We start from the raw sequence: 57,671 nt of genomic DNA, 5'->3' as shown, positions 1-57,671 counted from the left end.
CCCTGCTTCTGCTGAAGGGTGTGCGTGCTGCCGGGCGCGAAGCGCTGGAACTCCTCCAGTGTTTCGGGGGTGTAGGTGATGGCGGGCTGGTCGTCGCCGTGGAAGACCACGCTGTACCGCGCGTCGCGCGCGTTTCGTTCCTTCTCGCCCTCGCGCAGGGCCTTGACGGGCCGCAGTTCGGCGTCGGTGGGCCAGCGCGCTTCGAGCGTGGTGCCGTTCGACTTCACATCCCGGTCGTGCATCCAGCGCCACTCCTTCCAGGTGTACCAGGTCGCCTGGCGCGGCACGCTCCGGTAGCGCGGCTCCTGGCGTGAACGCTGCTCGTCCACGTAGCGCGGCTCCTGGCGCTTCTTCGTCACGGAGCAGTACCGGGTGGTGCAGCTCCGATTTCCTCCGGTGCAGGTCGTCTTGCAGGTCGCGAAGCCGTTCCTGTTGCTGGTGCACTGCTCGCTGCACTTCTTGGGCGTCGTGGTGCAGTCCTCGCCGCAAGCCTCCTTGTCGCGGTAGGTCTCCGTGGTGAAGCCCCGCTGGACACGCTCCGTGTAGCGGACGGTCGTGTAGCCGGCGAGCACCTGGTCGTCATGGTGGTGGCGCTTGCCCTGCGCCTTCACCAGGAGGGCGCCTTCTGGCCGGTCCTCCTCGAAGCCCTCGTCATCCACCAGGCGGTAGCGCTCCACGCTCACCGTGTGCTCCCAGGAGACCTCCTTGACCTGGAGCGTCCGCGTCCTCTCCGGCTCCGTCTTGGGCGCTGTCGTGGCCGCCGTCGCGGGGGTGGTCCCCTTCTTGCCGGAGGACATCCACATGGGACAGCAGCAGCCGAAGAACGCGATGATGAAGAGGATGTAGCAGCCCAGGCGCCTGTTGCTCTTCGCCCCCTTCTTCTCGTCTGGCGTGGGGCGCGTGGGCTCGGCGGGAATCGAGCCTTCGAGGGCGGACGCGCCGCAGTGCTTGCAGCCTCCGTCCAGGGCCCGCTGGTCGCTCTCGCAATAGGCGCATCGCCAGTTGGGACCGGCGGTGGCCATCCTCAGCAGGGCCTCGTCGGTCACCGTGACGGCGGACGCGGTGTCCTCCGGCATCTCATACTGCTCGCTGCCGTCCTTGGCGTTCTTGCAGCCCTGGCACACCATGTAGCGGCCGAGGTTGCGGTGGTTGCAACTCGAACAACGCCAGAACATCTCAATGTGCCGCTCAGACATCCTCTGTTTTCCCCCTCGGGTGCGTACCGCCGAGCGGTGCGGCCTATAGCACGGAGCGAGCCGGACGGGCGGCACGGCGAAGCCCGTGCCGCTCCCGCGTCGCTCGGAGTGCGTGGGGTGACAGCCAGGGAGAAGAACTGCGTGCAGAGACGTATTGAGACGAATCGACGCGAGGCAATCGCAACCTGCTCGCGCGGGAAGACGTTTCAGACCGGATTGAACGGCACGCCAGGGCGTTTGGAGTCTTGAAGAAATTGCCTACACTGCCAGCGTTCATCCCCATACCCCTGGAGTGTCATGCGTCGCATCATCGCCCTGCTTGCCGCGCTGAACCTGGTTGCATGTGCCCACGGTGGTGGCGCCGCGCCGGAAGCCGCCCCGGCCACGAAGCCCGCGGCGCCAAAGCCCGTCGCCACGCCCGAGGCGAAAGCAGCTGCCTCCGAGGCATCCGGACTGGCCATGAAGGGCGACAATGCGCGCGCCCTTCCCCTGTTCCGAATCGCTTGGGAAGGCGGGGTGCGCAGCAGGAACCTGGCCTACAACGCGGCCTGCGCGGCGTCCTTGCTGGCGGAGCGCGATGAGGCGCTGGTCTGGCTGGAGCGCGCCGTGGAGGAAGGCTTCGATGACGCGAAGCACCTCCAGAAGGACCCTGACCTGAGCAATGTCCGGAGCCTGCCCGGCTACGCGGCGCTGGAGCAGCGAGTCATCGCCGCCGAGGCGAAGCAGTACGAGGCCGCGGACCCTGTGCTGCGGGACGAGTTGCTCAAGCGCATGGAAGAGGACCAGGAGGCGCGCAGTGCCCTCATCGCCTCGAACTTCCAGGATGAGGCCGCCAAGGCGAAGATGAAGGACGTCGATGCGCGCAACACCACCTGGCTCAAGGGCGTCATCGCGAAGCATGGCTGGCCGGGAAGCGCGCTGGTGGGCCGGCGCGGTACCTTCGCCGCGTGGTTGCTGGTGCAGCACGCGGACCAGGATGTGGCCTTCCAGAGCGAGGTCCTTCCGCTGCTGGAGAAGGCCGTCGCGCGAGGGGAGGGCTCCGCGAAGGAACTCGCGTACCTCACGGACCGGGTGCTGGTGAATACCGGCAAGCCGCAGCGCTACGCCACCCAGTTGGAGGAGGTGGATGGAAAGACGGTGCCCAAGGCGCTGGAGGACCCCGAGAAGGTGAACGAGCGGCGCGCCGCCGTGGGGCTCGATACGCTGGAGGAGTACATCGCGGCCTTCGAGCGGATGAAGGCCGCGGCCACCCAGCAGAAGCCCTGAGCCGCGGGGGGCTGATGGCGGCCGTGCCGGGTGGCGCGGCCGCCAGGCGCTGCGTCATTCATCTGCTGCCCTGCAGCGCTTCGCGGGCACGAGACGCTTGCGCGCCAGTAACGGCAGCGCTGGACGGAGGTGGATGTCCGGCGCCCTCCCGCCCAGTCGCGTGTGGCTCGGCGGAAGGGTGCCGCTCGTGCGCCTGAGGCAGGCTTGCCGCGCGCGCGTCAGAGCGTGCGCATGAACGCGACCAGGTCCTTCTTCTCCTGCGCGTTGAGCCGGGTCTCCAGCACGAGGTTGAAGAACTCCACCGTGTCCTCCAGCGTCATGAGCCGCCCATCATGGAGATAGGGCGGAGAGTCCTTGATGCCTCGCAGGGGGAACGTCTTGATGGGGCCATCGGATCCCATCACCGCGCCGTTCACCAGCCGGGGCTTGTAGAAGCGCTCCGCCTGCAGGTTGTGCATCAGGTTGTCTGTGTAATACGGCGGGAGGTGGCACACGGCGCACTGCGCCTTGCCGAAGAAGAGCGTCTGTCCGCGCATCTCCTGCTGGGTGGCCTTCTTCGGGTCCAGCTTCCCGTCGAAGCGGAGCTTGGGGGCCGGCGGGAAGTCGAGGAGGGCCTGGACCTCCGCCATGAAGTGTACCTGGCTGCCCCGCTCGAGGATGTTGACCCCTTTCTTCGTCGCGATGACCGGGTCGCCATCGAAGTACGCCGCGCGCTGCTCGAACTCGGTGAAGTCCTCCACCGTCTTCAGGGCCCGCTGTGAGCCGAACAGGCGCTGGATGTTCACCCCGCGGAGCGTTGGCGTATCGATGCGGTGGCGGAACTCCTGGGGCCGGATGTCGCCCACCAGGTGCGTGGCGCCATTGGAGTGGCCGTTGACGTGACAGTCGAAGCAGCTCACTCCCCGGCTGGGCAGCTCGGAGCGGCGGTCGGCGGTCTGATTGAACTGCTGCTGGGGAAAGGGCGTGACGAGCAGCCGGAGGCCTTCCAGTTGCTTCGGATTCAGGATGCCGTTGAACAGCTCCTGGACGTTCATGATGGTCACCAGCTTCCCCTGCGAGACATCTCCCAGGTCCGGGCGCGTGGTGAGGAAGATGGGCGGCGGGAACTCCGGCAGCAGGTGGTCCGGTAGGTCGAAGTCGAGGTCGAACCGTGTGAGGTCCCTCGCTTCCTGCCGCTTGATTTCATCGATGTGGAACTTGGGGAAGACCATGCCGCCTTCCGGATGATTCGGGTGGGGCAATGGCATGAAGCCCGCGGGGAAGAGCCCCCTGTTTCGAATCGCCTCCGGGCTCATGGCGGCGAGGGACTCCCAGGTCACGCCCTGCGGGAGCTTCACCCGCACGCCTTCCTGGACGGCTTTCCCCCGGGACATGGTGACGCCCCGTGCCGGACGGTTTCCCAGGTCATACCGGTGTTCGAGGAGCTGCTGGTGGCGCGCGGTGATTTTGGGCTTCTCCGCCTTCATCCGCGCCATGACGTCAGCGAAGGGCTCCGTCTGGGCCACGGGCATGTAGCTGGTGCTGCCCCGCCGCTGCACTTCCTGGGCGTGGGACATGCCTGTGTCCATCATGAAAAGGCCCATGACTGCGACAGCGATGTGTGGGATTACCCCCTGTGGCTTCATGCAAGTCCTCCTTGGGTCTGGCTTCACCCGGAATGGTGTCCTGCTGTTCAGGCAAGGTATTCAATTGCGGCGAGTGTTTGTCCGAACCGAGGGCGAACCGTTGGCCAGTTCATACGTTGGCGCGGGTTCACGCCTGTGCAGCCGGGGGCCGCACGCGCGCGAAGCGGCGGCGGTCTCCGTCTCCGCTCACGGGATCGGGGGCGTTCGGGGGTGTGTCCTCGTCCTCCCTACCGGACAGGGGCCTCGTGTCCCTGGGCCGGCGGTGTGCACGGCGCGCGCACGGAGGCACGTCGTGCCAGGCAGAAGCGAGAGGCGCTCAGTGCCTGGACCATCACGTGTCCGGCGCGCGTCAGGTGCCGGGTGTCGCCCTGTCGCAGCACGTGGTCCTTCACGTCCCCTTCGCAGGTGAGCCACAGCAGGCCCTCCTGACATGTGGGCGTCAGGGGCCCTCCACCCTGAGTGCGCACGCTCCCTCAATCAGGAGCGCAGGAGGCGAGCGCGGGGCTTGAGGCAGCGGCCAGGAAGGAGCGGATGGGAGAGGACACCGCGAGTGGACTTTCGCAGAGTTGCTCAGGAGGACGTTCGACTTCGAGGTGTTCGCCTGCGTGAGGCGTGGAGGCAGGCTCAGGGGTCTTGGCGTACGTGAAGGGGCCCCCGGAGTGCGGGCAATTCAGGAGCACCTGGGCATGCCCACGGGATGTGCGAGGTGGGCCCCGGCACGAGGGCCAGCCCAGGCTGCGGGGGGGGCCTGCACCTGACCGCGCAACGTGTGCGCGGCCAGTGTGCCCTGACAGGGCTCCGTCCTACTTGCAGGCGGACTCGTCGGGGTGGTTGCCCCGGAGCTGCGTCAGGCCGTCGGTGCACGCGGCAGTGCAGACCCTGGCCGTCTCGTCGTTCTGCCAGCAGGAACCGTCGGCGCCGTAGGTCACTTCGGCGGTGGCCTCAATCTGGGGGGTCGTGGCCTTGATGCAGACCAGGTACTTCTTGCACTCGGCGCTCTGCTCCGAGTCATCGCTGCCACATGCCGTCAGTCCCAACACCGCAACCGCCAGGATCATCGACTTGAACAAGGTTCCTCCGAACCAAAGGGGGAACTGTCGTCTACCTGACGGTGTGGGGTGAGCTCAACCCTCCTTGGAGTCAGAATGACCCGCCGCAGAGGAGCCTCCGCCGACACATCATCCACTTCGAAGGCAGGCGCATTGCTCGGGGGCCAGGCCCGGGCGGTGAGCAGAGCGTCCGTGACGGGGCCTTGCTCACCGGAGGACACGAGGCTGCATCAGCCCACCGGAGTCCAGGTGGAAGAGACACCCGAGCCGGCGCTGGAGGTCTTCGCTCCAGGCCGGGGTGGTGAAGTTGGTGCTGGAGTAGGTAAGTCCTTCGCGGAGGTGGCGACGGACTTTGACCTCGCGGAGACGGCCTTCCGCCGGTGGGTGAGGCATGCCCGGACGCACCTGGCGGACTGTTGAGATTGTCCGCGGGGGAGTGACGCCCCGCGGTGTCGCGTGAGAGGAGAGCGGCATCGGACGATGCGATGCGCGGGACGCCGAAGTCGCAGACGACGATGTTCAGTCTGCGGACGCCGGGCGGGCGCGTGCCGAAGGAACACCCGTTGTGGCGGGCGAAGGACCGTATCCGTCCGGCCAACGACGTGCTGAGAGTCGTTGAGTGTCCTCGAGCGCCTCTCACCCTCTCTCCCCTCAACAGGGAGGCCCCATCCCTGTCATGCGCATGCGCTACCTCCCCGTGCTTCAGAGCTTGGCGTGCCACTCCTTCAGCAGCGCCGCTTCCTGCTCCCGTGTGATGCCGGCACGCAGCGCCGCCTGGCGCTCGGCCGGCTGGCTGCGGAACCACGCAAGCAGATCGGTCACCGTGGTGTCGAAGGGGCGGTAAGTGAGCCCGGCCGCCATCGCCCGGGCATTGCTGACCGCCCCGTAGCCCGCATAGGGCCCGCTCTTTGACGACACCCAGATCGGCAGCTCGACCTTCTTCTCCTCAAGGAATTCCGGCGACACATGCGTGTACGTCGGCTTCTTGCCCGTGACCCGCTCGCAGCCTTTCAGCATGGCCGTGGTGCTCAGTGGTTTCGCCGGGCCAACAGCGTTGAACGTGCCAAACGTGCCCGCTTCAGCAAGGCGGATCATCCATTCGCCCAGGTCGCGGCCGTCGATGATCTGCATCGGGTCGGAGCCATCGCCGGGCACGAGCATCTCGCCGCCCTGCGCCACGCGGTGCGGCCAGTAAGTGAAGCGATCGGTTTCGTCGCGCGGTCCGACGATGTAGCCGGGCCGGACGATGGTGACGCGCTTGCCGAACTGCTTGTGCGCTTCGGCCTCGCTCAACGCCTTGAGCGGGCCGTACAGGTGCTCGATGTCCGCTCTCAGTGAGTCCTGCGTTTCGGCCATCGCGTCCTTGCCCGCATACATCGCCAGCGGCGCGTCCTCGGTGATGCCCTGCTTGCTGCCGTCGGCATAGACGGAAATCGTCGAGATGAAGAGGTAATGCCCGACGTTGCCCTTGAGCACCTTGCCGGCATCGCGCACCCAGAACGGCAGGCTGGTGGGGTTGTCGATGCACACATCCCACTTGCGACCTTGCAGCGACTTGAGGTCGCCGGTATTGCGGTCTCCGAACAGCTGCTCGACCGCGCTCGGCCATTCTGGTGACGGGCGCTTGCCGCGGTTGAACAGCGTCACCTTGTGCCCGCGCGCCAGTGCGTAGTTGACCTGGAACGGTCCGGTGAAACCGGTGCCGCCGAGGATCAGGATGTTCAGCGGTTTCGCCGCGCGTTTGATGGGCTTGGACGGCTTTGCCCAACCCGGCAGGGCGGCGGAGGCAGCGGCGAGCGCACCGAACTTGAACAGGTCACGACGGGTGGTGGTCATCCAATGATTCCTGGTGAGTCGGCCGGAGTTCTCAGCGTATCCAAAACGGGATGCATGTGCGATGCGACACGGGGCCCGGAGCGGCCGGGAACCCGAACGGCCGCCCCCGGGGGGCGGCAACCGGCATCAGGGCTGCGGCGCCGCCGGCTGCATTGTCGTGCGGCAGTCCACGCGCAGCGTGTCCGACGACTCGCGCTACGAGTAGGCATGGCACTCGCGCGCGCCTTCACGGGTGACTGGGGTGCCAGTCGCTGGGCGTCACGTTGGTGGACACGGTGGGGAAGAAGGTCGCGTTCATCAAGGCGGCGGCGCGCGCAGCGGAGCGGCAACTGCGCGTCGTGTCCTCGCGGGCGTACCGGTTGCCGTTCTCCGGCGCCGAGCGCCAGGTGGCGGTGTTCGCGAAGGAGTAGGGCAGGGGAGGGCGGCCGTGTGCCCATCGCTTTGCTTCACGCCGGGGCGGCGAACTCGCCTGTCATCGAGGGCTCAGCCGAAGCGCACCGCTCCCAAGCTCAAGGCTGTGATCCGACCACGGATGTCATCGCAGTCCCCTGGGCGGGGCGCGTGCCCTATGCGACGGGGCGGCCCACCCTCGACATGCTCGGGCTCAACGACACGCACATCGCGCACCTTCCGTCGCTTCAGCGCGGAATCGACGTGAAGATGGACCCGGAATACGTCCTGGCTCGGCGTCCCAAGCTCATCCCGCCATGCGCGCCAGAGTTCGCCCGAATCATGGAGCAGCTCATCGCGCTGTTCGCCGAATCTGGAAGCGATGAGCCCCCATCCCGATGGTGCGCATCGGTGAGGCCACCGAGGCCGCGGCCGCGGCGCTCTGGCTCTGTTCGGATGCCGCATCCTTCGTCACCGGCCCGTCGTGCTGTCGCGCGCTTCGCGCTGATTCGTCAGTCGGAGGGTTCCGTCACCGCCTCCACCGGCGCCGGTTCCGTCTCGGTTTGATCGACCTCGCGCCACCATGGGTCGATTGACTGCACCTGGCGCGGCTCGATCGGCTGCCCGAGCCGAGGCATGACCAGCGGCGCATTCGTTGGGGCGAGCTTCACGAGCGTCTCCGCAGGTTCGTCCCAGGAATGGATTGCGAGATTGAACGTGCCCCAATGGACCGGCAGGAAGGCGCCACCGCCCAACAGGTCGTGCGCTTGCAACGCATTCTCCGGTCCGAGGTGAATATCTCCCCACGCCGGGTCCCACGCGCCGACCTCGAGCATGATGAGGTCGAACGGTCCCAGCCTCTGCCGGATCTCGACGTACTCCTGGGTCAGGCCCGTGTCGCCGCTGAAGAAGACGGCGTGATGCGGACCGCGCACCACAATCGACGACCACGCTGTCCGGTTCCTATCGGCCACGCTGCGACCCGACAAGTGCTGTGATGGTGCGGCGGTGAAGGTAAGGCCACCGACCTCCGCGGACTCCCACCAGTCGAGCTCGGTGATGCGCTCGGGAGGCACGCCCCACGCCTCCAGATGCGCACCCACGCCGAGTGAGGTGACGAACGGAACCCCGAGCGGGATGAGTTGAAGGATGGTCGGGTAGTCGAGGTGGTCGTAGTGGTCGTGCGAGATGACGACCGCGTGGAGCGGAGGAAGCTGACCGATTGTCACCGGCGCGGGGTGAAACCGCTTCGGCCCCGTGAAGGGAAGCGGGGAGATGCGCTCTCCCCACACCGGGTCAGTCAACACGCGCTTCCCATCGACCTCAAGCAGGACGGTGGAATGACCGAGCCACGTCGCGCGGAGCCCGCTCTGCACCGGGAGCAGCCACTGCTCGAGCGGATTGACGATGGGCAGCACGCCAGTCGGCACCCGCCGCTGACCGCCGCAGATGAACTCCTTCATCGTCGAGACAGCGGTGCCCTTCTTCAGCCCCTGAGTCACCAGGGATGTGTTGTGGAACATCCCATCCTTGAAGCGCGGTGACGCCTTCATGCGTTCGAGCCGGGCTCCCTGCGCCTTGCTTCCGAGTACCTGCATGCTCCGTCCCTCTCTCGCAGCGCCATGTTCGGTTGGTCGCCCACCCCTGCACCTGCCCAGGATTCGCTCACTGAGCTGAACGAAAGGTCCAGCCCACCGTCAGTGCCGCCCTCTTGGCGAGCATGACGAAGCGCCGGAATCTGGGCCCGAGGTCATCGAAGCCCGAGCCACACGCACTACGTCGAACCCAGCCTCATCAGGACTTCGGCAACGCCATCCGGGTGATGCGGGTCCTCGTTGCGCAGGGTGTGGAAGCCACACTTCTCGAGGACGCGGATCGACGCGAGGTTGTTGAGAGCGACCCACGCATGAAGTGGCCGGGTGGGCTCGAGCACGAGAAACTCGGAGAGGGCCCGAGTGGCGATGCCCTTGCCCCAATGCTCGCGACCCATCCAGTAGCCGACGAGGCGCATGGCATCCTGTTCCCAACTGCCGATGTGCCCAACGACCACACCGCCCATGACGATGGTGCGGGTGACGTTCTCAGGGCGGAGAACGTTTGTGCGCCAGTGGGTCATGAACGCATCGCGTTCCCGCGATGCAAATGCGGCCATGCGCTGCGCTTCTGGGTCGCGCTGGTGTTCGAAGAAGATGGGAAGGTCTTCATCCGTGACGTTGCGGAGGATCATCCTGGAAAAGCTCCGTCCAGTCTGTGCCGCGCGGTGTCCCTCTCAAGGGGACCGCGCGACCTCGAGGTTCGGGCCCACCGCTCCGCCCGCCCCGGCGCTCCAATCCTCTGGGAAGCGACGGACTTCGGGGCGAAGCAGGAAGGCTCAAGGGGAAGGCTGCAGCGCCTTGCGCTCCTTCGCGCAGGCCTGGAGCAGCTCCAACATGCTCATGCTTGTGCCGCCGATGTCGAACTTCTGCTCCTTGAAGTCGGGGTACCGGTTCTCGAGGATGCGCCCCTCCGCGATGCAATCGTTGAGCTGCGCGAGCGCCTCGCTCTTTCGCCCCTTGGAGAGGTGAGCCTTCGCCGCGTCGTAGGTCTTCCACTGGCCTTCCTGGAACCGGAGCTCCACGTCGCCCCGCTTCAGGGGCGCCTGCAGGGCATCGGCCTTCTGGGCACACTGGACCATCACGTCCTGGGGCCCGGTGGGGCCCCCGTCCACGAGCACGTCGACTGCGCAGGTCCGCGGAGGATGCCGCCGCCTTGCCCGCGACGTCCAGCGCCACACCGCTCCGGCCAACGGTGCCGGAGCGGCACACTGAGGCCACATAGGGGGACGGAGGAAAAAGAAAAGCCCAGCAACCCCTGAGGATTGCTGGGCTTTTCTAGCGAGGAGTACGGGACTTGAACCCGTGGCCTCCGGCGTGACAGGCCGGCGTTCTAACCAACTGAACTAACTCCCCAGATGGGGCTGCGAGCGGCAGGGCCAAAAACCGAGCCTCTCACTAAAAGGCGAAGGGCCCGGAACCTTGCGATTCCGGGCCCTTCTTGGTGGCGAGGAGTACGGGACTTGAACCCGTGGCCTCCGGCGTGACAGGCCGGCGTTCTAACCAACTGAACTAACTCCCCACATCGGTACGACAGTGGGCGGAACAGGGATTGAACCTGTGACCATCGCCTTGTAAGGGCGCCGCTCTACCGCTGAGCTATCCGCCCGTCAGGCGTCCGCCGCGCTTCGGTGAGGCGGGCTTTTATCGGCCTCATCCGACACTGTCAAGCATACGCTTCAGCAGGCCCGATCATTCCGCAAGGCCGCCCGGGCCCTGGTGGGCATCCGGGCGGCCAATGGACTGGCCATGTGGCTACGGGATGACCGTGCCGAGGTCCCCACCCTGGAAGCCGTTACCGGTGTTTCCGCTGCCGCCCCGGTCGTTCCGGTCGCCGTAGCAGAACGGCCCGCCGTTGAGCGAGTAGCGGTACGCGTAGGACGTCCCGACCGACACTCCCTCCGGCAGGCTTACGGAGTACTGGTCGTGTTCGCCGTTGCCCTCGTCACTGAGGTACGTGGCTGCCACCCACGTCCAACCTGAGATGCCTGGGTCGCTGCTCGCGGGGCCGTAGCCGAGCTCAGCGACGACGCCAGCACCCTGGCCGCTGCCGGGCGTGACCCCGTCCACGCGTAGTTGGCCGTAGACGATTCGCGGGTCACCCTCGGCGCCCGCCGCGATCTCGAAGGGCCACTGGAGGTTGCAGTAGCGAATCTCAGCGTGGTTGCCCACCGTGAGGGCGTGTTGCTGGCCCAGCGTGTACCCACCCACGTTGCTGCCGTCCTTGTCGCAGTACGTCCACGTGGTGCCGTCAGTGGTGTAGCGCAGGCTGACGGCGCGGTCGCCGGTGTAGGCCGGCGTCACGGTGGTGGAGAACTCATCCGTGTCCGCCTCACCGGCGGCCTCGCTGGTGTACTCCGCGGCCTTCCATGTGAACGCGTCCGCCTGGGTGGAAGCGTTGGTGTCCGCGGCGCCTACGCCCACCTGCACCTGGACGTTGGCGCCCGGGCCTTCGCCTGCGGTGACGCTCGGGATGTGCACCCGGCCCACCACGGTGACGATGTCGCCGCTGCCCACCGTCGTGCCGCTCACGTTCTGCAGGCGGCAGTAGCTGTCCGTCGGCTCGGGATCCGGGGCCTCGCTCACCGCCAGGCTGCCCGTCAGGTCCGCGTTGAATCCGTCCGGGCCGCTGCTGTTGCCGTCCGCGTCGCAGTAGAGGAACTCGCCGCCGTTCACCTGGAAGCGGTAGGCGAACCGGTAGCTGCCCACCACGCCCGGGTTGGGCAACGTGGCCTCGTACTCGTCGTTGTCCCAGAAGTCGCCCTTGAACTGGGCCGTCGTGGTCCAGTCCCACTGCGCGGACGTGGCCGGAGCCTCACCGGCGGGTCCCCAGCCGAGTTGGCCCACGATGGCCGCGACTTCGCCCGTGGTGGTGTTGGTGAGGCCCGCCACGTTGACGTACGCGATGATGACGTGGCTGGCCGCATCCCCGGTGGTGTACGCCAGCGACTGCGGCGTGTCGTTCCCATCCGGCCCCAGCTTGCAGTAGCCGATGACGCGCGGGATGACGGGCTGGCCCGTCACGTTGAGCGAGCCGAGTTGGTCCAGCTCGAAGTCCTGACCGCCGTCGTCCACGCCATTGCCGTCGCACACGCGGATGGCGCCGCCGTCGTGGTTGAAGCGCACCGCGTAGCGGTACTCGCCGTTGAGGGTCGGGTTGGGCAACGTGCCCTTCCACTGGTCGTTCACCTCGAAGTTGTCCTGGTCGAAGGTCAGCTGGGTCGACCAGTTCCACCGTGACGAGGTGCGCGGGTCCTCACCCACGGGACCCCAGCCGAGCTGGCCCTCCAGGCCTGGCCCTGCGCCTTCGCGGTCCGTCACGCCCGGCAGGTTGACCTGGGCGTACACCGTCTTCAGGCCCGACGTTTGTGTCGTCGTGTAGTTGATGGCCTCCGGCGCCGTCCGGTCGAGGCCAATCTTGCACCACGTCACCGCCGGCTTCGGCGCCTCGTCGCCCACGGTGAGCGTGCCCAGCTTGGACAGGCTGAAGGTCAGGTTGCCCTCGTCGCTGTCGTTGACGCCGTCCGCGTCGCAGAAGCGCCACACGTTCTCGCTGATGCTGAAGCGGAAGGCGATTCGCCAGGTGCCCACGGTGCCCGGGTTGGGCAGGTCGGCCTCCCACTCGTCGTTGTTGCCGTGGTCCGTCTTGTACGTGGCGTTCACCCACGTCCAGCCGCTGTCGCTGCGCGGGTCCGAGTCCGCCGGACCGTAGCCGAGCTGCGCCACCAGGCCCGAGCCCGCGCCACCGCCCTGGGTGATGCCCGCCGCGTACACCTGACCGGCCACCTTCACGTTCGGGGTGTCGCCCGGCCGGTAGAAGACGTTGACCGGCCCGGGGTTGTTGTCGGGGCCCAGCTTGCAGTAGTCCACGCGCGGCCGGGAGATGAACACCCGGCGCAGCATGTCCTCCGACACGCCGTTGGCGCTGCCATCGCCGTCCGCCATCACCCACGTGGCGCCGTTGTCGATGGAAAAGCGCATGGTGACGACCCACTCACGGCGCTCACCGCTGATGGTCGGCTGGAGCAGCACGGTGCCCTGATAGATGTCCGCCTCGCGGCTGCCCGAGTCACCCTCGTAGCTGGCCTCTTCCCAGGTGTAGCTGTCCGGGTTGAGCAGCTCCGCGTCCGCCAGGGCGAAGCCCACCTGCGCGCGGGTGCCGCCGCCCTGGCCGGTGCCACGGGTGATGCCGGCCACGGTGACGGCGCCGCGCACGGTGGTGCCCACCGGCTGGCCGTTGCTGACCGCGTCCACGTTGCCGTTGAGCACTTCGGCCTGTTCGATGTTCGCCACCGGCGCGCCTTCGAACGTGAAGCCGCCCACCAGGGTGCCGTGAGCGCTGTCCGGGTTCACCACGCGCACGTCCACCACGCCGGAGGTGGCGGTGGGGGTGTAGCCGTAGATGCGGTGGGTGTTGACCACCACCACCCGCAGGGCCTCCTGCTGGCCGAAGTAGAGCTTCGCGCCTTCCTTGAAGCCGGCGCCGTAGACGTTGATGAGGGTGTGGCCCGAGACGGGGCCGCCCGAGGGCTGGACCTCCCGCACGACGGGCGCGTTGTCGCTGGGAGCAGGTCCTCCGTCTGAGTCGCCATCACAAGCGACGACCAGCAGAGGCAGGACGAGGACGAGGGTACGGAGACAGCGAGACGACATCGACATCACCCCTTGACGCCGCCAGCGGTCAAACCGCCGACGAGGTGTTTCTGAAGCGCGAAGAACAACGCCATGACCGGCGCGGAGACGATGAGCGCACCCGCGGCGAACTTGCCCCACTCCACCTTGTGCTCGCCGACGAAGCGCTGGAGCGCGACGGGCAGGGTGAAGCGGGACGGGTCATTGAGCAGCGTGGCGGCGAGGATGAACTCGTTCCACGCCGTCATGAAGGAGAAGAGCGCCGTCACGGCCAGCGCAGGCCGGGCCAGCGGGAGCACCACGCGCACGAACACCTGGAAGGTGGAGGCGCCGTCCATCACCGCCGCTTCCTCCAACTCGCGCGGCAGCGTGTCGAAGTAGCCCTTGAGGTTCCAGATGCAGAAGGGCAGGGCGGTGGTGGCGTAGACCAGGACGAGCCCCGTGAGGCTGTCCAGCAGGTGCAGCTTCTGGAGGATGCTGTAGATGGGCACCATCATCAGCGTCGCCGGGAACATCTGCGTCACCAGCAGCGCCTGCATCCCGCCTTCCTTGCCGGGAAACCGGAAGCGCGACAGCGCGTAGGCCGCGGACACCGCCAGCGTCAGGCCCACCAGCGTGGTGGCGCCCGCCACGACGATGCTCGCCAGGAGCTGCCGGCCGAACACCCACCGCCCCGCCGCGTCCGTGCCGGAGAGCACCTGACGGAAGTGCTCCAGCGTGACGGTTTCGGGGAAGGGGTTGGCGGTGAGCGCCAGCCCATCCGTGGGCGACAGCGCCATCTTCACCACCCAGAGCACCGGGTAGAGCGTGGCCATGCACAGCAGCGTCAGCCCGGCGTGGATGGCGGCCATCTTCAAGCGCGAGGGGCGGTTCATCCCATCACCTCCGAGGACGACCGCATCAACCGCTTGGTGAAGGCGGACCAGACCAGCAGCACCACGAAGATGAGGACCGAGTACGCCGCCGCGAAGCCGTACTGCTCGTTGCGCTGGAAGGCCCAACGGTAGGCCTCCGACACCAGGATGTCGGTGCCGCCGCCCGGCTCACCGCCGGACACCAGGTAGATGATGTTGAACATGTTGAAGGTCCACACGCTGCCCAGGATGACGGCCGGCAGCATGGCGGGCCTCAGCAGCGGCAGGGTGATGCGGCGGAACTGCGTCCACTTGCTCGCGCCGTCCACCTCCGCGGCTTCGTAGAGCTCCTGAGGGATGGACTGGAGCGCGCCCAGCGCCACCACCATCATGAAGGGAAAGCCCAGCCAGGTGTTGGTGGCCACGTTGGCCGCGAAGGCCGTGGAGAAGCGGGTGAACCAGCTCACCGGCTCCAGGTCCAGGGCGACCAGCAGGCCGTTGATGGCGCCGAACTGCCGGTGGAACATGCCCTTCCACATGAGCGCGGTGATGTAGTTGGGCACGGCCCAGGGGATGATGAGCAGCACCCGGTAGACCCCCCGCAGCTTCAGCAGCGGATCCTTCAGCAGCAGCGCCAGGAACAGGCCGATGCTGACGTGGAGCACCACGTTGACCACCGCCCACAGCAGCGTCACAGCCAGCGTGAAATAGAAGGAGAGGGGCTCGGTGATGCTGTAGCCGCGGCTGGCCAGGATATCCACGAAGTTGGCCAGGCCCACGAAGGAGTATTCCCCCGCCTCGTGGTGGAATAGCGACAGGCTGAGGCCCACCGCGAAGGGGACGAACACCAGCAGCGCCACGCCGGCCGCCGCGGGGGTGATGTACGCCACCGCCTGCGCCACATCCGGATAACGGCGCTTGAAGGGCAGCGTCGCCGCCGGGCGCCGCAGCACATAGACGGAGCCGCCCAGCGCCATGGCGCCCACCAGGCCCAGCCAGGGCATGGGACTGGCGTCGGGCGGGCGCTCGCGGTGCAGCGCGCGGTAGCGCCGGTCCGCCAGTGCGCCCGCGTCCTGGGGCGCGGTGCCGCCCTGGAGCACCGCGCGCAGCGCCAGCTTCATGGGCTCCCAGACGCGCGCCATCTCCAGCGTGTTGGGCATGGGCGTGGCGTGGCGGGCCGCCTCGCGGAAGGAGGAGATGAGCGTGTCCTCCCGCACCTCCTTCAGCGCGTACGCGGCCACGTCCGCCGGAATCTGCCGGCCTACCATGGCCCGCACGCGCGAGGCCTCGCCCAGGGAGATGAAGCGCGCCAGCGCCTGGGCCTGCTCCGCTCGCTCGGAGCGCGCGGAGACGTAGGCCGTCTCCACGCCCAGGAAGGGGCGGATGGGGATGTTCGTGGTGCTCACCGTCGGCAGCCCCACCACGCGGTATTCCACCTGGGGGGCAATCTCCCCGGCGAACCACGGCCCGCTGATGATCATGGCGGCGCGGCCGTCGTTGAAGAGGCTCTTCACCAGCGCGCCCGAGGCCTCCTGGGGGATGAAGCGCTGGTCCTGCAGGTCCTTCACAAAGGCCAGGGAGCGGGCCATCCCCTGTGTGTCGAAGCTCGCGCGGCCGTTTGCATCGAACAACTCGCCGCCGAAGCCGAAGAGGAAGCCCGCGTGGAAGTAGAAGTCGCCGCTCTCGTAGGCCAGCCCGAAGCGGCCCGCGCCCGCGTCCGACAGCGCGGGCAGCATCGCCAGCAGCGCGTCCGTCGTCTCTGGCGGCTGGGGCACGAGCTTCGTGTTGACGTAGAGCGCCAGCGACTTGAGCGACATGGGATAGCCGTACACCTGGCCATCCACCTCCAGCGCCTCCACGGCGTTGGGGAAGTAGTCCTCGCGCGCCAGTCCACTGGCGGGAGCCACCAGGTGCATCGCGTGGAAGTTGCGCAGTCGCTCGTGGTTGAAGATGAAGACATCCGGGCCCACGCCATGGGGAATGGCGTTGGTCAGCTTGGCCGCGTAGGCGTCGTAGGGCAGGGCGAGCAGCTCCACCTGGACGCCTGTCTTCGAGGTGAAGAGCTCCGTGGCCTGGACGAGCGCCATCTCCTCGCCGCCGCGGTACGCGTGCCACAGCTTCAACGGCTTCTCCGTCGCGGGCGCCGCGTGCGCGCTCAGCGCCGTGGCGAGCAGCGCCAGGCCGAGCCACCGGCTCACGACGCGATCTCCATCGCGGCGCGCTGCTCCGGATGGCGCAGCGCCTTCGCGCCGTCCTTGGAGAAGACGTGCAGCGCGTCCGCCACGGGGGCCAGGTGCACCTTGTCACCCACCGCGACGTTCACGCCCTTGTCGAAGCGAGCCGCCACCAGTCCGGCTTCCGTTTTGACGAAGGCGTACCCGTCGAAGCCCAGTCGCTCCACAGCGTCCACGGTGCCGGTGAGGGGCCCCTGGGACTCCACGCGCAAATCCTGGGGACGCAGGCCCAGCAGCACCGTGGTTTCCTCCGGGGGCACGTCCGCCGGACAGGGCAGGGTGAAGCCCTTGCCGGTAAACTGGGCCCCCTCTCGCCGCGCCTCCAGGAAGTTCATGGAGGGGGAGCCGAGGAACCCCGCGACGAACTGGTTGGCGGGGCGGTTGTAGAGCTCCAGCGGCGGGCCCACCTGCTGGAGGAGCCCGCCATTGAAGACGGCCACGCGGGTGGCCAGCGTCATCGCCTCCACCTGGTCGTGGGTGACGTAGATCATCGTCGCGCTCAGCCGGCGGTGCAGCCGCGCCAGCTCGCCGCGCATCTGGACCCGGAGCGCGGTGTCCAGGTTGGAGAGGGGCTCGTCGAAGAGGAAGACCTTGGGGCGGCGGACGATGGCTCGCCCCATGGCCACGCGCTGGCGTTGGCCGCCGGACAGGGCCTTGGGCTTGCGCTCCAGCAGGTGGCCCAGCTCCAACATTCCGGCCACCTCCTGCACGCGCGACGCAATCTCCGCGGCGGGGAACTTCCGGAGCGTCAGGCCGAAGGCCAGATTCTCCCGCACCGTCATGTGCGGGTAGAGCGCATAGGACTGGAACACCATTGCAACGTCTCGGTCACGAGGCGGAACGTCGTTCACCCGGGCGCCGCCAATGCGCACCTCGCCCGCGTCCACCTGTTCCAGGCCCGCGATGAGCCGTAGCAAGGTCGTCTTCCCGCAGCCAGACGGGCCGACCATCACCAGGAATTCACCTTCACCCACCTGAAGGTCCACGCCCTTCACGATGAGGTTCTGGCCAAACGACTTCTTGATCCCGCTCAGGGTGACTTCGGACAAGTCGTGCTCGGAGAAATTGATGGGAAGACGGTCGCGCACCTTACCCGGACGCTTCTTGTTTCCTCAAACCTCCTTGGTTGCTTGCGCTGCATCCTTCCGGCGCGTGCGCCAGTGAACGAAGGTCTGTTCCCGATTGGAAACCCGGACCCAGTCTTGTCAGGCATGGAAGGCGCTTGTTATGGAACCGGAGTTTGATTGCCGGGCCGAGTCATGTCCGGACCTCGAGGTCAGCCTACCTGATGCTCACTCACAGAATGTCCCGCCTCGTGGGCGCGGCGCTGTCCACCGCCCTGTTCATCACTGGCTGTAGCGAGAGCGACTACGTCCGGCTGTACCACAGTGATGCTCGGGCCCCGAGCTACTCGGTGGACGACATCGAGTCCCTTCGCCAGATCGGCCCCACCTTCGTGGACAAGGGCGTGAACTTCGCCCTGTACTCGGAGAACGCCACCCGGCTGGAGCTGCTGCTCTTCGAGGACCCGGAGAGCAACCGCCCGGCGCGCGCCTATGAGATGACACGCTATGGCGACGTGTGGAGCGTCTACGTGGAAGGCGTGGGCGTGGGACAGCACTACGGCTTCCGCGCATGGGGACCCAACTGGGAGTTCGACCCGCGGTGGTTCCCCGGGTCCATCCACGGCTTCAAGGCGGACGCGGACGTCTACGGCAACCGCTTCAATCCCAACAAGCTGCTCACGGACCCGTACTCCAAGGCCCTGCACCGCGACCACGACTGGAGCAAGGGCAGCACGGCCAGCGGTCCGGCTCGCACGGAGGTGACCTACGCGGCCTCCGCCAAGAGCGTGCTCGTCAAGAGCGGCGACTACCAGTGGGGTGAGGCGGAGCAGCAGTGGCGCGCCAACCGCCAGGACGAGAACTGGCAGGGTCACGGCTGGCAGGACCTCATCGTCTACGAGGTCCACGCCAAGGGCTTCACGGCGGACCCCGCCAGCGGCGTTCGCTTCCCGGGCACCTACCGCGGCTTCGGTGAGAAGGCGGCCTACCTGGCCGAGCTGGGCATCACCGCGGTGGAGCTGCTGCCCATCCACGAGAAGCCGCTGGACGGTGGCTACTGGGGCTACCAGACCATCAACTTCTTCGCGCCCGAGCTGTCCTACGCCGCCTTCAAGGAGCCGCACCAGGTCATCAACGAGTTCAAGTGGATGGTGGAGCAACTCCACAAGCACGGCATCGAGGTGATTATCGACGTCGTCTACAACCACACCGGCGAGGGGGGCCTCTGGCGCGAGAAGTTGGAGACGGATGACGTCATGCCCGGCGAGCCGCTGGAGTCCCTGGACCCCGCGGAGACGGCTGGCCTCTATTCGTTCCGCGGCATCGACAACCAGGCGTATTACGCGCTCAACCCGGACCGCCGCACGTATTGGAACAACACCGGCGTCGGTAACCAGACGCGCCCCAACCACCGGCCCACGCGCAAGCTCATCATCGACAGCCTGCGCTTCTATGTGGAAGAGCTCCACGTGGACGGCTTCCGCTTCGACCTGGCGCCCATCCTGGGTGAGCGCGACGGCGACTACAACCGCTGGGACGACCCGCGCAACACCGTGCTCCAGGATGTCATCGACGACCCGGTGCTCCAGAAGTACAACACCCGCATCATGGCCGAGCCGTGGAGCGCGGGCGGCTGGTACTGCATGCCGCTGGGCGAGTTCCCCAACGCCAAGACGCAGCCGGGCAATGGCTGGTACGAGTGGAACGGCCGCTTCCGCGACTGGTGGCGCGCGTTCATGAACCAGGACGGTTGGAAGCTCAACTCCAACGAGGGTTCGCTGTGTGGCCGGCCTGGCACGGTGGACGGCGGCTTCCTGATGTACGGCAGCCAGGAGTGGTTCGAGCGCAATGGCCGCCGCCCGTATCACTCCATGAACTTCATCACCGTGCACGACGGCTTCACGATGTACGACCTGTTCGCGTACGACGAGAAGCAGAACCGCTGCGGTCCGTTGAACCCGGTGTGCTGTGACACACCGAACAGCCCCTTCTGCGACAAGGTCAGCGGCGAGGATCACAACCGTTCCCGCAACTGGGGTCCGATTGGCGACGAGCGCGCGGAGAGCATGCGGCGGCAGATGATGCGCAATGCCTTCATGTCGATGATGATCAGCCACGGCACGCCGATGATTCTGGGCGGCGACGAGTGGATGCGCACGCAGCTGGGGAACAACAACGCCTACTCCACGCTGTCCGACAACCCCTTCAACTGGTACCAGTGGGGGACGTATCTGGCGCGCGACGAACGTCACCGCATGTTCGAATTCGTGAAGGCAGCCATCCGCCTGCGCAAGGAGCACGCCTACGCCTTCGCGCCGAAGGACTACGGCAAGGGCGCGCCGCTGGCTTGGAAGAGTGCCCAGAACACCGAGGCGGCGTGGGACAGCAAGCAGTTGATGATTCACTACCACGACGCGTCCTACGGGCCGGAGCTGCTGGTGCTCATCAACATGGAGCCCCGCGCGGTGACGTTCACGCTGCCCGAAGGCCGCAAGTGGACGCGGCTCATCGACACGCAGGCGTACTTCGACAGCCCTACCTATCTCACGACGGCGGGCCTGGACAGCCGGTCCACGGGTAACTCGTGGCTGGATGCACCGTCACCAGTGAACGGTCCGACGTACGGGATGCCGGAAAGAACCATCGTCATCCTGCGTGCGGAGTAGGCAGGCAAGCAGGTTGCGCTATAAGCGGGGCCCGCCCATGCGAGTCCTGCCTGCGCGCCTCGGCGCCATCCTGTTGTCGTTCCTGCCGCTCGTTGCCCTGGCCGATGCGCCTCGCGATCGCTTCGGGGCCGCGGGTTATTTCCGCATCATGACCCGCCCGGACTTCGCGGGCGGCTCGGGCCAGTTGGGCTATTACTGGCTCTACGGTCGGCTCCTCAACGAAAGCCCTTACGGTGAGCTCAACCTCCGGCTGGACGCGTTGCAGGCCACGCCGGGGACCGACGAGGTGTGGGCCGAGGTCCACTCCCGTATCTCTGGCAGGTCGTTTCGTTCGGCGGACCCCGGTAATGGCTCGCTGGTGAACTTCAGCGCTGACTACCTCTTCGTCCGCGCCGGCAACATCCTGCTGGACCGGGTGACGTGGCAGCTCGGCACGCTCGAGGACCGCTGGAACGACCTGCACATCTACGACCAGCGTCCTGGCACGCTGCTCTGGGACACGGTGGGCCTGTCCGGCACGTACCAGGGCGACCGCTACGACGTCCTGCTGGCGGTGGGGGACAGCGGCTACACGCTGCGCCCGAACAACTACAACACGGTGCTGACGGGCGCCGCGTCGTTCCGCTACCGGTTGATTCCCGGTCACCTGGAGGTGGGTATCCGCGGCCAGGTGGGCTACGAGCCCGCGGTGCGCGGCAACCGGAACGCGCTCTACGCGTCGCCCGGGACCAGCTACGAGAACTTCGCGCGGCGCGAGGTGGTGCGGCGCTACTTCGAGGCCAACCCGGGCGCGGAGGACCTGGTCCCGGACCTCAAGGCCCGTAGCGCGCTGTCGTACCGGGCCATGGGCTATCTGGGCTTCGGCGGGGTGGGGCCGCTGGTGTGGAGCAACCTGTACCTGACCTTCGAGAAGCGCCACCCGCAGCCCTTCTACACGGAGAACTTCCGGGGCCGGGACTGGACCGTGTACGTCACGGACCAGACCGACGAGCGCTACGACGCCAACCTCGGCAACGAGGCCTACCTGCGCATCATCCCCGACAAGCTGGAGGCGCTCTGGGGCGTGTGGGCGGGTTACTCGTTCAACAAGGACAACACGATTGCCGCGGGCGAGGACAACCGCGTCATCGCCTCCACGGTGCTCCGCCTTCAGTACTTCCTCACCGACAGGGTTCACCTCCTGGTGGAGAGCAGCGTCGCGCGCGAGAAGAGCCTGAACGGCAATCTCTACCGCAACCATGTGGACTCGGTGTTCACCAGCACCGACGGCATGGCGGACGCGCGCGGCCTGGAGTTCGGTGACAGCGACACGCGCGACACCTGGCAGTTCAAGGCCGGTGTGGTGCTCAACCCCACGGGCCGCAGCATCTACGCGCGCCCCAGTCTGCGGCTGCTGTACGGGCTCCAGCGCTCCACCCAACATGCGGCGTTCGGCAACTCCTTCGTGGACAGCCTGGACCAGTACAACGTTTACGTCGGCCCCGAGCGTCACTGGCACTCGGTGGTCGCGATCGAGGCCGAAGGATGGTTCTGACAAGGCGATGGAGCGTGGTGGTCTCCCTCACGGCGGCGCTGGCCGCGGTGACGCTCGCGGCGTGTCTGCCCCGCGCGGCGCCTCCACCCCTGGCGCCCAGCGGCACGGTGGTCGCCGTGGCCTACGTGCGGGATGACGCGAGGCGGGCCGGCGTGGTGGCGGACGTCCCGGAAGGACTGAAGCAGCGCATCGCGGAGACCCTGGCCAGGCGCAACCTGCGCGTGGAGGTGGTGCCCTACGCGGACTACGCCGCCTACTTCGCGAAGGTGCGCGATTCGCAGCGCCGCTTCGAGATGCTGAAGGCGCTGACGCCGGAGGCGCCGCTGCACCTGCTGGTGGAGACGCGGGTGTCGTTCTTCAGCCAGGTGGGGGGCCGCTTCTCGTGGGACATCTCGGTGCGGACCACGGGCGCGCGCGCGGACTCCGCCATGGCGCCCACCGTCGTCACCCAGGACTACGGCGCGGCGCTTCAGTTCGACCAGCAGCGCGAGGACGATGCGCAGTTGGAGGTGGCCACGCAGATCGCCGGGCAGGCGGGCGCGCTGTTCGACTCCTTCCTGGCCTCGCCCTTCCTGGTGCCGGACACGGACGGTGGTCCGGGCACGGTGCCGGGGCTCGACGCGCCGGCCGGACCGGGCATCGAGCCGGGCACGGGCACGCCGGCCGTGCCCGAGCCCTACCGGGGTTCGTGGGAGCCGCCGGCGGGAGACGCGGTCTACTTCGTGATGGTGGACCGCTTCTCCAATGGAGACCCGAAGAACGACGGTGCGGTGGACCTGGAGGACGCGCAGGCCTTTCACGGCGGAGACCTGCAAGGTGTCATTGACCGACTGGACGGGCTGCAGCAGCTCGGTGTCCGCACGGTGTGGCTTTCACCCGTCTTCCAGATGCGCACCGACAAGTTCCATGGGTACGGCGCCTTCCACGGTTACTGGGTGGAGGACTTCGGCCGGGTGGAGCCGCGCTTCGGAGACGAGGCCCTGCTGAAGACGCTGGCGGCGGAGTTGCGCCGCCGGGACATGCGGCTGGTGCTGGACGTGGTGCTCAACCACGTGGGGCCGGAGACGCGCCTGTCGCGTGAGCGGCCCGACTGGTTTCACGGCCTGGGGCCCATCAAGGACTGGGACGATTCACGCGAGCTGGTGATGGGAGACGTGCACGGCCTGCCGGACCTCGCCGTGGAGAGGGAAGACGTGTACGCGCACCTGCTGGCGCATTCGCGCCGGTGGGTGGACGTGCTCCAGCCCGCGGGCTTCCGGCTGGACGCGGTGAAGCACATGCCCACCTCCTTCTGGGCTCGCTACAACGACGACTTGCGCCAGCACGCGGGGCCGGACTTCCTGCTGTTGGGGGAGATGCTGGACGGCGACCCGGTGCTGCTGTCGAACACGATGAAGGAAGGCCGCTTCGGGACGATGTTCGACTTTCCGCTGGCCTTCGCGCTGGTGGACGTCTTCTGCAGGGACCGCTCCCCGTCGCACCTGGGCGCCATCCTCTTCAACGACCGGCTCTATCCGGCGCCGGGCTCGCTCGTGACGATGGTGGACAACCACGACCTGCCCCGGGTGATGAGTGAGTGCGGTGGTGACGTGGAGCGGGTGAAGCGGGCGCTGGCGGTGCAGCTCACCGCGCGCGGCGTGCCGGCGCTCACCTACGGCACCGAGGAGGGCCTGACGGGCGCGAAGGAGCCGGAGAACCGGGGCGACATGCGCTTCACGAACCACCCGCTGCGGTCGTGGATTGGCGGGCTGCTGGCGTTGCGTCGAGGCAGTGAGGCCCTCCAGCGTGGCGAGACGTTGATGCTCGCCGCCCGGGAGGACCTCTTCGCCTACGCCCGCGTCACCGCCGACGAGGCCGTCGTCATCGCCGTGAATACCCGTAACAGCGCCGTGGACGTGCCGCTGCCTGACGGGCTGGCCGGCGCGAAGCTGGAGCCACTGGCCCTGGCGCCGCCGCTGGCCGCCGGGGGCGCGGGCTTCATGCGCGTGCCCGCCGGCGAGGTGGCCCTGGCGCGGCTGAAGCCCCAGGCGGCGGGCGGCTTTGCCACGGCGGCGAAGCTCGCGGGTCTGCGGTGGCGGGGGCTGGGCACGCGGCGCCAGGTGGAGCTGGCCGTGGGTGACCCGTCGGTGCGGTTGGTGGGCAGCGGGCCGGAGATGGGCGGGTGGAAGCCCGAGCGCTCGCTTCGTCCAGGGCCCGACGGCTTCTCGCTGTCGCTGCCCGTGGGCGCCGTCTTCGAGTACAAGCTCTTGCGCGGCGGCTCCCAGGGCACTTTTGACTGGGAGGACGGCGCCAATCGTCTGCTGTTCGTGGACGAAGGCACCGGGCCGCTGCGCCAGACGCTGGCGTGGAGCCAGCGCTGACCGCACCTGTTTCATTTCGCCCCGCCTGGCGCGGGGCCCACTCCGAGGTTCGAAGTGAACGACCGACTCCTCCGCGCGGCGCGCCGCCAGCCCACAGACACGACGCCGGTATGGCTGATGCGCCAGGCGGGCCGCTACCTGCCCGAGTACCGGGCCATCCGCGGGAACATCGCCTTCCTGGACCTGTGCAAGCACCCGGACCTGGCCGCGGAAGTCACCGTCCAGCCGGTGACGCGCCTGGGAGTGGACGCGGCCATCATCTTCTCGGACATCCTCATCCCCGTGGAGGCCATGGGCATCACCCTGGAGCTGGGGGACAAGGGGCCGCACTTCCCCGACCCCGTGCGCTCCGCGGCGGACATCGACAAGCTGGGCGTGCCGGACCCGGTGGAGGGCACCGGCTTCGTGGCCGAGGCCATCCGCCGCACGCGCAAGGCACTCAATGACTCCGTGCCCGTCATCGGCTTCGCGGGCGCGCCCTTCACCCTGGCCGCGTACATGGTGGAGGGGGGCGGCTCCAAGAGCTACATCCTCATCAAGCGGCTGATGTTCGAGCAGCCCGAGCTGGCGCACCGCCTCTTCGGCAAGCTCACCGACACGCTCATCCCCTACTTGAAGATGCAGGTGGAGGCGGGCGCGAGCATCGTCCAGATTTTCGACTCGTGGGGCGGCGCGCTGTCGCCCTGGGACTACGAGCGCTTCTGTATTCCCTACCTCAAGCGCATGGTGTCCGAGCTGAAGGCCACCGGCGTGCCCGTCATCGTGTTCGGCGTGGGCATGTCCTCGCACCTGCCGCTGCTCAAGAGCACCGGCGCGGACGTGGTGGGCCTGGACTGGACGCTGCCCATGGACCAGGGCCGGAAGGTGCTGGGGCCGGACGTGGCGGTGCAGGGCAACCTGGACCCGCTGCACCTGTTCCTCCCCCGAGAGGAGCTGGACGGCCGCGTGAAGGACATCCTCCGCCGCGCGGGCCCCGAAGGGCACATCTTCAACCTGGGCCACGGCATCCTCCCGCCCACGGACCCCGACGCCGCGAAGTTCCTGGTGGACGCCGTCCACCGCCACGGCGTGGCCCTGCGCCAGGGTACGCTGGGCGCCTAGGGGCGCCTTCCCCGGGGCGGACAGTCGCCCCGGGGGGAGTGTCCACCGATTGATTTTTGAATCAACGGACGATTGACGCGGCGCATCGCCGCTCGTTAGATGCCCACCTCCCGACTTCGCTGGAGGTGTGGCACACATGGCAAGCGAGAAGCGCAACGGCCCCCGAAGGGTGGCCATCGTCCGCGGCCTACGGACCCCGTTCGTCAAGGCGGGCTCCGTCTTCTCAGGGCTGACGGCGCTGGATTTGGGCCGCCTGGTGGTCCAGGAGCTGGTCCAGAAGACGGACCTGGACCCGAACGTCATCGACCAGGTGGTGTTCGGCCAGGTCATCCCCACGTTGACGGCCCCGTCCATTGCCCGCGAGGTCGTCATCGCGGCGGGGCTGCCGAAGAAGATTGATGCCTTCACGGTGTCGCGCGCGTGCGCCACGTCCATCCAGGCGATGACGACGGCGGCCAACGCGATTGCCACGGGCGAGGCGGACGTCATCATCGCCGGTGGCACCGAGTCCATGTCGGACGCGCCCATCTTCACCAGCCGGCCGCTGGCCCACGCGCTGGTGGCGGCGTCCAAGGGGCGCTCGCTGCCGGACAAGCTCAAGCCCTTCCAGCGTCTCAAGGCCAAGGATTTGCTGCCGGTGCCCCCGGCCATCGCCGAGTACTCCACCGGCATGACGATGGGGGAGAGCGCGGAGAAGATGGCCAAGGAGAACGGCATCTCCCGCGAGGAGCAGGACCGCATCGCCTTCAACTCGCACCGCAACGCGGCCAAGGCGTGGAAGGACGGCCTGTTCGACAACGAGGTCATGCACGTCGTCGTGCCGCCGAAGTTCGACAAGACGGCGGAGCGCGACAACATCGTCCGTGAGGACTCCAGCATGGAGGCGCTGGGGCAGCTCAAGCCGGCGTTCGACCGCAAGTACGGCACGATTACGGCGGGCAACGCGTCGCCGCTGACGGACGGCGCCGCGGCGCTGCTGCTGATGAGCGAGGAGAAGGCGCGCGCGCTGGGCTACGAGCCGCTGGGCTTCCTGCGCAGCCACGCCTACGCGGCCACGGACCCGGGCGACCAGCTGCTCCAGGGCCCGGCCTACGCGGTGCCCACGGCGCTCAAGCGCGCGGGCATGACGCTGGCGGACATCGACCTGGTGGAGATGCACGAGGCCTTCGCCGCGCAGGTGGCCAGCAACATCCAGGCGCTGGCGTCCCCGGCCTTCGCGAAGAAGGCGGGCTGGAGCGCACCGGTGGGCGAAATCGACCGGGAGCGGCTGAACGTGACGGGTGGCTCCATCGCCATCGGTCATCCCTTCGGGGCAACGGGGGCGCGCATCGTCACCCAGGCCCTCAATGAGCTGAAGCGTCGGAACAAGAACACGGCGATGTGCACCGTCTGCGCGGCGGGCGGCCTGGGCGCAGTCGTCATCCTGGAGCGTGCGTGATGGCCACCAAGGCGGAAGAGCTCGAGGTGAAGCAGGGCTTCTCGTACCGGGTGGAGGACGGCGTCGCCGTCATCACCTTCGACCTGCCGGACTCGCCGGTGAACACGCTGTCGCCGGAGACGGGCGAGGCCTTCCTGCGCGTCATGGCGCGCGCGGAGCGCGAGCCCGAGGTGAAGGCCGTCGTCTTCACGTCCGGCAAGAAGGACTCGTTCGTCGCCGGGGCGAAAATCGACTTCCTGCAGACCATCAAGACGGCGGAGGAGGCCACCGCCATCAGCCGCAACGGGCAGGAGGGCTTCGACAAGCTGGCCGACTTCCCCAAGCCCGTCGTCGCGGCCATCCACGGCGCATGTCTGGGCGGCGGCCTGGAGTGGGCGCTGGCGTGTGACTACCGCATCGCCACCGACAGCCCGAAGACGTCGCTGGGGCTGCCGGAGGTGCAGCTGGGCCTGATTCCGGGCGCGGGCGGCACGCAGCGGCTGCCGGCGCTGATTGGCGTGCAGGCGGCGCTGGACCTCATCCTCACCGGCAAGAGCCTCAAGCCCGCGAAGGCGAAGAAGCTGGGCGTGGTGGATGAAGTGGTACCGACGCCCATCCTCCGCGCCGTCGCGGTGCGGCGCGCGAAGGAGCTGGCCGAAGGCAAGCTGAAGGTGGACCGCCGTCACGGTCAGGGCTTCAAGGGCGTGGCCGCGAACGGCAAGGCGAAGGGGCTGGCGGGCTTCATCCAGGGCTTGGCCAACAAGGAGCTGTGGGCGGAGGTGGCGCTGGAGGACAACCCGCTGGGCCGCAAGGTCCTCTTCGACCAGGCGCGCAAGCAGCTCCTGAAGAAGACGCGCGGCAAGTTCCCCGCGCCGGAGAAGGCGCTCCAGGTCGTGCGCGTGGGCCTGGAGTCCGGGCACAAGGCGGGCCAGGAGGCGGAAGCGAAGGCCTTTGGCGAGCTGGTGGTGTCGGACGTCTCCAAGCGGCTGGTGGAGATTTTCTTCGCCACCACGGCGCTGAAGAAGGAGAACGGCACCTCCAACCCCGACGCGAAGCCGCGCGAGGTGAAGAAGGTGGCGGTGCTGGGCGGCGGGCTGATGGGCGGCGGCATCGCCTATGTCACCAGCGTGCTCCAGGGCGTGCCCGTGCGCGTGAAGGACAAGGACGACGCGGGCGTGGGCCGGGCCATGAAGCAGGTGCAGTCCATCCTGGATGAGCGCGTGAAGCGGCGCTCACTCACACGCCGCGAGGCCACGGCGAAGTCGGCCCTGGTGACGGCGGGCACGGACTACAGCGGCTTCAAGTCCGCGGACCTGGTCATCGAGGCGGTGTTCGAGGACCTCAAGCTCAAGCACCGCATCATCGCGGAGGTGGAGGCCGTCACCGGCGACCAGACCATCTTCGCGTCCAACACCTCCAGCATCCCGATTACGGAGCTGGCCAAGGGCAGCCGCCGGCCGGCGCAAGTCATTGGCATGCATTACTTCAGCCCGGTCCACAAGATGCCGCTGCTGGAGATCATCACCCACGCGGGCACCGCGGACTGGGTGACGGCCACCTGCGTGGAGGTGGGGCGCAAGCAGGGCAAGACGGTCATCGTCGTCAACGACGGGCCGGGCTTCTACACCTCGCGCATCCTCGCCCCGTACATGAACGAGGCGGCGTACCTGCTGGCGGAAGGCGCGGACATCGCGGAGCTGGACAGGGCGCTGGTCGAGTTCGGCTTCCCCGTGGGCCCGATTACCCTCCTGGACGAGGTGGGCATCGACGTGGCGCAGAAGGTGGGCCCCATCATGGAGGCCGCCTTCGGCAAGCGCATGGCGGCGCCCAAGGCCCTGGAGAAGGTGGTGGCCGACGGCCGCCTGGGCCGCAAGACGCAGAAGGGCTTCTACCTGTACGAGGACGGGAAGAAGCAGGAGGTGGACAGCTCCATCTACGCCCTGCTGCCGCACGGCACGGAGCGCCGCTCCTTCGACCGCGCGGAGATGGCGGAGCGCGTGGTGCTGCAGATGGTCAACGAGGCCATCCGCTGCCTGGGCGAGGGCATCCTCCGCAGCGCGCGTGACGGCGACGTGGGCGCCATCTTCGGCTTGGGCTTCCCGCCCTTCCTGGGGGGCCCCTTCCACTACGTGGACAGCCGCGGCCCCGCCGAGGTGCTGCGCAAGCTGGAGCACTACCACGACAAGCTCGGGGAGCGTTTCGCCCCCGCGCCGCACCTGGTGGAGATGGTGAAGGCGGGCAAGACGTTCTACCCGCGCTGAGTCATTCCAGTGACTGCACCCGGGAGTCCCGCGTATCAGCGGCTCCCGGGCTTGACCGGAGGCCGTCTCTGGCCCGAGCCTCCCGGGCTCCATGGCACGCTCCGCGTCCCGCACCATCGTCCTCGTCGTCCTGTCGGCCGTCGTGGCCTGTGGCGCCGCCGCCACCGCCGGGGCCTGGCGCTTCTTCCACAAGGACCCCAACAACCCCGTCGTCCGGCTCGACGAGTACTTCACCATGGGCTGGGTGGCCTGGGATTCCAGCTGGTACATGCGGATTGCCCAGGAGGGCTACCAGTTCGTCCCGGGCCAGCAGAGCTCGGTGGCGTTCTTCCCGCTGTACCCGCTGCTCATCCGCGCGGTGGAGTCGCTGGGGCCCAATGTGTACCAGTCCGGCGTGCTCATCACGCTGCTGTGCGGCCCGCTGGCGTTGATGCTCTTCACCGTCTGGGCGCGCAAGCTGACGGACGAGGACACGGCGCTGAAGGCCGGGCTGCTGATGGCCTGCTACCCCTTCACGCTCTACTTCTACGGCGCCATGTATTCGGACGCGCTGTTCGTCCTGCTGGTGGTGGCGGCCTTCCTGCTGCTGGAGCGCGGGCACCTGGGGCCCGCCGTCCTCGTCGCGGCGGTGGCCACTGCGGCCCGGCCCGTGGCGCCCGCGGTGGTGCTGGGCCTGCTGGTGCGCCGCCTGGAGTGGAAGCACGCGCGTGGCGAGAAGTGGAGCGCGGTGGACTTCCTGCCAGTGCTGTCGGGCCTGGGCTTCGGCGCGTACATGCTCTTCCTGTGGCACCAGTTCGGTGACCCGGTGGCCTTCGTGAAGGTGCAGGGCTCGCCCGGCTGGGAGCAGATTCCGGGCTGGCACACGTGGCTGAAGGTGAGCTGGTTCGAGCGCGTCGTACTGGCGCCGCAGGACAAGCGCGAGGCCTTCCGGCTGGCCGCGCACGCCTTCTTCTCGTTGCTGGCGCTGGCGCTGGTGTGGCCTACGCGCAAGCTGCTGGGGTGGGGCTACGCCGTCTACGTGCTGGCCATCGTCGGGTTGCCCGCGTGGTCCACCAAGGACTTCATGGGCATGGGGCGCTACCTGCTGTCCGCCTTCCCCGTCTTCCTCACCGCGGCGATGCTCCTGCGCGAGCGGCCCTTGCTGCTGCGCGGGGCGCTGGCGGTGGGCGCCGCGTCGCTGCTCGTCCTCTCGTGGGCCTTCGGCGCGGACTACTACGTCTCATGAGTGACCTCCTCGAACAGGCCCTCCTTCGCTACGACGGGCTGCCCGTCGCCGAGCGCTTCCACGTCCACGCGCGGGCCTTCTCCGCGCCGCTGCTGGCCATGGCCGCGCGCACGCCCGTGGGCGCCGTGGCGGACATTGGCTGTGGGCACGGCTTGCTGTCCGCGCTGCTGGCCCTGGAGGACCCAGGCCGCACCGTGCACGGCGTGGACCCGGATTCGCGCAAGGTGGCCTGGGCACGGCGAGCGCTCGCGGGCCAGCCCAACGTGCGCATCGAGGAAGGCACCGTGGAGGAGACACTGGCCCGGGGCGCTTCCGGGCGCTTCGACGCGGCGGTGGTGTGCGACGTGCTGTACCTGCTGCCGGAGTCGAAGTGGTCCGGCTTCCTCTCCACCGTGCGGGGCCTGCTGAAGCCCGGCGGGCGGCTGCTGCTCAAGGAGGTGGAGGGTGACGGCTCCTGGAAGCACCGCAAGGCGCTGGCGCAGGAGTGGGTGATGGTGTCGCTGCTGGGCCGCACGAAGGCCAGCGGCGGCATGGCGCTGAAGCCTCGAGCCGAGATGACGCGCTACCTGAAGGACGCGGGCTTCGCGGTGCGCGAGGTGGTGGACCTGGGGCAGGGCTACACCACGCCGCACGTCCTCTACGTGGCGGAGAACAGCGTCCCGTAGCTGTGAAGCTCGATGCCGCGTTCTTGTAGCCGCGCCTTCACGCGCGCGCTGGTGAGGGCGGCCAGCTCCGCCTGCCAGCCGTAGCGCCACGCCGGGTCCTCGGGGACGTGCGGCGTGCCTTCACCCGGGTGACAGCCCAGCTCGAAGTCGCCCGCGGGCAGCGCGTCCACCACCGCGAGCAGGGCGGTTTCGTCCAGCATCCCCGCTTCGAAGACGCCGCCCGCGCTCACCCGGCGCACGCCCTTGGGGGCCCGAGGCGCGGCGCGCGCGAGCACGGCCAGCACCGTGGCCTTCAGCGCGGGGCCCGGCGCCTTCAGCCAGCGCGGGCGAGGGAGGGCGTCCGGCCAGCGCAGGGGCAGCCCTTCGCGCGCGGCCAGGGACTCAACCAGAGGACGTACACCGGGCAGCAGGTGCAGGTGCTGGTGCCCGTCCAGGTGGTCCACCGTCACGCCCAGGGCGCGGGCCCGCTGAAGCTGAGCGGAGAGCTCGCGCGCCAGCTCGTCCCGGCGCACCTGGCCGGTGAGCCAGGCGCGAGCGAAGTCGGCCCAGCTGCCACGCAACCGGCCCTCTGGGGCCACCGTGGGCACCTCGTGCGCGGGCGCCGCGGGAGGCAGCCGCGTGGAGAGCGCCAGGTGGAGGCCCACCGCGAGCCGTGCCTCCTTCGCGCGGGCGGCGGCCTCGGGCGCGGTGGGGCCCGTGGCCAGCAGCGTGGCGCTGGTGACGATGCCATCGCGGTGCGCGCGGAGGATGCCCGCGTCCAGCGAGGCATGGAGCCCCAGGTCGTCCGCGTTCACCACCAGGCGCGTGAGGGGGCGCGTCATTCGGGGCTCAGCCTCGCGCCGTACGGCCCGGCGGCACCGCGTGGAGCTGCTGCACGGAAGGCGGCAAGCGCACCGGGTGCACTGGCGGCTGCGGCGCGCGCATCTTCGGATAGAGCTTCACCAGCTCCCGCACCATCTTCGTGATGACGGAGGGCGAGGCCAGCGTGGACACGCCGCGCGTGCGCGGGAAGTAGTCCACGCCCATCTGGAACACGCGGAAGCCCTGGCGGATGGCCTTCACCACCAGCTCCGCGTCGATGAACGAGCCCTGGCTGTGCAGCTCCATGGCCTCCAGCACGCGGCGGTGCATCACCTTGAAGCTGAAGTTGACGTCCTTGATCTGGATGTCGAACAGCGACCGGATGAGCATGTTGTAGACGAACGAGTAGATGATGCGCTTGGGGCCCTCGCTCGTGCGGTCGAACCGGAAGGCGCAAATCATGTCCGCCTCCAGGTACGACATCAGGTGCAGCGCCCGCTCCAGCTCGCGCATGTCCCAGGGCAGGTCCACATCGGAGTACACGACGATGTCCTTCGTCGAGGCCGCCAGCCCGGTGCGCATGGCGCCACCCAGCTTCAGATTCACGGGGTGGTGGATGACACGCAGTTGGGGAACCTTCTGGGCCAGCGCCTCGCAGACCTCACGGGTGCGGTCCGTGGACGCGTCGTTGACGACGATGATTTCGAAGTCGTCCGTCAGGGCGGGGAGGACCTCCAGCGCCCGGCTGACGGCGCGCTCGACGTAGTCCTCTTCGTTCCAGGCGGGGAAGAACAGGCTGATGCTGGGGTATTGGGCCACGAGGGACCTCGGCGGACGGACCTGCGAAGTTGGCGGCTCGCTACCAGAGAATCCGGTTTTTATCCAATTGCAGGGGTCGCATATCGTCGCACGCCTATGATACCGTGAAATTACCATTTTGCGGGGACACTGTGAACTCCAGGCCCTTCACCCTGCTGGTAGTGGACGACTCGCAGTCGACGTTGCCTCGGTTGGCCCGTGCGCTGGGCCCGGAGGATTTCGCCCTCCGAATCACCGCCCACGGCCCGGAGGTGCCGAGGTTGGCGCGGGAGGTATCGCTGGTGGTGCTCTGCCCGGGCGAGGACGCCCAGGCCAGCGTGGGGTTGCTCGAACGCCTGATTCCCGCGGAAGGCCCGATGGGGCCCCCCGTGGTGCTCCTGGCCCCTCCCGACCCCAGAGGTCTCTGGCTGGAGGCCCTGCGCCGCGGCGCTGAGGTCGTTCTAGACCCATGGACGCCGGATGAGCTGGTGGCCCGGGTGCATCGCGCCCTGGCCGCGCAGGCCCGGATGGAGTCGCTCGCCGCCCAGGTGAGCGAGCTCCAGCGGCTGTCGTCGACGGACGGCCTCACGGGCCTCCACAACCACCGGCATTTCCAGGAGCGGCTGAGGGAGGAGTTCCGCCGCGCCCAGCGTTATGACGACTCCCTGTCGCTCATCCTGCTGGACTTGGATTACTTCAAGGAAATCAACGACAAGTACGGCCACTCCGCGGGCGACGGCGTGCTGCGCGAGGTGGCCGCCGCGCTCACCCGGGGCGTGCGCGAGACGGACCTGGTGGCCCGCTATGGCGGCGAGGAGTTCGCGGTGCTGCTGCCCCGCACCCACCTCACCGGGGCGCTCACTGTCGCCGAGCGCGTCCGCCGCGAGCTGCGCGCCCTGCGGCTGGAGGTGTCGGACAGCCTGCAAGTCACCGCGTCATTGGGGGTTTCCAGCTTCCCCCACCGCACCGTCCTCACCCCGGAGCAGCTGCTCCTGACGGCCGACGAGGCCCTCTACCAGGCCAAACGGGACGGCAGGGATCGCATCTGCCTACATCCCCAGCTCCCGGTCGGTCCGCTCGGAACCTAGCCCGGGTCAAAGACCCGGGGTCCGTATTGACCCATTTGGTGGGGATGGGTCTAATTAGACCCGGTGTTTTTTCGCGCCATGGAAATGTCAAGGCCCGTGATTCCAGACTGTTGGGCAGGGAGTTTCTGCTGGCAGGGCCATTGCACTTGTCTAGGGGCGGAAACAATTCATGGGTTCTCAAGCCGCATATGTCCACGGTCAGCAGGCCGAATCGCCACGCGGGCGGCTGCTCCTGGTGGATGACGAGGAGAACATCCTCAAGTCCATCCGCCGAGTGCTGCGCCGCGGCGACTGGGACATCGAGACGGCGACGGATGCCGAGCAGGGCCTGCGGGCGGTGGAGGCCTTCCACCCCGAGGTGGTCATCTCCGATTTCCGCATGCCGGGGATGAATGGCGTCGATTTCCTTACCCGGGTGAAGCAGCAGGAGCCGCGGGCCCAGCGCATCATGCTGACGGGCCAGGCGGACCAGCAGGCCATCGAAGAGGCCATCAACCGGTCGGAAATCTTCCGCTTCATCTCCAAGCCCTGGAACGACAGCCACCTGGTGTTGACGGTGAAGAGCGCCTTCGAGCAGTACGCGCTCCAGGCGGAGAACGAGCGGCTCTACACGGTGACGCAGGCGCAGAACGCGGAGCTGAAGCTGCTCAACGCGGACCTGGAGGAGCGCGTCGCCCAGCGCACGCGCATGCTGAGCCAGGCCAAGCGCGAGTGGGAGCTGTCCTTCGACTGCATGGAGACGCCGCTGTGCGTGGTGCGCGCGCGGGACTTCGCGGTGCGGCGGGCGAACCTGGCGTACGCGGACGTGGCGGGGCGCTCCATCGAGGAGATTCCCTCCGACACCACGTGCTACCGCTACCTCTTCGGCCGCAACGAGCCGTGCACGGGCTGCCCGCTGCCGGCGGCGGTGGAGAGCGGCAAGGGCGCGCGCGGTGAGGTCCGCCAGGGCGGCCGCACCTTCGTGGTGGCCGCCTACCCCATGGCGGGGGATGAGCGCGTCGTCTGCACCTACCGGGACGTCACCGAGGAGCAGTCGATGACGCGGCGGCTCATCGAGACGGAGAAGATGGCCGCGGTGGGCCAGCTCGCCGGCGGGGTGGCGCACGAAATCAACAACCCGCTGGGCGGCATCCTCGCCTTCGCGCAGTTGATGTCGCGCGACGCGGGCCGCAGCGAGGCGGACCTGGAGTCGCTGGGCCTCATCGAGGAGAGCGCGCTGCGCTGCAAGCGCATCGTGGAGAGCCTCCTCAAGTTCAGCCGTCACAGCCGCGTGGAGGACCGGCGGCCCTTCGACTTGTCCAAGTGCGTGGAGGACGCGGCGGTGCTGTTCCGCGCGCAGCTCAAGTCCATGCCCACGGTGGAGCTGGCGCTGGGGCTCGCGGAGGGCCTGCCCAAGGTGTACGGCGACCCCGGTCAGCTCGCGCAGGTGGTGCTCAACCTGCTGCAGAACGGTCTCCAGTCGCTGCCCACGCGTGAGGGCAAGCTGAAGCTGGTGACGGGTCGCGAAGGCGACCGCTGCTTCTTCGCGGTGACGGACACCGGCACGGGTATCGAGGAGAAGTACCTGCCTCGCATCTTCGAGCCGTCGTTCACCACCAAGGCCCCGGGTGAAGGCACCGGCCTGGGGCTCTCCATTGCCTACCGCATCGTCCAGGACCACGGGGGCAGCTTCCACGTGGACACCCAGGTCGGTGAAGGCTCCTGCTTCACCGTTTTTCTGCCCATCCCCCTGCAGCTCGAGAGGTTGCCGTGAACCAAGTCAAGCGCGCCAAAGTCCTCGTCGTGGATGACGACTCCGTCGTCCTCAAGGCCGTGACGCAGATTCTCCAGCGCGAGGGCCACCCGGTGGTGGCCATTGACGACGCGGTGGAGGGCCTGGCGGCCGCGAAGGATCCGACCATCGACGTGGTCGTCCTCGACATCAAGATGCCCAACCTGTCCGGCATGGACCTGCTGCGCGGCATCAAGGCCGACCGCCCGGACGTGGAGGTCATCATGATGACGGCCTTCGCCACCGTGGAGACGGCGGTGGAGGCGGTGAAGGCGGGGGCGTACGACTACCTCACCAAGCCCTTCGAGAACATCGACGAGGTCAGCCTCACGGTGGCCAAGGCGGCCGAGCGCAAGGCGCTCAAGGACCGCACCCGCGCGCTGGAGGAGGCCCTCACGGCCCGCAGCCAGTTCGAGGACCTCATCGGGCAGTCCACGCAGATGCGCTCCGTCTTCAAGCTGGTGGAGACGGTGAGCCACTCCACCGCCACGGTGCTCATCCAGGGGGAGAGCGGCACGGGCAAGGAGCTGGTGGCCCGCGCCATCCACTACCGCAGCGCGCGCAAGGACAAGCCCTTCGTGGCGGTCAACTGTTCGGCGCTGACGGAGACGCTGCTGGAGAGCGAGCTCTTCGGTCACGTCAAGGGCAGCTTCACCGGCGCCACCGGCAACAAGAAGGGCCTCTTCGAGGCGGCTGACGGCGGCACCATCTTCCTGGACGAAATTGGCGACGTGCCCCCGGCCACCCAGGTCCGCCTGCTGCGCGTGCTCCAGGAGGGTGAAGTCAAGCGCGTGGGCGCCAACGAGCCGGTGAAGGTGGACGTGCGCGTCATCGCCGCCACCCACGTGGACCTGTCCCGCGCCAAGGAGCAGGGCAAGTTCCGCGAGGACCTCTTCTACCGCCTCAACGTCATCACCATCGACCTGCCGCCCCTGCGTGACAGGCCCGAGGACGTGCCCCTGCTGGCGCACCACTTCCTCAAGCTCTACGCCTCCAAGGCGGACAAGAAGGTGACGGGCATCTCCCCGCGCGCCATGGAAGCCCTCACCTGCAACCGGTGGACGGGCAACGTGCGCGAGCTGGAGAACGTCATCGAGCGCGCGGTGGTGCTGACGGGCAACGAGGTCATCGACGTGGAGGACCTGCCGCCGGGCTTCCAGTCCGCGCCGCAGCCGGACTCCACCGTGGAGGTGTTCAGCCTGGCACACCTGCCGTACGCCCAGGCCAAGCGCCTGGCGATGCGTGCCTTCGAGCGCCGCTACCTGTCCGCCCTGCTGGAGAAGAACAACCAGAACGTCTCCAGCGCCGCGCGCGCGGCGGGTGTGGACCGCTCCAACTTCCGTCGTCTGCTCAAGCAGTACGAGGTGGCCGGCCGGTCCATGAAGCCCCGCGTGGTCTCCCAGGACGACGGCGAGGCGCTGGAAGCCGCGTCCTGACGGATGTCGGCCGGCGGGCACCCGGGCATTTCCCATGCGCGCCCGGGGCCCTCCTGGACTACAAGGCGGGGTTGCGTGCAGACCCTGGCAATCGTCGCGAAGAGGGACAAGCCCGAGGCGGTGGCGCTCGCGGCTCAAATCCGTGAGCGGTACCCCCACCTGTCGGTGCTGGCGGACCGCACGCTGGCCCATGAGCTGGGCTGGCCGCGGGTGGATGACCGGGAGCTGGTGACCCGGGCGGACCTGATGGTGGTGCTGGGCGGTGACGGCACGCTCATCTACGCGGCGCGCCTGCTCGGCGGCCGCGGGGTTCCGATTCTGGGCGTCAACCTGGGCAGCCTGGGCTTCATGACGGAAGTCCCGGTGGAAGAGCTGTACCCCATGCTGGAGCAGGTGCTCGCGGGGCGCTTCCAGGTGGACTCCCGGATGAAGCTCACCTGCCGCCTGCTGCGCGGGGGCAGGGTGCTCATCGAGGACGAGGTCCTCAACGACGTGGTCATCAACAAGGGCGCGCTGGCGCGCATCGCCGACCACGAGACGGCCATCGACGGGGTGCCCATCACCACCTACAAGTCGGACGGCGTCATCCTGGCCACGCCCACCGGCTCCACGGCGTACTCGCTGTCGGCGGGTGGGCCCATCGTCCACCCGTCGGTGGACTGCACGGTGCTGTCGCCCATCTGTTCGCACGCCCTCACGCAGCGCTCCATCGTCGTGCCGGCGGACCGGACCATCCGGGTGACGCTGCGCAGTGAGACGGCGGACACGTACCTGACCATCGACGGGCAGACGGGCCACGGGCTCCAGGGTGGGGACTGCATCGAGGTGGTGCGCTCGCCCAACCGGGTGAACCTGGTGCGCAACCCGAAGGTGGCCTACTTCTCCATCCTCCGGCAGAAGCTCCACTGGGGCGAGCGCTGAAAGGCGCCGCGCGCCGTGTTCCTCTTCCTGTCGAAGGTGCTGGACCTGCTGCTGGCGCCGCTCTCCTGGGCGCTGCTGCTGTGGCTGGTGGCCTGGGGGCTGCGGCGGCGACGTGAGCGGCTGTCGCGGGTGCTGAGTGTGCTGGGCGGAGTGGTGCTGTACGCCTTCTCCATCGAGCCGGTGGCCATGGGGCTGATGCGGGCGACGGAGGCGGGGGCGGTGCGGTCCTTCCAGCCGGGGGCCACGTATGACGCCGTCATCGTCCTGGGCGGCGGGTTGGATCCGGCCGCCACGGAGCGCACCGGCGTGCCGGAGTACAGCGCGGCGGCGGAGCGGGTGCTGCGGGGCTTCGAGCTGCTGCGCGAGGGCCGGGCTCGGCAGGTGCTCATCTCCGGCGGTTCGCTGGACCCGAGGCCCGAGGCGGTGGTGGAGGCGGACGTGCTGCTCCGGCAGCTCCAGCAGTGGGGGATTCCGCGGGAGCGCATCGTCACGGAAGGGCGCAGCCGAAATACACGGGAGAACGCGGTGGAGTCCGCGCGCATCATCCAGGAGCGAGGGTGGAAGTCCCTGCTGCTGGTGACGAGCGCCGCGCACATGCCGCGCGCCGCGGGTTGCTTCGCGGCGGTGGGGCTGCGTCCGGACCTGTTGCCGGTGGACTCGCGAGCGTCGAACACGCCGCTGCGGCGCATGAGCTGGCTGCCGAGGTCGGGGGCCCTCAACCTGAGCACCGACGCCCTGCGCGAGCTGGCGGGGCGTGTGGTGTACCGCGTGCGAGGCTGGACGGCGCCTTGAGCGCCGCGCCCCGTCCTACTTCAGCGGCGCGGGCGGCTGACGCGCGTCGGGAGCCAGGGCGCCCGTGCCGAGCCGGGAGATACGGCCATCCGCCTGGGCATGCGGCGACGGCGTGCCGGTGCGGAACGCCTCCGCCAGCACGTCCAGGGGCGAGTTACCCGTCACCCTGGCCGGCGTGGACGGCTGGTTCCGCAGCATGTCGTAGCCGTCCTTGCCGCTGGCGAGGAAGCTCAGCGTCGCCAGCCGGTACGTGGCGGCCTTGTCCAGCGGCCTGCCGCCCACCTTCACGCCCAGCACCCGCTGGCCGGCGGGCCGGTCCGAATCGAAGGTGAACTCCAGCCCGGACACCTGCGGAAAGCGGCCCGGCCGTGAGTCCTCGCGGCTGAGGCTGACGCCGTTCTCCAGCGCCGCGCGCAGCGTGTCCCCCTTCACCTCCAGCACCACCAGCTCATCCGCGTACGGCAGGATGGCGTGCAAATCCCGCCGGGTGACTCCGCCCGCGGGCAGCACCGCGTCCGCGCGCAGCGCCCCGGCGTTGACCAGCGCCACGTCAGCACTGGCCGCCGCGCGGAACGCATCCGCGACGAACGAGCCCAGGTTCGTCTCCTGGGTGCGCACCAGCGCGGCCCGCGCTTCCAGGGGCACGGGGGAGCGGCCCACGTGCTCGGACAACTGGCTGAACAGCGCGGCATAGGGCTGCATGGCCGCGTTGAAGGCCGCATCCTCCGGCACCTGCCGCGTCACCGGCAGCGTCTGCCACGTCACATTGCGCACCGTGGCCGTCGCCGCGTCCACGTCCAGCGTGAGCCGGCCCAGGTCCACCGCGTCCGCCGCCACCTTGAAGATGGGCGTGCCCGTGCTGCGGTCCTCCAGCGCCTCGTGGTCATGCCCCCCGAGCACCGCGTCCACCTTGACGCAGCGGGTGAGCGCCCGGTCCTGGTCCGCCGTCAGGTGGGTGAGGGCCACCACCACCTGGGCGCCGGCCTCGCGCAGCTTCGCCACCTCGCTCCGGGCCGCCTCGCAGACGTCCCCGAAGAGCGTGTCCTTGCCGGCCTTCGTGGTGGCCTTCGTCTCCTGGAGCACCACGCCGAAGAGGCCCAGCTTGATGCCGCCCAGCTCCCGCACCGCGGAGGCCTGGACTCCCGCGAAGAGGCCCCCGGACTTCGCGTCCTGCACGTTGGCCCCGAGCCACGTGAAGCGGGACTCGCGGATGCGCTCACGCAGGACATCGTCGCCGAAGTCGAACTCGTGGTTGCCCAGCACCGCGTAGTCCAGGCCGAACGCATTCCACGCGTCCACCATGTGCCGCCCCTTGAGCGCCTTGCCGTCCACCTCCACCAGCGACTCCACGGACGGAGACAGCGTGTCGCCCCCCATCAACGTCAGGACGTGGGGGCTCTCGCGAAGCACCTGCTTGCGCAGCGTGGCGGCGCGGGCCATGCCCCCCCTTCCTTCCTCGACGGCCTGGACCTGGTAGACGTCCGCCAGGTGAAGGAGCGTCAGGCGCACCGTGCCGGAAGGCAGTGCGGGCGTGGGGGAGGGGGCGCTCGTGGCGCATCCGCTGGCAAGGACCGCGGCCAACGCGAGCAGGGCCTCACGTCGAGCCAGCGCTGTCTTCTTCGTCATCGTACGTCGCTCTCCCCAGCGCGCTCCCTGGGTGGGGCGCAACGTGTGGGGCGTATCGCACTCATGCGTCGATGGCGAGCACCGGCAACTTCGCGCGCGTGTCACACAGGGGGGCAGGTGTGCCGGTGGATACGTTTGACGCGCTGAGTTGTGGTGGAAAATTACAGATTCCGTGCAGAGCCGTTTGCGCGGGATTTGCGCCGGTTGCTAGGACGCTCCCTGACCAAGGGAGGTTGTCATCCATGAGGCACAGCAACAGGTGGAGTGCGCTCCTGCTGGCGGGTGTGATTGCCGGCTGTGGGGAGTCCGCGCTCGAAGCGCCGCGAGGTTCCGCGGAAGAGACGGCGGTCATCAGCCAGCAGCTCAGCTCGTCCACGCGGCCGGGCATGGGCGCCACCGTCTATGCGGGTGGCACCACGTTCCGCGTCTGGGCGCCGATGGCGAGCCGGGTGTTCGTCTCCGGCGATTTCAACGGCTGGGGCACCTGGATTGAGCTGGGCAACGAGTTCAACGGCAACTTCTCCGGCGATGTGGCGGGCGCGGTGAAGGGCCAGAAGTACAAGTTCATCACCCGCAACCAGTGGGGCAGCGACGCGTGGCGGGCGGACCCCCGCTCGGCGTGGCAGGAGAACTCCACCGGCTCCAGCATCATCTACGACCACGGCGAGTACTGGTGGAACGCGCAGCAGTACAGCAGCCCTGGCTTCAACGAGATGATCATCTACGAGATGCACGTCGGCACGTTCCACGACTCGCCCGGCTTCGGCCCTGGCAACTGGAACAGCGCGATTGCCAGGCTCGACCACATCCGGGACCTGGGCGCGAACATGATCAAGGTCATGCCCGCGTACGAGTTCGCCGGTGACTTCTCCTGGGGCTACAACGCCGCTTTTCCGTTCGCGCCGGAGAGCGCCTACGGGCACCCCAACGACATGAAGCGCTTCGTGGACGAGGCGCACATGCGTGGCATCGGCGTCATCTTCGACGTGGTGCACAACCACTACGGCCCCAGCGACCTGCCCATGTGGTGCTTCAGCGGCGACTGCCTGGGCTCGGGCGGCGAGTACTTCTACAACGACTGGCGCAAGAGCACGCCGTGGGGCGACACCCGTCCGGACTACGGCCGCCCCGAGGTCCGCGCGTACATTCGCGACTCGATGATGAACCTCACCCATTCCTTCCGGGGTGACGGTCTGCGCTGGGACGCCACCAAGTACATGCGCACGCAGAATGGCAGCGACACCACCGCCATCCCCGACGCGTGGCGCGTGTTCCGCTCCATCAACCGCGAAATCAACGCCACGCAGCCGTGGAAGATCAGCATCGCCGAGGACTTCGGCGGTGGTGACTCCATCACCAACGACGCCACGTCCGACACCTCGGGCGGCGCGGGCTTCGACTCGCAGTGGGGCGGCGACTTCGTGCACGCCATCCGCGCGGCGGTCATCGCGTCGAACGACAGCGGCCGTGACATGAACGCGGTGCGCAACGCCATCACCCAGCGCTACAGCGGGCGGCACACCGCGCGCGTCATCTACTCGGAGAGCCACGACGAGGTGGCCAACGGCAAGGCGCGCGTCCCGGAGGAGATCTGGCCGGGCAACGCGGGCAGCTGGGCCGCCAAGAAGCGCTCCACGCTGGCGGCGGGCGTCGTCTTCACCTCGCCTGGCATCCCGATGATTTTCCAGGGCCAGGAGTTCCTCGAGGACGGCTACTTCCAGGACACGGACCCCGTGGACTGGGGCAAGAACAGCACCTACAGCGGCATCCGGACGCTGTACCGCGACCTCATCCGTCTTCGCCGCAACTGGTTCAACAACACGCGCGGCCTGCGCGGCGGCAACGTCAACGTCCACCACGTCAACAACAGCGGCAAGGTGATTGCGTACCACCGTTGGGAGAACGGCGGGCCTGGGGATGACGTCGTCATCGTCGCCAACTTCAGCGGCACGTACTTCCCCAGCTACAACATCGGCTTCCCGCGCGGGGGCATGTGGTACGCGCGTTTCAACAGCGACTGGAACGGGTACTCGGGCGACTTCGGCAACACGGCGTCGATTGACACCGTGGCCTACAGTGGCGCGAAGGACGGCCTGTCGCACAACGCGTCGTTCGCCATCGGCCCCTACTCGCTGGTCATCTTCTCGCAGTAGCGCCTGACGGTGCCGGGCGCCCGGGGTGGAATCTCCCGGGTGCTCGTTCGCGCCTCAGACGTTGTAGCGCCGGCCCTGCGCGAGCGGCTCGATGACGCTCGCGCTGGTGTCGAAGTCATCCGGGTAGTGGATGAGCCGCATCCGGGCGCGCAGCTCGGCGGGCAGCGCCGCCAGCTTCTCGTAGGGCGTGTGCACGCCGTAGTTCGTCTCGTGGATGATGAGGTCCGCCTTGGAGAGCCAGTCGATGAGGCCCTCGTCGAAGGCGGTGTCCGCGCTGTACCCCAGGCAGCGGCCCCCCGCGTGGATGCGCAGCGCGGTGGTGGGCACGTGGTGGTACGTCATCCGGCTCTCGATGAGAAAGGGGCCGTGCCGCACGGCGGTCTCCGTGGAGAGCGGCGTGTGGTCGAAGTAGTCCTCGAAGTGCTTGTCGTTGGGGGGCTCCCCGCGCTGCTCGATGAGGCACTCCATGCCCGCGGCCAGGTTGCCTTCCCACAGCCGGTTCGCGACGGCGGGGTGGGCCAGCACCTCCAGCTTCCGCTGCAGCACGAAGAAGGAGAAGTAGCCCAGGCTCTCCAGGCCCGAAGCGTGGTCCGCGTGCAGGTGGGTGAGGGCCACGGCGCTGACGCGGTCCGCGTCCAGGGGCACGCCGGAGGACTCGGACGCCTCGCGCATCATCTTCCGGATGGGATGCGGGCAATCCACCAGCAGCACCTGGTCCTCCGCCTCCACGGCGAAACAGGACGAATAGCGCAGGGCGGAGAATGCGTCGCCGATGCCAAGGGTGATGAAGGACAGGCTCAAGGCAGGCTCCGGGGGGAAGGGTCGAGTCGCTCCCGAAGTTTCGCCGCGACGGCCGGTGGACAGAAGGCGGAAACGTCCTCGCCGCGCGCCACGCGCGCCTTGAGTCCGCTGCTGCTCACCTCGGCCAGGTGGGCTTCGGCTGGGAGGAAGAGGGTGGACAGCTCGGGCGCCAACGCGCGGTTGTTCTGCGCCAGCGTCGTTTCGAACTGGGCATCCGTGGCACCGCGCACGCCGCGCAGCAGGACGCTGGCGCCAATGTCCCGCGCGAAGTCGACGATGAGCCCCTGCGTGCGGGCCACGGTGACGTTGGGGTGGTGTGCCACGGCTTCGCGCAGGAGGTCCACGCGCTCGTCGGCGGACAGCAGGCTCTCCTTGTCCGGGTTGACGGCCACCACCACGACGACGTGGCCGAAGAGGCGGGCCGCTTGCCGGACGACGGACATGTGGCCGGCGGTGACGGGGTCGAAGCTGCCGGCGTAGACGGCGATGGTCATCACGACACCTCGGGAGCGGCCTCGGAGGCCAGGCTCCGGGGCGGGTGGAAGGTGAGGGCGGCGTACAGCGTGCCCGCCGCGCACAGGAGCGCGGCCAGCGTGAAGTGGCCGGCGTAGCCAAGGGCCTGGGCGCTGAAGCCACTCAGCGCGGCGGCGGCGCCCGTGGCCAGCACCACCAGGGACGCCTGCACGGTGTAGTCCGTGGCGGCGTGGTCCGGCCGGCAGGCGTCCATCATCGCGGTGAAGACGGCCGCGGTGGCCATGCCGCTGGCCACGTACTCGACGCCGCAGACGAGGGTGAGCAGGGGCAGGGACGTGGGGCCTCGAGCCGCCAGTGCGTAGAGCAGCACCGCGCCGGCCTGGATGCCTCCGAAGACGAGCAGCGCCCGTCGCCGTCCGAGCCGCACCACCAGACCGCCTCCCAGCAGCGCCCCCACGAGCCCCGCGGTGAAGCCCACGCCGCCCAACAGCCAACCGATGGCCGTCAGCGACAGGCCCTCGTCGACCAGGAAGGTGCGCAGCATCCCGGTGGCCAGGGCTTCGCCCGCCTTGTAGACGACGAGCAGCGTGAGCCACGCGCCGGCCCCCGGACGCTTCAGCCACCATCGCAGGCCCAGGCTCTGCGCCGGTGGTGGCGCGGTGGGGGGCTCGCGGAAGAGGGCAACGGGCACGGTGGCCAGGAGCAGCAGGGTGCCCAACGCGAGGAACGTGGGGCGCCAGCCCACCGCGTCGAAGACAGCGAGCATCACGCCTCCGCCCAGAATCATCCCGACGCGGTAGGCCGCCACCTGGATGCCGTTGCCCCAGCCGCGCTCGGCCGGCGCGAGCAGGTCCACTGCCAGCCCGTCGGTGGCCACGTCCTGCGTGGCGGCCAGGAGGTTGATGCCCAGCACCGCGGCCATCAGCAGCCGCATGTCCAGGCCGCCTTCGGGGAGGGCGAGCGCGAGAAGGAGCCCCGACGACAGGCACTGCAGCGGCAGGATGTAGCCGCGCCGCCGGCCCCACCTCGCCGAACCGTGCCGGTCCATGGGCGGGGCCCAGAGGAACTTGAGCGCCCAGGGCAGCGCCAGCAGGTGCGCCAGTCCGATGGAAGGCAACGACAGGCCCTGATGGCGCAGCAGTACGGGCAGGGCCTGGGTGAAGAAACCGAAGGGAAGCCCCTGTGACAGGTAGAGGCTGGAGAGGAGCCCCAGCTTCGTGGCCGTCCTCATGCGTCCTCCTTCGCGCCGGCCGGGTCCAGCAGCCCCGCGGCCATGCGCTTCACCGTGCTGGCGGCGGAGCCCGCGGGGACCAGTCCCGGGACGCTGGCGGCGAGCACGAAGTAGCCCTGCACGGCGGCGAACAGCCCGGCCGCCAGCGCGGGCGCCTTGCGCCGTCCCACCACGGCGGCGACGAGCGACGTCAGGTGCTCCAGGTCGGCGCGCACCACCTGCTCGTAGATGGCTCGCACCTCGGGCTGCCGGATGGCCTCCGCGCTGATGGTGACCCAGCTCGCGACGGCCGCCGGGGCCGCGTCGCCGCCCGTGGCGAGGAAGGCCTCCACGAAGGCATCCACGCGGGCGCGGGCGTCCGGGCCCTTCACCCGTTCCAGCCGCGTCGCCACCCGCTGCCGCGCCTGCGCCGCGAGCTGCTCCACCAGCGTGAGGAGAATCTCCTGCTTGCCGCTGAAGTGGTAGTGCACCAGCCCCGGGCTCAACCCCGCCGCCTTCGCGATTTCGCTCACGGAAGCGCGCTCGTAACCGCGCTCCGACATGACCTTCAGCAGGCCCGCGACAATCTGCTGACGGCGCTCCTCGGTGTTGGATGGACGGGGCATGGAGGTGTGTTTATTGGTTGTTTGACCAACTTATAAACAGGGCAGGCAAGGGCGTCAATCCCACCTGCCCCTGGGGGCGAGGGCCCGAATGTGGATGGAGCTCCGGGCGCTGCTAGCGTGGAGCGCATGACACGAACCGCCCGCCGTTGCCGCGCGATGATGCTGCCTGGCGTCATGGTGGGGCTCTGCCTGGGCGTGCAGGGGGCGGCGCTCACGCTCGTTCCCGGCAAGGACGTGCCCGCGGACTGCTTCGGCGCGGCGGGGCGCCCCGTGAAGTTCATCCTCGATGAATGAGGTGTGGCCATGAAACTGCTTCGCTTCGCGCTCCTGGGGCTCGTCGTGGCCCTGGCATTCTCCGCCGGGGTCTGGTTCAGCAGCGGTTCCGTTACGCCACAGGGGCCGTCCGGGGAGGCCGCCGTCCAGGCTTCCGCGCCAGCAGCCCAGCCCGCACCTCGCCCTTCGGAGGCTCCGAAGCGGGAGGCGTCGGTGACTGCGCCGAAGGCGGCCCGTGAAGCCGCGGTGCTTCGCAGGCTCCCGGAGCCGGCCTCGCCTGTTTCGGCAGAGCCCGGTACCGGGCAGGACACGGTGCCCGAAGAACGGCCCCTCGCCTTCGCGCCCGAACTGCCGGAGCCCTTCACGCCCGAGGGCTTCGAGCGCGTGGCCTTCCGTGCCGCCAACGAGTGCGGCATGGGGCTCGACGTGGTGGCGGTGGACTGCTCCGAATTTCCCTGCATCGCCTGGACGCAGGCGAAAGACGACACCGTGAAGCACTTCTCCATGTCGGGGTGCGGCCCCTGGGAGGAGGCCTTCCAGCACCGGACGATGGTCGTCGCGAGCGGGAAGTCCGAAGAAGGCGGCCCCAGTGCCCGGTACCTGGCGTGGATGCCGCTGCCCGTGGACCCCGAGCTCAACCGCATCGCCATCCGGCGCGCCCGGGAGCGCACCGATGGCATGAAGGAAGCCCTGGGGCTGCGGTAGTCCCCGCGCCGCCTCAGGCCGGAACGGCGTCCGCGTGGACGGGGACCTCTCGCGCAGAGACGAGCGCCTCGATGCCCGCGGCCACCATCGCCGGCACCTCCAACGCCGGGAAGTGGCTGGTGGCGGGGAGCTTCAGCACGTGAAAGCCCGGATGCTCCACGCCGAAGTCCACCTGCGCCGCCAGGTAGTCGTGTGACTCCGGCCGCGCGTACAGGTGCATCGTGAGCGGCATGGGTTCCAGCGCCGCGAGCGCTCGCAGCGGAGAGCCCTCGCGGGCGTAGGCCGCTTCAATCTCCCGCCCGGCCCGGGCCCACATGGCTTCGTCGAACGCGCCCATGTCGTCGCGCACGAAGCGGCGGATGGCGTCGTCGTCGAGCCCCTTCATCCAGCCCTGGAGCAGGCTGTCTCGCACCTTGCTCCAGCGCTCCGTCTGGAGTCCGCGCACGGCGCGGAGGAAGGCCGGGGTGGGCTCGGTGGCAATCCAGTCCAGCAGCACCATCCGCGGCACACGCGCTGGGCCCAACGACCGTCGCAGGTCGAGCGCCCACCAGCCCGCGTGGGACATGGCCACGGGGACGATGTGCCGCGCGCCGCTGGCCTCCACGACCGCGAGCAGGTCCTCCAGCACCGTGGTGCTGTCGAAGTCGGTGCCTCCACCTTCGGACTCGCCGTGCCCCCGTATGTCCACGGACAGGACTCGGCGGAAGGCGGAGCAGCGGGGTATCAGCTTCTGGAAGCTCGCTCGGGTGGTACACCACCCTGGGATGAAGAGAAGCGCGGGCTCGCCCTGACCCGCGTCGTCGTAGCGGATGCGGGCGCCGCCGCGAGTGTGTACTTCCGGCATGTCGTCCCCTCCGTGGAAGCGTTGGTTGGTTCTCGCTGGAGGGTGCGCAGGCCCGGCCCGCATGTCAGCAGGCAACACGGCAGGGGCCGTTCCGGCCGGGCGGAGGGTCGCTGTCTCAACTAATTCGTGTTTCGCCCAGTATCCCGCCCCTGATTTCCCGGGATGACTCCTGCGGGAGACGTTCACAGGCGACTGACGGTTGCTCGCCGCTCATCCCCGTGGGCGTGCCGTCGTCCGAGCGCTGTGTCGCGCTCCGGTGGGAGATGCCGGAGCGCTTCGCGGTCGGCACGCGCCAATCAGAAGGTCAGCAGCGTCGTCACGCGCTCGCGCCCGAGGCGGTTGGGGCCTTCGAGGAAGTCCAGGCTGAGGAGGAAGCTGAAGCCCACCAGCTCGCCGCCGAGCCGGGACACGAGCCTCGCGGTGGCCTCCGCCGTGCCTCCCGTGGCCAGCACGTCATCCACGACGAGCACCCGCTCCCCCTGGAGGATGGCGTCCTCGTGCATCTCCACGCCGTCGGAGCCGTACTCCAGCGAGTAGCGCTCCACCACCGAGCGGTGAGGCAGCTTCCCAGGCTTGCGCGCCGGCACGAAGCCCGCGTTGAGCGCCAGCGCGATGGGGGCGCCCAGCAGGAAGCCTCGGGCCTCCACGCCCACCACCTTTGTGACGTGCTGTCCCCGGAAGGGCGCCGACATGGCGTTGATGACGCGGCCGAACAGGCGCGGGTCCGCCAGCACGGGGGTGATGTCCTTGAAGACGATGCCGGGCTTGGGGAAGTCCGGCACGTCCCGGAGCCGGGCATTCAGGTCGGCGACGAGGGTGGTGTCGGTCAGGCTCGGGACGGGCGGGTTCATGGCGTGCGCTCCAGCGGGAGGCTCGGACGGCCGCCTGCCCTGTTGCCATGGAGACGGCCCCCTGCCCGCGGGGGACATTCGTCAGGCGGAATGGCCTCATTGGGGCGTACCGCCTCTGGGGAGAGGGGCAGCGCGTCGGCTCGGCGTGCCGGATGCCTTCCATAGAAGCAGGCGGGTATCGGAGGCGCGAAAGCGGACGGTCCGGGCCATGGCGGGGGTTGATGCTCTCACAGCTTGATGCCAGCGGTGGATTCTGCTGGCGGACGCATTGATTTTTCCCGCGACCGGGAGCCTCGTTGCTGTGGTAGTTCAACGGGTTCCCTGGCGATTTGGAGCCTGGGGCCTGTGCCAGCCGTGCAATCCACCGCCGATATCCGAGAGATCCTCCCGCCTCAGGACACCCAGTGGCTCCGTGCCCTGAAGGCCGAAGTTCAACCCACGACCTTCAAGCAGGGGCGAGAGGTGGCGGAGTCGCGCCGCGTCTTCGGCCTCAATCGCGAAGGGGACCGCATCAGCGCCCAGGTCGCCGGTTCGTCCGGTGAGCGGTATCAGACGGCCCTGCATCTGGGGAATGGCCGAGCCACGTCGACCTGTACCTGCCCGTCGTGGAACGTCGAAGGCCCCCACTGCAAGCACGTGGTGGCCGCGGCGCTCATCTACGCCGCGCGCTTCCGTCCGCCCGGCCCGCCCGCGCCTCGCCCGGCCGAGCCCGTCGCCGCCGCTCCCGAGCCGAAGGAAGCCGTCGTCGATGACGAGCCCCATGTGGAGCCGGTGCCGTCGAGCGGCGACCCGGTCAGCCTCCCGGCCCTGGCCAAGGTGGAGAGCTGGCTCGGTCTGTCTTCTCAGCCCGACTACGAGTTCTTCTACCGCCTCACGGCCGCCAGCACGGGGAACGGCAGCACCCGGCAGTGGATCATCGACGTGCGCCGGCAGGACGCGCAGACGAAGGGGCCCATCCACGTCAAGCGGCTGCTGCAGACGGGGGGCCGCATCTCGCCCGCGGACGAGCGCGTCTTCATGCAGCTGTCTCGCCATGAGCACCGCTATGACTCGCGCCTGGTCCTGTCCGACGAGGAGCTGAGCGAGGCGCTGGAGCTCTTGCGCCACCGCCGCGTCATCTACCGTGGCACGGCGCTCATCAACACCGAGGTGCCGGTACGGCCCCAGATTCATCTGGAGTCCCGCCCGGACGGCGCCACCGCGCGCATCGAGCTGCTCTTCCCGGACAACGCGAGCTACGCGCTCAAGGACGTCATCATCCTGTCGGGCCGGCGCACCTGGGTCATCCAGGGCCAGAACCTGCACCCGGTGGAGCCGGACTTCCCGCCGCGGCTGCTGCGCAAGTGGCTGCTCGAGCCCAGCATGTCCTTCCCCACGGGGCAGTTGGACCGGGTGCTGACGTTCTTCGCCGCGCACCTGCCGCGCTTCCGCATGGCGCTGAAGGCGGACGACATCGACGTGGACGAGGCCGTGGAGCCTCGCTTCATGCTCACGCTGGAGGGCAACCCCGAGCGCGTGAAGGTGCAACTGGCCGCCAAGTACGGCCAGACGACGGTGCCGGTGTCCCCCACTGCCACGCACCTGGGCTACGCCAGCGGCGTGGGCGGGGACAGCCGCAAGCTGTACCGGCGTCGCGAGGAGCTGGAGCGCGGCGCGGGGAAGCTGCTGCTGGACCTGGGCCTGCGCTTCGAGCCGCAGGCGCAGGTCTTCGACGCCACGGCCGACACCGCGCTTGAGTTCTGGGCCCGGGGCCTGGCCTCGCTCCCCGAGGACTGGGAGCGCTTTGGCGTGCAGGCCCCCAAGGTGCGCCTGCGTCCCAAGCTCAAGCCGCGCATCCGCGTGGGCATGAGCGGCGTGCAGTGGTTCGACCTGGATGCGGAGTTCGTCACCGACGACCAGGCCGTGGACCTGGGCGCGGTGCGCATGTGGCTGGACTCCGGCCGCCGCTTCGTCCCCCTGAAGGACGGTACCTTCGCGGAGGCGGACCCCGTCGAAATCAAGCGCGTGGCGGACCTGCTCGAGGAAGCCGGCGCGCTGCCGGGCCGCTCGCGCACGCGGCTGCCGCTGCACCAGGCCGTCGCGTTGGACCTGCTGGCGGACCTGGGGGAGTTCACCGAGGTGGAGGCCAAGGCGCGGCAGGCCATGATGGAGCTGCGCGAGTCGGCGGGCGTGCCGAAGGTGGGCGTCCCCGAGGGACTCCAGGCCACGCTGCGCCACTACCAGGAGGCGGGCCTGTCCTGGCTCTGGTTCCTGCGCCGCCACGGCCTGTCCGGCATCCTCGCGGACGACATGGGTCTGGGTAAGACCATCCAGTCGCTCAGCCTGATGCAGAAGGTGGCCAACGACGAGGGGCGCAAGCCGTCGCTCGTGGTGGCGCCCACCAGCGTGTTGGCCAACTGGGAGCGCGAGGCCGAGCGCTTCACGCCGGGCCTCAAGACGATGGTGTGGCACGGTCAGGACCGCAAGGAGCGGGCAGAGGACCTGAAGGGCATGGACCTGGTCCTCACGTCCTACGCGCTGGTCCGCCGTGATTTGGACCAGCTGTCCCAGGTGGGCTTCCGCTACGTCATTCTGGACGAGGCGCAGAACATCAAGAACGCGGGCAGCGCCACCGCGCAGGCGTGCAAGGCGCTCCCCAGCGAGACGCGTCTGGCGCTCACCGGTACGCCGCTGGAGAACCGCCTGTCGGAGCTCTGGAGCATCTTCGACTTCCTGATGCCGGGTTTCCTCGGCAGCTCGGATGGCTTCGGGGACCGCTACGAGCAGCCCATCCAGGTGGCCAACGACAGCACCGCGAAGGACCGGCTGCGCCGCCGCATCCAGCCCTTCATCCTGCGTCGCCTGAAGACGGAGGTGGCCAAGGACCTGCCGCCGAAGACGGAGAGCGTCGCCTGGTGCGAGATGGAGCCCGGTCAGGCCGCGCTCTATCGCGAGGTGCTGGAGGAGAGCCGCCGCAAGGTGCACGAGAGCATCGAGAAGGTGGGCTTCAAGCGCAGCCGCGTGTCGATTCTGGCCGCGCTGATGCGCCTGCGTCAGGTGTGCTGCGATCCGCGCCTGCTCAAGATGCCGCCCGGCACCCTGATGCCGCCCAGCGCGAAGGTGGAGCGCTTCCTCCAACTGGTGGAGGACCTGGTGGCGGAAGGCCACCGCGCGCTCGTCTTCAGCCAGTTCACGGAGATGCTGGAGCTGCTGAAGCAGGAGGCGGACAAGAAGGGCCTGCGCTACCTCTACCTGGACGGTCGCACCAAGGACCGCATGGGCAAGGTGGACGAGTACAACAACCCGGACGGTCCGCCGCTCTTCTTCATCTCCCTCAAGGCGGGCGGCACCGGCTTGAACCTCACCGCGGCCGACTACGTCATCCACTTCGACCCGTGGTGGAACCCCGCCGTGGAGGACCAGGCCACGGACCGTACGCACCGCATCGGGCAGACGCGCGCCGTCATCAGCTACAAGCTGATTACCCGCGGCACCGTGGAGGAGAAGATCCTCGCCCTCCAGCGCCGCAAGCGGGAGCTGGCCGCTGGCGTGCTCGGCGGCGACGGTGACGAGCTGGGCCGGACGCTCACGGAGCAGGACATCCAGGAGCTCTTCACGGAAATCTGAGGACTTGCGAGGTTGGGGCCCCAACGAGGCCCCTTCCCCTCCCGCCCGCCATCCGTGCGCTCAACCCGAACGCCTGTGCAGTGTCAGTCGGACCTGCTAGGGTGTTCAGGTACCAGAGCCGTCGTACGGACATTGGAGGGCGCGCGTGCTGCTGGGTCTGCGGATTTCGAACGTAGCGGTGATCGAGGAGGTGGAGGTGGCGTTCGGAGCCGGCCTCACCGTCCTCACGGGTGAGACAGGTGCGGGCAAGTCCATCCTCGTGGATGCACTGGGCCTTTTGCTCGGGGGGCGCGCCGACGCGGATGTCATTCGCGCCGGTTGTGAGGAGGCGTCCGTGGAGGGCGTCTTCGCGCGGACTCCCGCGTTGGAGACCCGGCTGGAGGAGCTGGGCTTGCCGGACCTGGGGGAAGAGGTGCTGGTGCGCCGGGTGCTGGGACGCACCGGGCGCGGCAAGGCCTACGTCAACGGCTCGCTGGTGACAGTGGGCGTGCTGGGCAAGCTCACGCGTGGGGCGGTGGACATCGCCGGCCAGCACGAGCACGTCAGCCTCTTTGATTCGGGCCTGCACCGGGTGCTGTTGGACAGGTACGGCAATCTGGAGGAGGTGCTCGCGGCCTTCTTCCGGGAGTACACCGGCCTGCGCGAGGTGGACGCGCGCATGGAGGCGCTGGGCGGAGACGAGGCGAAGGTGCGCGAGCGCGCCGAGTTCCTGCGCTTCCAGCTCGATGAAATCACGCGCCTGGACCCGGAGGCCGGCGAGGACGCGCGGCTGGACGCGGAGCGCAAGCGGCTGGGCGGCGCGGAGAAGCTCAAGCGCCACGCCTCGGAAGCGGAGCTGCTGGTGTCCGGCGAGGAGCATTCCGCCGTGGAGACGGTGGGCCGCGCGCTGGGGCTGGTGCACGAATCGGTGAAGTGTGACGCCACGCTGGCGCCGGTGGCGCAGGCGCTGAGCACCGCGCTGTCGGAGCTGGAGGAGGCGCAGCGGCGGCTCAATCGGTACGTGGAGGGGCTGGAGTCGGACCCTTCGCGGCTGGCGGACGTGGAGGAGCGGCTGGACGCGCTCAAGCGTCTGTGCCGCAAGCACGGCACGCACCTGGATGGCCTGCTGAAGAAGCGGGGCGAAATCGAGGTGGAGCTGGGCACGCTGGAGAACCGGAAGGAAATCCTGGAAGAGCTGGCCGCCGACCGCCGCAAGGTGGAGGAGCGGGCCCGGAAGGCCGCCGCGGCACTGACACGGGCGCGTGCGGCCAGTGCGGTGACGTTCGCCGCGCAGGTGCGCGAGGGCCTGGGGCAACTGGCCATGGGCAAGGCGGCCTTCGAGGTGCGGGTGACGCCATCGGAGACGCTGCGCCCGGACGGCATGGATGACGTGGAGTTCTTCTTCAGCGCGAACCCTGGCGAGCCGCCGCGAGCGCTGGCGAAGGTGGCCTCTGGCGGTGAGGCGAGCCGGCTGCTGCTGGCACTCAAGAAGGCCCTGGCTGACAGTGACGGGGGCGGGTGCTACATCCTGGACGAAGCGGACGCGGGCGTCAGCGGCGCCATCGCGGACGTGGTGGGGCGGATGATCAAGGACGTGAGCAGTCACCGTCAGGTGCTCTGCATCACCCACCTGCCGCAGGTGGCCGCCTATGCGGATGCCCACCTGCTCATCCGCAAGGGCCTCAAGGGCGAGCGCACTGTCTCGGAGGTGGTGGTGCTGGAGGCAGGGGCAGAGCGGACCCGGGAGCTGGCGCGGATGATGTCGGGTGTCGAGGTGACGCGTGAGGCCCTGGGAGCGGCGGAGGCCCTGGTGCGTTCTGCCAACAGGGCGCTGGGGACCCGGGCCCGCAGGGAGTCTGGACCGGAGGGGGCCCCCCGGGGTCGGCTCCGACGCACCGCGTGAAGTGCGCCAGTTTTCATCCGCGTCCTTGCCCCGTCCTTGGGCCTCACATAGCATCCCGGGTGTGTCCAGCACCGCAGGGCAGACCGCGGCCTCCCGCTTGAAGATAATTTCCGCCGGCCTGACGGATGTCGGGCGCAAACGTAATCACAACGAGGACAGCTTCCTCATTGATGATGAGCTCCAGCTCTACGTCGTGGCCGACGGAATGGGCGGCCATGCCGGTGGGGGCACTGCGTCCCGCATCGCGGTGGAGACCATCGACAAAGAGATGCGCCGGGCGCGGGAAGGCAAGGACAACCCCTTCCTTTCCGTCCCGAATCTCCAGGACTCTCCGATTCCGGAGTCGTTGCGCACCGCCGTGGAGCGGGCCTGTCTGGCCATCTTCACGGCCGCGCAGGAAGATGCGCGGCTGTCCGGCATGGGCACCACCGTCATCTCCCTGGTGGTGCGCGACGAGCACGCCTTCTTCGCCCATGTGGGTGACAGCCGCGCGTACCTCATCCGCGGCGACCTCATCCAGCAGATCTCCGAGGACCACTCGCTGGTCAACGAGCAGATCAAGGCGGGGATGATTACCCCGGAAGAGGCGAAGCACTCCCGCTACAAGAACATCATCACCCGCTCCGTCGGCTTCGAGGAGGAGGTGCAGGTGGACGTCATGGGGCTGGTGTCAGAGCCCGGCGACGTCTTTCTCCTCTGTTCGGACGGCCTCGCGAACATGATGGAGGACCGGGAGATCCACGAAACCGTGGTGAATGCGCGGACCTTTGAAGAGGTCCCCAAGCGTCTCATCGACTTCGCAAACGAACGTGGCGGTGACGATAACATCACCGTCATCGTCGTGCGAGTGGAAGCCTGACACACCCAGAGTCTGCACGTGGCCTGCAGACCTCCCTGCGGGTCTGTTGACCTTGACACTCTTCGAATGTGAGTGGTAGCTGCCCCAACGTTTCCAGCCGAGTCGAAATGCCGGTGGGCGACGAAGCGGGAGGGGTAGGCGGCGGGGGGAGGTGTTGCGCGAGAGCAAGCGACTTAGCTTGCTGCGCCAGTAGTCCCACGCAAGCAGGGGAGCTGTCCCGTGGCGAAAAAGTCCTTCACACTGATGGTGATTCCGGACCATGACGCTCCGGTCAAGCGGTACACCATCCAGCGGTCCTTTCTCACCCAGGTGGGGATGGGACTGATGCTCGTGGTGGGACTGGGCGTGGGTGCGAGCGTGCACTACTTCCAGGTGGCCGCGGACGCCTCCGAGAACCGCATCCTTCGCGAAGAGAACCTGACGCTGCGCTCGCAGCTCAAGTCGGTGCGTGAGCGCATCGAGCACATCGGCTCCACGTTGGACCGGGTGGAGCGCTTCGACCAGAAGCTGCGCGCGGTGACGCTGCTGTCCGATCCTCAGCGCAACCTGGCCATGGGCCCGACGGAGCCCGAGGCGGGCACGTCCGCGCCTGCCACGGACACGCAATTCACGCAGCTGACCTCCACGGAGACGCCCAAGGCGCTGATGGGCCGGTTGGACCGGCTGAGCGCGGAGGCCACCCGCCAGGAGCAGAGCCTCCAGGAACTGCAGGCCTACTTCCAGGACCAGAAGTCGCTGCTGGCCTCCACTCCGTCCATCTGGCCCGCGCGCGGCTGGGTGACGAGCGATTTCGGCTCGCGCCTGGACCCGTACACCGCGGACCGCGTCATGCACGGCGGCATGGACATCGCGGCGCCGCACGGCAAGGAAGTCTTCGCGCCGTCGGACGGCACGGTGGTGTTCGCGGGCCTGGAGGGCGGCTACGGCAACGTGCTCGTCATCGACCATGGCTACGGCATCAAGACGCGCTACGGCCACCTGTCGAAGATGCTGGTGAAGGCCGGCGACAAGGTGAAGCGCGGCATGCACATCGCCGCCGTCGGCAACACCGGCCGCTCCACGGGCCCGCACCTCCACTACGAGGTCCGCGTCAACGGCATCGGGCAGAACCCCCGCAAGTTCATCCTCGAGGAGTAGCCGGCGCGGAGGGATGACGTCTCGGTGGTTCGTCGAGGCGCCTCGCTGCGGACGGAAGGAGCGCGCTCCCGTGGTAGCCCGAAGGGCTCCGGGAGCGGTTGGTGGATGAGGCCTCGGTTTTGAGGCCCCTTTCTCCGGACGGAAGGAGCACTCCCCCGTGAGCACCCTTGAGGCTCCGGGAGCGCGTGCATTGGCCGCCCCCCGGCGAGGACGGCCAGAATGGCCTGGCGCTCAGGCGCGCTCTCAGAGCGTCGCGGGGCCAGGAATGGAACCATCCAGCCGGATGCGCCTGCGCTGAAGCCCCTGCGCGCGGCCGGTGCGCTCCATGACGTGGGTGCGCTCCAGCTCCGCCCACAGCAGCGGCCCCAGCACCTGCCAGTGCGAGGGCGCGTCCACCGTCAACTCCAGCAGGCTCACCGTCCATGAGGGCACGTCTGCGTCGGGCGTTCCCGGGGGCAGCACCGAGCGCACGCCCTGCGCCAACCGTTCGCGCGTCGGCGCGGCGAGGTGCTCCTCCACCGTGAGCTGCGACGTCGGCACGAGCAGGGCGGCGAAAGCGTCCGCGTGGATGCGCACAACCTTCGCGCCGGGGTACTGAGCGGAGAGGGACTCCACGGTGGCGCGCAGCACCGCGTCTCCGGTGGGGAAGCCGAAGCGGGCGTTGACGTTGATCATCCCCTGCACGTCCGCGATGACGGCGCCCACGCGCCACCCGTCATGATGGCCGTGGGTGGACAAGTCGTACTCCTCCTTGAGGAGGTTGCCCTGGGTGAGCGCCGGCACCTGGAGCGCGCCCGTTTTCGCGTCTGGCTGGCCACGCCGGGCCTGCTCCGCCTGGACGAGCACCTCCACGGCGGCCTGCACCGGGGCCTGGGGGCTGCGGGTGAGCACCCAGGGATGGAGGGCAATGAGGGCGGTGGCCGTGGCGTCGTCGAGTGGGTAGGGCATTGCGCTCCTTGTGTAGCGCGTCCATCGCCAAGGCGCAGGGTCTCACTTCATCTTGTGCGCGGTGACGGTGACCTCATCCCGGTCATGGTAGAGCTGGCGGACGGTGAGCCCCTCCCAGCCGCCCTCCTGGACGAGCGTGTGGCGCACCCGCAGAAGAATGGGGTTCTTGTCCTTCATGGGCAGCTTGATGTTGGCCACCAGGTGCTGCGCCCAACCGCGGCGGCCCCATTTGGCCAGCAGCTGCGCCACTTCCAGGGGGCGCCACGCCATGTCGCAGAAGAGCCAGTCCGCCGGCTCGTCGGGCGCATAGGCGAAGGCGCTCTCCTGGACGTGCTTCACGCGCGGATTCCCCGTCAGCTCCGGCATCAGCCGGGCCGGGTCCACCGCCACCACCTTCGCGCCGCGGCTCACCAGCCGCTGCGTCCAGCCGCCCGGCGCCGCGCCCAGATCCACGCACACATCGCCGCGTCCAGGCTCGAAGGCCAGTCCGTCCAGGGCCTCCTCCAACTTCATGGCCGCGCGCGACGGCGCGTCTCCCGCCCGCCGCATGCGCCTGCGTCCGCCCGCCGCCAGGGAGACGGCCTCGCGCGCGTGCACCGCGCCCACCACCGTCACCTCATCCGGCGCCACACACAGGGATACCAGCAGCGCCCCCGCCTCGCGTGCCCGCTGGGCGTCCTCGATGCGGCGCTCTGCCGGCAGCCTGGCGGACACGGCGGATTCCAGGGCTTCCGCCACAGGGGCCAGGGCGTTGCCACGCGGGGTGTCGGGCGTGAAGGACTGCACCGCCCAGGGCGCCCGCCCCGGAAGCGCCAGCACGGCCCGGGCCGCCGCGTCGGCGATGGCTTCGGGGTTCGTGGCTGTCAGGGTGGCCGCCACCTGATAGCCTGCGCGGGCGAAGGCGGGCGGAGGGCCGGAGATGGCGTCACTCTCCACCAGGGCTTCGCCCAGCAGACGGGGCTCGGCGCCGGCCCATTCCAGCTCCTCGAAGAGGTGGGCCTCGAAACCCGCGCGGCAGGTCCACAGCCAGCGCCCGGGCCGGGCGGCCAGCGTCCGGGCGGGCATGGCGGGGACCTTGGCCCGGGGAGGGACCCTGGGGGCG

46 protein-coding genes and 3 tRNA genes (1 of these 49 running past the window's edge) are annotated in these 57,671 nt (G+C 68.8%); 22 read left to right on the top strand and 27 right to left on the bottom strand.

Annotation, left to right across the window (positions count from 1 at the left end; translation table 11 throughout):
• Nucleotides 1–1,196 carry the 5' portion of a hypothetical protein gene (locus tag FL344_RS13555; protein WP_141618820.1) on the bottom strand. Its footprint begins 49 nt before the window's first position, so the window shows 1,196 of its 1,245 coding nt (coding positions 1–1,196); its start codon is at nt 1,194–1,196; the stop codon falls past the left edge of the window.
• A gap of 297 nt (nt 1,197–1,493) precedes the next feature.
• Here FL344_RS13555 and FL344_RS13550 point away from each other — a divergent pair, with 297 nt between their 5' ends.
• Entirely contained in the window at nt 1,494–2,462 is a 969-nt protein-coding gene (locus FL344_RS13550) for a DUF6624 domain-containing protein (protein WP_141618819.1), read from the top strand.
• A 218-nt stretch (nt 2,463–2,680) separates the two neighbouring features.
• On the opposite strand, the gene FL344_RS13545 is transcribed toward FL344_RS13550, so the two are convergent.
• The 5 genes from FL344_RS13545 to FL344_RS13525 all read right to left on the bottom strand — a co-directional run bounded on the left by FL344_RS13545 (nt 2,681) and on the right by FL344_RS13525 (nt 6,972).
• Nucleotides 2,681–4,033 (bottom strand): cytochrome B6, encoded by a 1,353-nt coding sequence (locus FL344_RS13545; protein WP_228565014.1) that lies wholly within the window; start codon nt 4,031–4,033, stop codon nt 2,681–2,683.
• A gap of 281 nt (nt 4,034–4,314) precedes the next feature.
• A complete protein-coding gene (locus FL344_RS13540; RefSeq protein ID WP_141618817.1) occupies nt 4,315–4,554 on the bottom strand; it encodes a DUF2917 domain-containing protein in 240 nt (79 codons plus the stop codon).
• A gap of 336 nt (nt 4,555–4,890) precedes the next feature.
• The gene (locus tag FL344_RS13535) at nt 4,891–5,157 is read right to left on the bottom strand and encodes a hypothetical protein (protein ID WP_141618815.1); all 267 of its coding nucleotides are present in this window, start codon (nt 5,155–5,157) and stop codon (nt 4,891–4,893) included.
• A gap of 186 nt (nt 5,158–5,343) precedes the next feature.
• A complete protein-coding gene (locus tag FL344_RS13530; protein WP_141618814.1) occupies nt 5,344–5,529 on the bottom strand; it encodes a hypothetical protein in 186 nt (61 codons plus the stop codon).
• Between the two features lie 309 nt (nt 5,530–5,838).
• The gene (locus FL344_RS13525) at nt 5,839–6,972 is read right to left on the bottom strand and encodes an NAD-dependent epimerase/dehydratase family protein (RefSeq protein ID WP_141618812.1); all 1,134 of its coding nucleotides are present in this window, start codon (nt 6,970–6,972) and stop codon (nt 5,839–5,841) included.
• Nucleotides 6,973–7,247: 275 nt separating this feature from the next.
• On the opposite strand from FL344_RS13525, the gene FL344_RS39735 reads away from it, so the two are divergent.
• Entirely contained in the window at nt 7,248–7,382 is a 135-nt protein-coding gene (locus FL344_RS39735) for a hypothetical protein (RefSeq protein ID WP_255508193.1), read from the top strand.
• 492 nt (nt 7,383–7,874) lie between these two features.
• On the opposite strand, the gene FL344_RS13515 is transcribed toward FL344_RS39735, so the two are convergent.
• From FL344_RS13515 to FL344_RS13470, 10 genes are all read right to left on the bottom strand, one after another.
• Nucleotides 7,875–8,960 carry an MBL fold metallo-hydrolase gene (locus FL344_RS13515; RefSeq protein WP_141618811.1) on the bottom strand — a complete coding sequence of 362 codons (1,086 nt, stop codon included), beginning with the start codon at nt 8,958–8,960 and terminating at the stop codon, nt 7,875–7,877.
• Nucleotides 8,961–9,136: 176 nt separating this feature from the next.
• Nucleotides 9,137–9,589, bottom strand: coding sequence for a GNAT family N-acetyltransferase (locus FL344_RS13510; RefSeq protein WP_141590978.1), 453 nt, complete (start codon nt 9,587–9,589; stop codon nt 9,137–9,139).
• Between the two features lie 144 nt (nt 9,590–9,733).
• Nucleotides 9,734–10,075 (bottom strand): hypothetical protein, encoded by a 342-nt coding sequence (locus FL344_RS13505; protein ID WP_141618810.1) that lies wholly within the window; start codon nt 10,073–10,075, stop codon nt 9,734–9,736.
• A gap of 161 nt (nt 10,076–10,236) precedes the next feature.
• Nucleotides 10,237–10,310, bottom strand: a tRNA-Asp gene (locus FL344_RS13500).
• Nucleotides 10,311–10,399: 89 nt separating this feature from the next.
• Nucleotides 10,400–10,476: transfer RNA gene (locus FL344_RS13495), tRNA-Asp, on the bottom strand.
• 15 nt (nt 10,477–10,491) lie between these two features.
• Nucleotides 10,492–10,563, bottom strand: a tRNA-Val gene (locus tag FL344_RS13490).
• A 146-nt stretch (nt 10,564–10,709) separates the two neighbouring features.
• Nucleotides 10,710–13,607 (bottom strand): IPT/TIG domain-containing protein, encoded by a 2,898-nt coding sequence (locus FL344_RS13485; RefSeq protein WP_228565013.1) that lies wholly within the window; start codon nt 13,605–13,607, stop codon nt 10,710–10,712.
• A 5-nt stretch (nt 13,608–13,612) separates the two neighbouring features.
• On the bottom strand, nt 13,613–14,461 hold the full coding sequence (locus FL344_RS13480) for a sugar ABC transporter permease (RefSeq protein ID WP_090490031.1): 849 nt from the start codon (nt 14,459–14,461) through the stop codon (nt 13,613–13,615).
• On the bottom strand, nt 14,458–16,638 hold the full coding sequence (locus tag FL344_RS13475) for an extracellular solute-binding protein (RefSeq protein WP_141618808.1): 2,181 nt from the start codon (nt 16,636–16,638) through the stop codon (nt 14,458–14,460). Before FL344_RS13475 ends, FL344_RS13480 begins: the two co-directional genes overlap by 4 nt.
• Nucleotides 16,635–17,723 (bottom strand): ABC transporter ATP-binding protein, encoded by a 1,089-nt coding sequence (locus FL344_RS13470; protein ID WP_194863096.1) that lies wholly within the window; start codon nt 17,721–17,723, stop codon nt 16,635–16,637. The genes FL344_RS13475 and FL344_RS13470 overlap by 4 nt, the downstream gene beginning before the upstream one ends.
• 254 nt (nt 17,724–17,977) lie before the next feature.
• Here FL344_RS13470 and FL344_RS13465 point away from each other — a divergent pair, with 254 nt between their 5' ends.
• The 8 genes from FL344_RS13465 (at nt 17,978) to FL344_RS13430 (ending at nt 30,967) form a co-directional block, all read left to right on the top strand.
• Entirely contained in the window at nt 17,978–20,404 is a 2,427-nt protein-coding gene (locus FL344_RS13465) for a glycogen-debranching protein (protein ID WP_228565012.1), read from the top strand.
• A gap of 37 nt (nt 20,405–20,441) precedes the next feature.
• A complete protein-coding gene (locus tag FL344_RS13460; RefSeq protein WP_228558029.1) occupies nt 20,442–21,938 on the top strand; it encodes a hypothetical protein in 1,497 nt (498 codons plus the stop codon).
• Between the two features lie 14 nt (nt 21,939–21,952).
• Entirely contained in the window at nt 21,953–24,298 is a 2,346-nt protein-coding gene (locus FL344_RS13455; RefSeq protein WP_228565011.1) for an alpha-amylase family glycosyl hydrolase, read from the top strand.
• Between the two features lie 54 nt (nt 24,299–24,352).
• Nucleotides 24,353–25,399 (top strand): uroporphyrinogen decarboxylase, encoded by a 1,047-nt coding sequence (gene hemE, locus FL344_RS13450; RefSeq protein WP_141618804.1) that lies wholly within the window; start codon nt 24,353–24,355, stop codon nt 25,397–25,399.
• 136 nt (nt 25,400–25,535) lie between these two features.
• Nucleotides 25,536–26,837, top strand: a complete 1,302-nt coding sequence (fadI, locus tag FL344_RS13445; protein ID WP_141618803.1) for an acetyl-CoA C-acyltransferase FadI — start codon at nt 25,536–25,538, stop codon at nt 26,835–26,837.
• A complete protein-coding gene (fadJ, locus tag FL344_RS13440) occupies nt 26,837–29,077 on the top strand; it encodes a fatty acid oxidation complex subunit alpha FadJ (protein WP_141618802.1) in 2,241 nt (746 codons plus the stop codon). Before fadI ends, fadJ begins: the two co-directional genes overlap by 1 nt.
• Nucleotides 29,078–29,168: 91 nt before the next feature.
• The gene (locus FL344_RS13435) at nt 29,169–30,302 is read left to right on the top strand and encodes a mannosyltransferase family protein (RefSeq protein WP_141618801.1); all 1,134 of its coding nucleotides are present in this window, start codon (nt 29,169–29,171) and stop codon (nt 30,300–30,302) included.
• Nucleotides 30,299–30,967: a bifunctional 2-polyprenyl-6-hydroxyphenol methylase/3-demethylubiquinol 3-O-methyltransferase UbiG gene (locus FL344_RS13430; RefSeq protein WP_141618800.1), complete on the top strand. Its 669-nt coding sequence runs from the start codon at nt 30,299–30,301 to the stop codon at nt 30,965–30,967. The genes FL344_RS13435 and FL344_RS13430 overlap by 4 nt, the downstream gene beginning before the upstream one ends.
• On the opposite strand, the gene FL344_RS13425 is transcribed toward FL344_RS13430, so the two are convergent.
• Nucleotides 30,940–31,788, bottom strand: coding sequence for a ChbG/HpnK family deacetylase (locus FL344_RS13425; RefSeq protein ID WP_141618799.1), 849 nt, complete (start codon nt 31,786–31,788; stop codon nt 30,940–30,942). The two genes, FL344_RS13430 and FL344_RS13425, sit on opposite strands and share 28 nt — an antisense overlap.
• Nucleotides 31,789–31,795: 7 nt before the next feature.
• Nucleotides 31,796–32,587: a glycosyltransferase family 2 protein gene (locus FL344_RS13420; protein WP_141591007.1), complete on the bottom strand. Its 792-nt coding sequence runs from the start codon at nt 32,585–32,587 to the stop codon at nt 31,796–31,798.
• A gap of 104 nt (nt 32,588–32,691) precedes the next feature.
• Here FL344_RS13420 and FL344_RS13415 point away from each other — a divergent pair, with 104 nt between their 5' ends.
• The 5 genes from FL344_RS13415 to FL344_RS13395 all read left to right on the top strand — a co-directional run bounded on the left by FL344_RS13415 (nt 32,692) and on the right by FL344_RS13395 (nt 38,574).
• Nucleotides 32,692–33,654 (top strand): diguanylate cyclase, encoded by a 963-nt coding sequence (locus FL344_RS13415; RefSeq protein WP_141618798.1) that lies wholly within the window; start codon nt 32,692–32,694, stop codon nt 33,652–33,654.
• Between the two features lie 169 nt (nt 33,655–33,823).
• On the top strand, nt 33,824–35,407 hold the full coding sequence (locus FL344_RS13410; protein WP_141591012.1) for an ATP-binding protein: 1,584 nt from the start codon (nt 33,824–33,826) through the stop codon (nt 35,405–35,407).
• On the top strand, nt 35,404–36,861 hold the full coding sequence (locus FL344_RS13405) for a sigma-54 dependent transcriptional regulator (RefSeq protein WP_141618797.1): 1,458 nt from the start codon (nt 35,404–35,406) through the stop codon (nt 36,859–36,861). The genes FL344_RS13410 and FL344_RS13405 overlap by 4 nt, the downstream gene beginning before the upstream one ends.
• A gap of 75 nt (nt 36,862–36,936) precedes the next feature.
• A complete protein-coding gene (locus FL344_RS13400; RefSeq protein WP_141591016.1) occupies nt 36,937–37,782 on the top strand; it encodes an NAD(+)/NADH kinase in 846 nt (281 codons plus the stop codon).
• 15 nt (nt 37,783–37,797) lie between these two features.
• Nucleotides 37,798–38,574 (top strand): YdcF family protein, encoded by a 777-nt coding sequence (locus FL344_RS13395; protein WP_141618796.1) that lies wholly within the window; start codon nt 37,798–37,800, stop codon nt 38,572–38,574.
• A gap of 15 nt (nt 38,575–38,589) precedes the next feature.
• On the opposite strand, the gene FL344_RS13390 is transcribed toward FL344_RS13395, so the two are convergent.
• Entirely contained in the window at nt 38,590–40,200 is a 1,611-nt protein-coding gene (locus tag FL344_RS13390) for a bifunctional UDP-sugar hydrolase/5'-nucleotidase (protein ID WP_141618795.1), read from the bottom strand.
• A 242-nt stretch (nt 40,201–40,442) separates the two neighbouring features.
• Between FL344_RS13390 and FL344_RS13385 the strand changes: the two genes are divergently transcribed.
• Nucleotides 40,443–42,353, top strand: coding sequence for an alpha-amylase family glycosyl hydrolase (locus FL344_RS13385; protein ID WP_141618794.1), 1,911 nt, complete (start codon nt 40,443–40,445; stop codon nt 42,351–42,353).
• A 54-nt stretch (nt 42,354–42,407) separates the two neighbouring features.
• Here FL344_RS13385 and FL344_RS13380 read toward each other — a convergent pair whose 3' ends face one another.
• Genes FL344_RS13380 through FL344_RS13365 form a run of 4 tightly spaced genes read right to left on the bottom strand, consistent with a single transcriptional unit; the run spans nt 42,408 to nt 45,464 of the window.
• Nucleotides 42,408–43,154 (bottom strand): MBL fold metallo-hydrolase, encoded by a 747-nt coding sequence (locus FL344_RS13380; RefSeq protein ID WP_141618793.1) that lies wholly within the window; start codon nt 43,152–43,154, stop codon nt 42,408–42,410.
• The gene (coaD, locus tag FL344_RS13375) at nt 43,151–43,648 is read right to left on the bottom strand and encodes a pantetheine-phosphate adenylyltransferase (protein WP_141591027.1); all 498 of its coding nucleotides are present in this window, start codon (nt 43,646–43,648) and stop codon (nt 43,151–43,153) included. Before coaD ends, FL344_RS13380 begins: the two co-directional genes overlap by 4 nt.
• Entirely contained in the window at nt 43,648–44,859 is a 1,212-nt protein-coding gene (locus FL344_RS13370) for an MFS transporter (RefSeq protein ID WP_141591029.1), read from the bottom strand. The genes coaD and FL344_RS13370 overlap by 1 nt, the downstream gene beginning before the upstream one ends.
• Nucleotides 44,856–45,464: a TetR family transcriptional regulator gene (locus tag FL344_RS13365; RefSeq protein WP_141591031.1), complete on the bottom strand. Its 609-nt coding sequence runs from the start codon at nt 45,462–45,464 to the stop codon at nt 44,856–44,858. The genes FL344_RS13370 and FL344_RS13365 overlap by 4 nt, the downstream gene beginning before the upstream one ends.
• 126 nt (nt 45,465–45,590) lie before the next feature.
• Between FL344_RS13365 and FL344_RS13360 the strand changes: the two genes are divergently transcribed.
• Both FL344_RS13360 and FL344_RS13355 read left to right on the top strand, forming a co-directional pair.
• Entirely contained in the window at nt 45,591–45,758 is a 168-nt protein-coding gene (locus FL344_RS13360) for a hypothetical protein (RefSeq protein ID WP_153881174.1), read from the top strand.
• 9 nt (nt 45,759–45,767) lie between these two features.
• Nucleotides 45,768–46,442 (top strand): hypothetical protein, encoded by a 675-nt coding sequence (locus FL344_RS13355; RefSeq protein WP_228565010.1) that lies wholly within the window; start codon nt 45,768–45,770, stop codon nt 46,440–46,442.
• A gap of 13 nt (nt 46,443–46,455) precedes the next feature.
• On the opposite strand, the gene FL344_RS13350 is transcribed toward FL344_RS13355, so the two are convergent.
• Together FL344_RS13350 and FL344_RS13345 are read right to left on the bottom strand one after the other, a co-directional pair.
• Nucleotides 46,456–47,286, bottom strand: a complete 831-nt coding sequence (locus FL344_RS13350) for an alpha/beta fold hydrolase (RefSeq protein ID WP_141618792.1) — start codon at nt 47,284–47,286, stop codon at nt 46,456–46,458.
• Nucleotides 47,287–47,582: 296 nt separating this feature from the next.
• Nucleotides 47,583–48,137 carry an adenine phosphoribosyltransferase gene (locus FL344_RS13345; protein WP_090490006.1) on the bottom strand — a complete coding sequence of 185 codons (555 nt, stop codon included), beginning with the start codon at nt 48,135–48,137 and terminating at the stop codon, nt 47,583–47,585.
• Between the two features lie 354 nt (nt 48,138–48,491).
• On the opposite strand from FL344_RS13345, the gene FL344_RS13340 reads away from it, so the two are divergent.
• From FL344_RS13340 to FL344_RS39910, 4 genes are all read left to right on the top strand, one after another.
• Nucleotides 48,492–51,743 carry a DEAD/DEAH box helicase gene (locus FL344_RS13340; RefSeq protein WP_141618838.1) on the top strand — a complete coding sequence of 1,084 codons (3,252 nt, stop codon included), beginning with the start codon at nt 48,492–48,494 and terminating at the stop codon, nt 51,741–51,743.
• 145 nt (nt 51,744–51,888) lie between these two features.
• Nucleotides 51,889–53,625 carry a DNA repair protein RecN gene (gene recN / locus FL344_RS13335; protein WP_141618791.1) on the top strand — a complete coding sequence of 579 codons (1,737 nt, stop codon included), beginning with the start codon at nt 51,889–51,891 and terminating at the stop codon, nt 53,623–53,625.
• Nucleotides 53,626–53,686: 61 nt separating this feature from the next.
• Complete coding sequence (locus tag FL344_RS13330) at nt 53,687–54,484, top strand: Stp1/IreP family PP2C-type Ser/Thr phosphatase (protein WP_141591037.1); 798 nt, start codon at nt 53,687–53,689, stop codon at nt 54,482–54,484.
• A 219-nt stretch (nt 54,485–54,703) separates the two neighbouring features.
• Complete coding sequence (locus FL344_RS39910; RefSeq protein ID WP_011555313.1) at nt 54,704–55,621, top strand: M23 family metallopeptidase; 918 nt, start codon at nt 54,704–54,706, stop codon at nt 55,619–55,621.
• Between the two features lie 243 nt (nt 55,622–55,864).
• Here the strand turns inward: FL344_RS39910 and FL344_RS13320 are convergent, their stop codons facing one another.
• Both FL344_RS13320 and rlmM read right to left on the bottom strand, forming a co-directional pair.
• The gene (locus tag FL344_RS13320) at nt 55,865–56,569 is read right to left on the bottom strand and encodes a diguanylate cyclase (protein WP_141618790.1); all 705 of its coding nucleotides are present in this window, start codon (nt 56,567–56,569) and stop codon (nt 55,865–55,867) included.
• Nucleotides 56,570–56,611: 42 nt separating this feature from the next.
• Nucleotides 56,612–57,671 (bottom strand): 23S rRNA (cytidine(2498)-2'-O)-methyltransferase RlmM (gene rlmM / locus FL344_RS13315; RefSeq protein WP_228565009.1); only part of this gene is annotated, 1,060 nt, incomplete at its 5' end.

The organism is Myxococcus sp. AB036A, assembly GCF_006547355.1.
In the GTDB taxonomy this organism is placed as follows: Bacteria; Myxococcota; Myxococcia; order Myxococcales; family Myxococcaceae; genus Myxococcus; species Myxococcus virescens.
The sequence above is the reverse complement of the archived record's forward strand: the minus strand, read 5'-3'. Positions and strand labels throughout refer to the sequence as shown.

Bases quoted from the DNA above. Each gene is read 5' to 3' on its own strand.
- FL344_RS13465 (WP_228565012.1), top strand. From the start codon at position 17,978: ATGTCCCGCCTCGTGGGCGCGGCGCTGTCCACCGCCCTGTTCATCACT.
- FL344_RS13390 (WP_141618795.1), bottom strand. From the start codon at position 40,200: ATGACGAAGAAGACAGCGCTGGCTCGACGTGAGGCCCTGCTCGCGTTG.
- FL344_RS13525 (WP_141618812.1), bottom strand. From the start codon at position 6,972: ATGACCACCACCCGTCGTGACCTGTTCAAGTTCGGTGCGCTCGCCGCT.
- FL344_RS13550 (WP_141618819.1), top strand. From the start codon at position 1,494: ATGCGTCGCATCATCGCCCTGCTTGCCGCGCTGAACCTGGTTGCATGT.
- FL344_RS13365 (WP_141591031.1), bottom strand. From the start codon at position 45,464: ATGCCCCGTCCATCCAACACCGAGGAGCGCCGTCAGCAGATTGTCGCG.
- FL344_RS13430 (WP_141618800.1), top strand. From the start codon at position 30,299: ATGAGTGACCTCCTCGAACAGGCCCTCCTTCGCTACGACGGGCTGCCC.
- FL344_RS13515 (WP_141618811.1), bottom strand. From the start codon at position 8,960: ATGCAGGTACTCGGAAGCAAGGCGCAGGGAGCCCGGCTCGAACGCATG.
- coaD (WP_141591027.1), bottom strand. From the start codon at position 43,648: ATGACCATCGCCGTCTACGCCGGCAGCTTCGACCCCGTCACCGCCGGC.
- FL344_RS13360 (WP_153881174.1), top strand. From the start codon at position 45,591: ATGACACGAACCGCCCGCCGTTGCCGCGCGATGATGCTGCCTGGCGTC.
- FL344_RS13460 (WP_228558029.1), top strand. From the start codon at position 20,442: ATGCGAGTCCTGCCTGCGCGCCTCGGCGCCATCCTGTTGTCGTTCCTG.
- FL344_RS13510 (WP_141590978.1), bottom strand. From the start codon at position 9,589: ATGATCCTCCGCAACGTCACGGATGAAGACCTTCCCATCTTCTTCGAA.
- FL344_RS13435 (WP_141618801.1), top strand. From the start codon at position 29,169: ATGGCACGCTCCGCGTCCCGCACCATCGTCCTCGTCGTCCTGTCGGCC.
- fadI (WP_141618803.1), top strand. From the start codon at position 25,536: ATGGCAAGCGAGAAGCGCAACGGCCCCCGAAGGGTGGCCATCGTCCGC.
- FL344_RS13480 (WP_090490031.1), bottom strand. From the start codon at position 14,461: ATGAACCGCCCCTCGCGCTTGAAGATGGCCGCCATCCACGCCGGGCTG.
- FL344_RS13355 (WP_228565010.1), top strand. From the start codon at position 45,768: ATGAAACTGCTTCGCTTCGCGCTCCTGGGGCTCGTCGTGGCCCTGGCA.
- FL344_RS13370 (WP_141591029.1), bottom strand. From the start codon at position 44,859: ATGAGGACGGCCACGAAGCTGGGGCTCCTCTCCAGCCTCTACCTGTCA.
- FL344_RS13385 (WP_141618794.1), top strand. From the start codon at position 40,443: ATGAGGCACAGCAACAGGTGGAGTGCGCTCCTGCTGGCGGGTGTGATT.
- fadJ (WP_141618802.1), top strand. From the start codon at position 26,837: ATGGCCACCAAGGCGGAAGAGCTCGAGGTGAAGCAGGGCTTCTCGTAC.
- FL344_RS13320 (WP_141618790.1), bottom strand. From the start codon at position 56,569: ATGCCCTACCCACTCGACGACGCCACGGCCACCGCCCTCATTGCCCTC.
- FL344_RS13350 (WP_141618792.1), bottom strand. From the start codon at position 47,286: ATGCCGGAAGTACACACTCGCGGCGGCGCCCGCATCCGCTACGACGAC.
- FL344_RS13345 (WP_090490006.1), bottom strand. From the start codon at position 48,137: ATGAACCCGCCCGTCCCGAGCCTGACCGACACCACCCTCGTCGCCGAC.
- FL344_RS13410 (WP_141591012.1), top strand. From the start codon at position 33,824: ATGGGTTCTCAAGCCGCATATGTCCACGGTCAGCAGGCCGAATCGCCA.
- FL344_RS13545 (WP_228565014.1), bottom strand. From the start codon at position 4,033: ATGATGGACACAGGCATGTCCCACGCCCAGGAAGTGCAGCGGCGGGGC.
- FL344_RS13485 (WP_228565013.1), bottom strand. From the start codon at position 13,607: ATGTCGTCTCGCTGTCTCCGTACCCTCGTCCTCGTCCTGCCTCTGCTG.
- FL344_RS13425 (WP_141618799.1), bottom strand. From the start codon at position 31,788: ATGACGCGCCCCCTCACGCGCCTGGTGGTGAACGCGGACGACCTGGGG.
- FL344_RS13530 (WP_141618814.1), bottom strand. From the start codon at position 5,529: ATGCCTCACCCACCGGCGGAAGGCCGTCTCCGCGAGGTCAAAGTCCGT.